This is a genomic window from Elusimicrobiota bacterium (genome assembly GCA_040757695.1).
In the GTDB taxonomy this organism is placed as follows: domain Bacteria; phylum Elusimicrobiota; class UBA8919; order UBA8919; family UBA8919; genus JBFLWK01.
In genome coordinates this window covers 1-57,671 of the sequence record JBFLWK010000004.1, presented here as the reverse complement: position 1 = coordinate 57,671, position 57,671 = coordinate 1, and the positions used below count along the sequence as shown (strand labels likewise).

The following is a 57,671-nucleotide window of genomic DNA, read 5'->3' as shown; positions in this document are numbered from 1 at the left end:
TGGTATCTTTTTTGTTAGCGTTAACAAAAACACTCCCAATAGTTGAAATATATCCCCAATTGCCTAAATCTGTTAAACTATCGCCTTCATCAAAATCGTCCATATCATCTGTGTCTTCATATGCGGAAAGCCCTATTTTAACAGTAGGCATGCTTTCCAGATACTTTGTTTGAATTGGACCTTTTCTACCCATAAAAGCATCTGCTTCTAATGGATAGACACCTTCCATTGCACCATAATAAATCCCGATAGCACTTCTTAGATTACCCAGTCCACCTTTTGTATATCCTTCTTTTGTTTTTCTCATCATTTCAGCAAATTTGGGAAATATAACAGACACAAGTATTGCGATAATCGCTACTGCTATTATTACTTCAATCAATGTGAACCCATTTTTTTGTTTTCTGATTGCTAAAATCGTTCTGCCTGGTAGAAGTTCAGCAGGTGGCGTAAATTTTTTCATAATCTCTCCTTTTATATTTTTTATATCTGTTCTCTGGCTTATTAGTAGCAGCACAATCCCGTCTTTATTTAACAATGGCTGACACAATTTTTCTGTTTTTGCCAATTTTGCGACTGCCCTTGTTATGATTATATCATATCGCTTTGTCGTTTTGGTGGCTATACTTTCGGCTCTATCCCATATAATATCTGCAGTGATATTCAGTTTTTTACAGAGATGTCTTAAAAACTCTGTTTTTTTCTTTGATGAATCCAGCAGTGTTAAAAAAATTTCAGGTCTTGCAATTTTGACTGGTATTCCTGGAAAACCTGCACCTGTGCCAATATCAAGAACAGCGGTTGGCTGTTGACAGTTGACAGTTGGGAATGCTAAAAGAACACTTAACGAATCCAAAAAATGTTTTTGGACAATTTCTTCATCAGTTGCAGGGCCTATTAAGTTGAATTGTTCATTCCATTTTTTAAGTTCGTCTAAATAAATTGAAAACTGTTCAGTTTGTTGTGGAGCAAGTTTTAGATTAAGTATTTTCAGCCCGGATAAAAAAAAGTTCAATGTTTCAGTTTTCATTTTATTTTTTCTTTAGCGAGCAAAAAATTCTTTTTTAACTCTTCATCATCAGGCGCATATTTTAACGCAATCTCAAAATACTCGGCAGCTTTCTGATAATCACCTTTCTGCCAGTATGCGACACCCAAATTATTCCAGCCTTGTGAAAGTGTCGGGTCTATTGTAACAGCATTTTCAAAGAGCCGAATACTTTTATTATATAACTTTTTTTCGTTAAATACAAGCCCTAAATTGTTGAAACCAGCAGAATAGTAGTTTATTATCTGGTTGGTAAAAAATCTTCTTTTACCGGAAGTTCTCGGCGGTAAAATATAAAAGTCAAACATCTCTTCAAAAATCTCTTTATTCCCGTAAAGCAATCCTGTGGGTATGGTTTTGTAAGCCGTTGGAATTTTTGAGATATTATCAGAAAAGAATGGTAGCCGATAATAATTATACGAGACAAGAATGTTTTCAAGTTCTATCCCGGATTTTATTTCGTAGTCAGGTAAAATCTCCGGTTTTTTTTCTTTAAGTTGTTGATAGCCCCAAAAGGTTTTGTAAAAAACAGCAAGCGAAATATCTTTTCGTTTCCCAAGACATTCCTGCTGATATCTCAGCGTAAATGTTGTTGTATCGTCGGGATTAAACAAAACGGAATATGGCGGTAAGGTTTTGAGTAAATCCATTGAATAATCGTTTCCGATAAATTCAAACCGTTTGTTTAACTTTGGCAATTTTATATGTATCAAAAAAAAGAGTCCAGTAATTATCAAAAAAGATATTTTTTTTTCATTTTTATATTGACTAAAATAACGAACTGCATAAAAAAATCCAATACAAACCCAGAGACCAAAAATCAGTAGCGGTAGCATAAGATACGGTTCTAATATAGGGAGTGATGTTTTTTCTTCTAGCGGTAAATTGGAAACTATAAAAAACACAGGTCCTGAAAAAAACCAGAGCAGGACCAACTGCCAGAAGACTTTTTGTTTTACAGAATAATAAATCCCTAATCCCAGAAATGGAATAATCCAGTAATCAAACTGCTGTATTAACACATTCAAAAAATTAAAGAAACTTTTAACTGTGGTAGCAACATTCTGTTCTGTTGGACTTTTCTCAGGATGAAGCCGAATACTTCCGTAATCAGCGCGTGTTAAAACCCTGTATAAATTTCTTAATGAGCCAGAAGGCGAACCCCAGTTCGCAGTCGGTTTCTGTGCAGACCGAACTGGCAGAAAAAGATATACAGAAAAACCCAGCAAAAAGGCAGGTAGAAGGTAAAAGGTGAAAGGTAAAAAGGTTTTGCCTAACCGAATAATCAGCAAATAAATAATTCCGGGAAGCAAAAGCACAAGCGTGTGATGGTTGCCGAGCGCAAGCCCGAACAAAAAGGCAGGTAGAAGGTAGAAGGTAGAAGGTAGAAACGAAATCAAATAAATTATCAAAACGGCAAAAAAAGCGTTCAGCGAATACATTTCAGAAACGATACTTAACGAATGCATAGACGAACTTAAACAAAAAAGTAATACAATAACTACAGAACCTGATATTAAGATTTGTTTTTTATTATTGAGAATTCGCTCACCAATTTTTTTTATTACTACATACAAAACTGAACAGGTCAACGCACCCCAAAATGCACTCATTAAATTGACACGATATGCGATATTCGCAAATGGAATGACTACTGTAAAAATTTTACCTAATAGAACATACAACGGATAGGCGGGTGGATGGGCAATCCCGAGAGTAAATGCAGAAACAATCATATCACCACTATCCCGATACGGTGAGATTGTCGGATACATCGTATAGAGGTAAATCAAAAATGTAAAATTAAAAATCAAAAATGGCATACTTAAAATCCTGTAAGGTTTTTTAAGTTCTGAGTTTTTTCAGTTATGTTTTCAACATTATAGATTCTAATCGGTCGTTTTTTATCATAGAGTTGTATCTTTATATTGTTTTTGGAACAGATTATTTGCTTGATAGAACTGTAAGGAACTTTCTTTTTTGTGCCGAAAATAGAGGATGGCGAAAATAAGTTTTTGTATTCAAAATGCACATTGAAAAAATTGAACACTTTCTTAAAACCAAAAATGTTTTTGGAAACAAAAGTCAGAACTGCTTCAGTATCTAAATCATTTAACGGCGTAGTATCCGTATCAGAATCATTCATAATTTGCTGGTTTTTCATATTTCTGTTTTTCAAGCCAGACCATAACAATTCCTATATCAGCCGGTGTAACACCGGAAATTCTTGATGCCTGCCCGACAGACAGTGGTCTAATCTGGTTTAATTTATGTCTGCTTTCTGTAAGAAGCCCAGGGATGTCGTTGTAATTGATATTTGGTGGAATTTTTTTTGTCTCTATTTTTTTGAACTTTTCAACTTCTGTGAGTTGTCTTTTTATGTAACCTTGATATTTTTGGGCGATTTCAATTTCAACTTCAATTTTTTCTTTTGTCCATGGAAAAATATCTTCCAAATTTTGTAGGACAAATGTCCTAATTTCTGACGACAAATTTTGTAGGACAAGTGTCCTATACTTCTGAAATTTTTTGTAAATGTCCTCACTAACCAAACCATACTTGTATCCATAATCTATCAGGCGCAAATCGGCATTATCCGCGCGTAAAAGCAGACGGTACTCTGCACGAGCAGTGAACATTCTATATGGATCAAGCACACCTTTTGTAACCAAATCATCTATCAGAACACCGATATACGCTTCATCCCGACACAGAATCAGTGGTTCAAGACCTTTAATTTTTGCAACCGCATTTATACCCGCAACTACCCCCTGTCCTGCTGCTTCCTCGTAACCGGAAGTTCCATTTATTTGCCCTGCAAAAAAGAGATTCTCAATAAGTTTCGTCTCAAGTGTCGGTTTCAATTGCGTAGGTGGGCAGAAATCGTATTCTATCGCATAACCCGGTCGTATCATCTGGCAATTTTCAAGTCCGGGGATTGTTTTCAGCATTTCATATTGAACATCATATGGCAATGAAGTTGCAAGTCCGTTACAATATACCTCTTCAGTATTATACCCCTCCGGCTCAAGGAAAATTTGGTGTCGTTCTTTTTCTGGAAATTTTTTTACTTTATCTTCAATAGACGGACAGTATCTTGGTCCTATGCCTTTAATCTGTCCTGAGAAAAGTGGTGCCCGATGAAAATTTGCTGATATAATTTCGTGTGTTTTGGTATTCGTATAAGTCAGCCAGCAGGGTAGTTGTTTCTGTGTAATGTGTGATGTGAAATGTGAAAAAGGTATTGGGGAAATGTCACCAGGTTGCTGTATACATTTTGAATAGTCAATTGTTTTACCATTTACTCTCGGTGGTGTGCCTGTTTTAAGACGCCCTATTTCAAACCCAAGTTTTCTCAGGGAATCAGAAAGCTGCATTGCGGCAAACTCACCACTTCTGCCTGCGTTAAATGTTGTCTCGCCTATATGTATAAGCCCTTTCAAGAAAGTGCCTGTTGTAACGATTACTATTTTTCCTAAAAATTTTATACCAGGCTTTGCGAGAATGCCAATTACCTTGTTATCATCAGTTAAAATTTCTACAACTTCTGCTTGAATGAGTTTAAGATTTTCTTGTTTTTCAACAGTATGTTTCATTGTAAATTGATACAGTTTTTTATCGCACTGGGCACGCGGTGATTGAACCGCGGGACCTTTTGAACGATTAAGAATACGGAATTGTAGCCCCGTTTTATCAGTATTTTTTGCCATTTCACCGCCGAGTGCATCTATCTCTCTGACAATCTGTCCTTTTGCGACACCGCCGATTGCGGTATTGCAGGACATCTGGGCCACGGTATCGGCGTTGATTGTAAGAAGCAAAGTTTTTTTACCAACCCGTGCAGAAGCCAACGCGGCCTCACAACCCGCATGCCCTGCACCTACAACAATCACATCAAATTTTTCCGGATATGTGAACATTTATTTCTTTTATGGTCTAAGTTCGTCTTTTTCCCAGAACCATTGCTGAATATATCTAATTAATCCTGTTCAATACTGATTTTAGTGTCGGAGAATGTTACACGGAAATGCAGACTTAACCCCTGAAATCAGCATTTGATTTGCCATATTTTACCAAGTTTTATCATTATTTTTAGCTCTTTGACAAACTTAACCCCCAACCTTTCCCAAACTTAACCCACGCTTTTCTGGTTACAAGGCAAAGAAACAAATATATGTGAATAAAACATATTTCCGTTGGGTTACTTGATATTTTTTCTACCATTTCTTTCCCTTTTTGGCTACAATAATTATTGAACAGCACAGGGGTGAATTATTGAACACCCCCAGCCAAAAAAGGAGGAAAAGAAATTATGGTAGAATATCAACTGATACTTAAACCGTTTTCGTATTCATATGAAGATTTAACTGATTCTGAAAATGATTTCATCAAATATTTTCAGACGATAAATCTCCAAAGTATCTCAAGTATTTCATAGATTTAGTTTTTCAGGGAATTATTTTTATAATGTATGCAAAATCTTCTTTTTGATTTATATCTACCAGTTTCATTAAGTATAATTTGATATATATACAGGTATATTTGTTTCTCGCCGATAATTTTAACCACGAGCAATTATCTTCAGGTGAAAAATTATTTTTTCCATATTTACCAACATGAAAAAAACCATATGTATTGCGTATTGAATTGGTAATATTATTTGGAGAAGCACTCCAGCTAAAATCAACATTTACAGTTTTTTCTTTATCAATACAGGCATATAATAAATGTGCATCGCGAGCATTCACCATTCTTATTGCTATAATACCAGGATTATCATCATATGAATATAATATATTAAACCAATTTAATGCTTCTTCTCCTTCATAAATTTCTTCAATTTTTCCGTTGGAGTAGTTAACTTTGATATTTGTAGTGTTCTTACAGTAATAAGCAATCGGTGTCGCATGATCTGCGCAGGTTAGTATAATCAATAAGTATGGATTACACACATAAAATGGAATACCTTCTACCCAGTCAACACCGAAAGTTATTGACCCAAATATGCTATCATGTGGAGAATAATCTTTAGGGAATATATTAAGAAATGAATACTCTGCAACTCTGTTTTTTCTGAAATTTATAAATTCATCTCTTGTGAAACTATTCAGAACAGTTACTGGATTAACATTTATATTGGCTTCACCTGTATATGGATTAAATTCTTGTCGTCTCTTTTCCAACTCCCTGATAAGTTCTTTTTCTCGTCTTGCAATATTTTTTTGTATTCGTGTTTTTGTAATGGTTTCAATTATACTTGCCCATTGTGTCAATAGTAAATAGCCTGCTGTCATAATAATAAAAAATAGCCATATTACCCATATATATGATTTTTTTGACTGGCGAAATGTGGCATTATCTTTTTCAGGAGAAACTTCTCTCTTCAAAACTTCATAACATAACCCACAATATAACGCATCATCTTTATTTTCGTAATTACATTTTGGACAGTTCATGTTTATTACTCTCTTTCAGAATATAAAACCCAAATACTGTTATTGTTTTCGTATACAACATACGGAGCATCAGCTGCAAGTGTGCAAAAACAAGATGATGTTTGGGGATATTGCCAAAGAAGACTACCAAGGGTAGGATGAATAAATAATAAACCCTTTTCTGAATCTGTTATTACACAATTGGACTTTACTACAGGAGAGATGTTTCTGTTAATTTCATAACCTATTTCATACTTCCACCATTCATAACACAAATTTTCATTAGGGCTCAATTTAATACAATAGAGGTAGCCATCTAGGGTTATAAAATATAAAAAATTCTCGTAGATTACTATATCTGATATTATTCCACTTGTATACTGCACTAGCCAAATTTGTTTACCAGTTTTCTTGTTTATTCCACACAAGAGTCCTTTGTCATTTCCAACAAATAACAAATTTTTACCAACAGCGGGTGAGGAATTAACTCTTGCTCCTGTATTAAATCTCCACTTTATTTCTCCTGAATAACAATCAACAGCATAAACAAAATTATCACTACAAGAATATAGAATGTCTTTATCAATTACTACTGATGGTAGTATTTTATCATCAAGATGCCATCCACCAATTTTTTTGTTCCACAGTAGATTCCCACTGCTTGAATCAATTGAGTATAAATATCCATCAAAAGAACAAAAATATATTTTATTTCTAGAAACAACAGGTGTTGAATTTACATAACCCTTTGTAGTAAAATTCCAAGATACCGTACCACTTTGCTTATCAACTACATAGAGATTATAATCAGCACAGCCAATATATATTTTCTCATTAGTAACTACAGGTCTGGTACAGATAGAATCCGACAGTAAACAAGTCCAATGACATACCCCTGTATACAAATCATATTTGTAAAGTTCATCTCTACAAGCAAAATAAACTATTCCATCTTTTATCACAGGTCTATCAACTATAGAGTCTACAAGTGTTTTTTTCCATAGCATACCAAGCGGAAAAAAGAACTTATCGCTCGTTGGTAATATTTTACTCTTGCTTACTCCAAAACTATAATCTGTTGTTTCCTGCTTATTATCTTCTTTTTCCTTATTACCAAAAAAATTTTCCATAAATTCATTATATGTGGGTATATTTGTAACAGCCACCATTTTTAATCTATCCATTTTTTTATTTGTTATCTTTTCGAAAACTTCATAAATATCCAATTCTGGCGAGTCGGTGTGAATTGTAAAAGTTGGATGAGCAGCGATATTTGTTGTAATTTGTGAAACATCATAAATAAGTAACCGCCAACCTACCAAATCTACAATTTCTGTTGGTCTATATGCTGTATCACCTTTATATTCTGAATCATTAGGAATTGCTACTATTCTATAGTTATTTTTTATAAATAGTTGAGGAGAAATATTAAAAGTCATACAAAGCGGGTCATCTTTTTTTATCGGCCTGTTTTTATGTAAATGTGGTAATCTATTTACCTTCCTTGAAATAATGTAATAATATCGCTTGTCGGGTTCAATTGTATCCTTAAATATCAAATCAAAATCTAATGTTTCATAAGATGCACCACGCCAATTTATCTTCCCTTCCCGAATATTACAATCTTTAATGTTCTCACTTATCATAATATCATAAACATCTTTTGTAGAATAAAAAGTCCCACCACCACAAGGAATAACTGGAAATGCATCATAATAATTGGATGTAAATTCTCCAATGGAAGTAAGTTTTATATAATCAGTATGGAACTCATATATAAGACAGAAATTATCATATATTATGCTTGATTTTTGGTTAACAGTAGAATCTTCGTCTACAGAATAAAGCACTGATAATACTATGAATACTAACCCTACAAAAACTAAAATTATCTTTCTCATTTTTTCATTTAGTTCTAACAACAATCACATCAAATTTTTCCGGATATGTGAACATAAATTTTTATTTTAAATCTGATTTCATTATATCCAAGAAAACCTTGTAACCGCAGATTTTCACAAATAGACACAGAATAAAAAATTATAAATGATTTTTGCGGTTGACTCTGTCTGTGTTCATCTGAGGCACAGCAGCAACTTCTATTTTTATTTCATTTTTCTCTCACTATGTAACGAACCCAATCTAAGCTATATGACTACGCATAATTTTTGATAACTTTCATAGCCACTTTAGTGGCGGTTATTTTATTTTTAGAGCATTGATAACTGCTTGTGAAACTTTTTGCAGATATTTTTTGTCTTTTAAGAGTTTTTCGTCTTCCTTGTTTGATAGATAGCCGTATTCTATTAAGATTGACGGGACTTTTGCGAATTCAAAACCGACAAGATGCTGTTTTTTGATACCGTCAACTTTTACACCTGTTTTTTTAATTTCTTGATAGACGGTTTCAGCGATTTTTTTTGAGTCATCTTTATACCACAAAACAGAGACGCCGCGTTTTTTTTTGTCAGGTGACCAGTTACAGTGGATACGCAGAAACAAATCGGCATTTTTTGAATTAGCGAATTCTGCACGAGCTTGATTATCTTCATCCTGTGTTTCAGCAGTTCGCCAGAAGTTTTGTCTGTCTCTTGTAAAATATACTGTTGCACCACTTTGTAAAAGCAACTCGCCTAATATCTCTGCGATATCTATAACCACATCCATCTCTTTTAAACCTGACGGGCTTTTACAACCGTAATTTACAATCTTTCCATCATAATTTTTTGTCCCGTGTCCGGGGTCAACAACAATTATTTTACTGGTTATTGTTTCAGTCCAGCAATAAATTTTTGTAACTAAACAAATTATCAAAACGGCAATGTATTTACTATTTGTAACACGCATTGGTATTCCGGCTCCTCTTTTAGAATTTTTTCCATAAGATACCTCTGTAAAAATTGGTCAAGTTTATTAGTTGCGACAGCGATAAGCAGGTTTTGTTCTAATTCCGGTGTAGCTTTAGATTTTGTTGTTCTGCTTTCTCCAATCCAGACGATTTTTTTTTCGGAAGTGCTGTAAACACCAATTTCAAGTTGAAATTTGTATGAATAATTTATACTCTTTTTATATTCACCGAAATCACTCTTATCATCCGAGCGAAAAGTTTTGTAACTGATGGCTGTCTCACATTTTTTTATTATACCGAATATTAAACCATCAACTTTCAGTTTATCAGCAACAACAAACAATTTTTCAAGTATCCGTGTAGTGTTTAGTTCTTTAGCTTGTTTAATCTCGCCAAGATTTACTTTTTTACTCATAATAACATTTTTAACACTATCAGGATGAACAATACGGTCGAATTTTTTCCTTTTTAGCAAAATGTTATACAGATGTTCAGATGTTATACGGCTTGTTTTCTCAGCGGTTTCGCGGTCAACAATCATTCGCTCTTCACGATTGTTAAACCATTTTTTTGATTTATCTTCTATAACGAATGGTGATTTCACAAGCGGTATAAACTCTGTCGCTACACCAGTAGGGAACCCGATAGCGACAGGACAGACAGCGATACTTTTTAATACAGGAATCTGTTTTTCTGAAAATATAACTTTACAAAATTTTTGTCTGCGTGGATATATAGAACAACCGGTAAAAGCAGTGTAAAGTATAAAGTATAAAGTATAAAGTAACAGGTAAAAGTTTTTGTTCATCTTAAAACAATATCTGCAACTGAATATGTCCGCCGTCAAAAAATGCAAAGGTGCCCCAGTCCTCTTTATCTAAATCCCAGCCGGTGATAAGTTTTATTTGTGATTTTTCGGTAAATTTATATTCAATTGCGAGTTTTAATCGGTTTTCTCGGTTGTATTCGGATTGAGAATTTTTCGTCCAATCTACATCATCGTGAATATATCCGACTTCTAATTCCGTATTTGAACAAATGTTCAAAACCACAGAAAGAAATCCGCCGATATTTGTTCTCGTATAATCATAATTTTGTAGTGATAAATAATGTTTCACGAATGAAAATCCATAGAACAATCTGACACTATTTAAGAGATACTGTTCAACAAACGGTCTGACAAGATATTTCTTTTCAGCATCGTTAAAATCTTGTGCTTGCTGTGGAATCGTAAACTCCTTTTTGTTTTTCGTTTCTCTAATATAAAAATCTGTGCAAAATTTCCAGTTTGAGCAAATGCTTAAACTGAAGTTTGAGTCAATAAAATAACTCTCGTGTGATTCACTGTAATTTTTTGTGGTATCCATTAAGTCATCATAACTGAAAACTGATTTTGTATTACACTCAAAGAAAATGTAACTTTTTATGTTATGCCCAATTTTTTTTATTTCTATACGCCATTTTTTAGGTGTTTTCTGATAAAATTTTTCAAAACCAAGATTTGTTGTGCGATGCTGAAATGCGTAGTTGTTATCAAAATCAGCCAGGATATATGCAAGTTTAAATCCATTCCCTTCATCCTTTGCATACCTTATCGCCCAACCTAAATCTGCATTATGTTTATAAAATTCCGGTGTGCCTAATACTGAAAGATAGATTTTGCTTAATGGTGAATACTCAAACTCTATCTCATCAAATGTTCTTTCGTAGTCAATTGTTTTATTTCTTATATGAAAAAATCTTGTCCATAATTTGTCATTGACAAGCGGTAATTTTATTTTTAATTCTTCCTGAAGATAAAGCCGTTTTATATCTAAACTACCGGCAGTGACTCTTATCCCTGATGAAGAAGCGAGGTATGCAAAATTCCGCTCGGGCAAAAAATAGTCCATAAATATATCTATTTCATATTCGTTATCAAGGTCATCACTCTTAGGAAATTCGGCAAAAACCAAACTGACAAACAAAAATATCAAAATTGGCAAAACAGAAAATTTCATATCCTATTTTCCTAAAAACATTTGGAGTCCAATAACTGCAAAAAACAAACCAAAAATTTTTTTAAGAACCGTGTCGTTTATCGGTTGAGCAAAAGTACCGCCCAAAAATCCACCAATAAAAAATCCAACCGCAATAAGTACTGCGATTCTGATATTGATATGTCCTGCTTGATAATACTTGAGTGCTGCGAGTAGTCCGATAGGTGGAATCATCGCAGCAAGTGTTGTCCCTTGCGCTTGATGTTGTGTCATTTTGAAAAGATAAACAAGTAACGGTATTAAAACAGACCCGCCACCAAGCCCGAATAATCCGCCAAAAATACCAGCAACTAATCCAGCAAAAAGATACGCAATGTTTAGCATTTTCCTGCCCTCCTCTGAAAAATTATTTTCCAACACAAAAGTTTGAAAAAATTCTGTCAAGTATTTGTTCGGTTGGCACTTCACCAGTAATCTGGCCGAGATAATTCAAAGCAGCCCTTAAATCCAGTGCAATAAACTCTTCTGAAAGACCTGCGGTAATTGAATCTCTTGCCTTTTCAAGTGAATTAATCGCATTTTCAACCAGTATTTTATGCCTTGTGTTTGATAAAAAAAACTCACTTGTGCTGATACCGTTTGATATAAATGACTCGTAAATAACCCTTTTTAGTTCGTCTATACCTTCATTTTTGAGCGCTGAAATTGATACAGCAGGTGCAACAATTCCAAGTTGCGAGATATCACCAATTTTTTGGGTAGGGAGGGGGGAGAATGGTGATGTGGCGAGGTCAGATTTGTTCAAAACAAGAATCGCTTTTTTAGAAATAACCAGTTCTGCAATATGAAAATCTTCTGAAGATAACCCTTGTGATGAGTCCAAAACAAACAGTACCAAATCGGCAGTTTTCAATCTTTCCTGTGCCTTTTCTATCCCTATCTGTTCTACAATATCCTGGCTGTGACGTCTTATACCTGCGGTATCTATCAAAATAAGCGGGATACCATAAATGCTAACTGTTTCTTCAATTATATCCCGTGTGGTGCCCGGTATTTCCGTTACTATCGCTCTGTCTTGACCTGCTAAAAGATTTAATAATGATGATTTTCCTACATTGGGCTTGCCTACAATCGCACATCTTACACCTTCTCTAAAAATTTTACCTGTTAAAAATGTAGAAAGCATTTTTTCTAATCCATCTTCTATTTCTACTATTTTTTTTGTTAATTCAGAACCTTCCAAGACAGGAATTTCATCCTCCGCACAATCTATCGCCACCTCCAGTGTAGCCAATGTGTCTACAACTTTGCTTTTTTGTTCATTTATTTTCTGCGATAAGGCGCCATTCAGCTGCTGTAATGCACAGGACAGGGCAATATCTGTTTTGGCTTTTATTATATCACACACCGCTTCTGCCTGAGACAGGTCAATTCTACCATTCAGGAACGCCCTTTTTGTGAACTCGCCTGGTTCTGCGAGCCGTGCACCATATTTTATACAGAGTTCAAGTGTTTTTTTAAGCGTGAGAAAGCCACCGTGACAGGATATTTCTACAACATCCTCACGAGTATACGACTTGGGCGACCTCATTATTGTCAGAAGCACTTCATCTACCAATTGTTCATTTTCTACAATTTTGCCAAGATGAGTAGTAAAGGAAGGGAGTTCAGATATGTTTTTTTTTGATTTTGGCTTGAAAATTTTTGAGGAAATATCAATAGCAGACGGACCGCTTAAGCGAACAATTCCTATACCGGCTTCACCAACAAGTGTTGAAATAGCAACGATTGTATCATCAGAATATATCTTCACCTTCGCTTTGCTCACCGAGAATAAATTCTCGGCTACATTATGGTTTGAATTTGCTCCATTGACAAGGAATTGAAATTCCTCATTTCACAAATTCATTTATTTTTTGGTCTAATAATAAGTTTCCTATCTTCGCCTTCACCTTCAGATACTGTTTCAACAAATTCACTGTTTTTTAAGGTTATATGGATTATTTTTCGTTCACTGGCAGGCAGTTTGATTTCTATCGGCTCGCATTTCATCTTAACTTGTTCTTCAAGTTCTTTCGCTTTCTTAACAATTCTTTCATTTCGTTTTTCAAGATAACCATTTATATTGAGCATTATATTTACACTCCGGCCTTCTTGTTTGCTCAAGATAAGTTTCAGCAAATATTCTACTGCCTTCATTGTTTGCCCCTGCCTGCCAATAAGAATTGCACTATCTTCAGATGAGACATTCAAAACCAGCCCAGCTTCTGTGTTTTCTGTTGACATTTTGGCTACAAAACCTGCTAATTCAAGCATTTTTGATAGAATCTCAACTGCCAATGTGGATATTTTTGGTTCGGTTTTTGCTGATGTTTTTTCTTTCTCTTTTGAATTTTCGGCAGCAGGATGTATTTTAGTGGATATTTTTACTCTTGAAGGTGCCGAACCCATCAACCCGAAGAGTCCTGATTTGCCTTCATCTAAAATTTTAATCTCTACCTCTTCTCTTGTCAGCCCGAGTTGTTTCAGTCCGTTCTCTATTGCCTCATCTACATTCCTGCCTGTTGATTCAATCTCCTTTTTCATACACTATTGCCTCCGTTTTAACTACGGTATTGTCAAATTTAACCACAGGTAAACACAGGTGAACACTGAAAAAATGTTATTCTGATGGAAAAGCCCGAAGAATCTCAAAACCGAGATGCTTCATTTCATTCAGCATGACATCTGTGTTAATCTGTGGTTATGAAGTTTTCTCGAAAATCAGCCATTGTTCTATAATCGTTACAACACTATTGGTAAGCCAGTATATCACCAAGCCGGATGGGAAACCTAAAAACATCACTGTAAAAATTATAGGCATCATAATCATCATTTGTTTTTGTGTTGGGTCTGCCGTGCTTGTGGACATCCATTGTTGCAAAAACATCCCGGCACCCATCAAAACAGGCAGAACATAATACGGGTCTTTTGTAGATAAATCAGCAATCCATAGAACCCATTGCGCACCGCGGAGTTCGTAGGCGTTTCTTAACATTGTAAACAGCGCCCAGAAAATTGGCAACTGAATCAGCATTGGTAGACATCCGCTGAATGGATTCACGCCTTTTGATTTATACAAGCTCCATACTTCAGCATTCATTTTTTTAGGGTCGGATTTGTATTTTATCTGGAGCGCTTTTACTTCATTCTGGATTGATTTCATTGCCTGTGCAGAAGCAAATTGTTTTTTAGAAAGCGGAAAAAAAACAATATTAAGAAAAATGGATATTATCACGATTGCCCAACCGTAATTATGAGTAATTTTATAAAGGAAGTTCAAGGCAGCAAGTGCAATTTCGCCAAGGTCACCGAAAAATCCGAAATCAACCGCTTTTTCAAGTTGTAGTTTGGTATTACCTATTTTAATTCCTTTAAGACGGCTAAAACCTTTTGGACCGGTATATGAAGTTATTGAAAACGATTTTTTTTCGGATGGACTGAACTCAATTTTGCTGGTAGAAGTGAATACCAACGGCATTTTTTCAACATCTGAAGATATTACTATTTTGAAACCATCTGTTGTCTGGCAGAAAACGGAAAGAAAATATCTGTTATCAATACCTACCCATTTTGATGAAAATTGATATCCGCCGAATTTCAGTTTCTCAACCTTTTTATGTGAATACGAAATCGTTCTTAAAAGTCGTTTGTTTTCCTTCATTTCTTTCGCATCTGTGCCTAATCCCGGCCCGATAGCCAATGATAAACCATCAAAAACTTTTGGGAACTTGGTTTTGTTCAAGATGGTGTATTTTATATCTATCAAATAAGAATCGTTACTGAAACAAAATGTTTTTTCTATGTAAAAATCGCTAGTGAACCGACCAAATTTTGTCTGATATGGCTGATTTTTTACGGGTATATTTGACCAGATACCGCTATCTCTGTCGTTAAGTAACTTCCCATCTAACACAAGTTCAACTGAAGTTTTTTCATTTAAACGTTCTTCTTTGATAAAACAATTTACAATTGATGCTTCGTTTTCACTTAAAACATAAATCGCCTTATCCGTTTTAATCTGAAAAGTTTTTGCCTGTTTTGTAGATAGGTCAATGGAAGCAGAAGGAATAGATGGACTCTGCAATGCTGATTTAGCTGTTTTTCTGGTATCGTCAACTGCTGATACTGGTGTGTTTGTAGATGTGATACGCTTTTTAGGTCCGAACAACCACTGCCAACCTATAAGGATTGCTATTGACAAAACGATTGCTAAAAAAGTTCTTTTTTCCATTTCTTATTTTTTTTCAGAAACATCTATGGTACAGCATCATAGCCACCTGGGTGCCAGGGGCCACATTTCAACAGCCGTTTTAAAGTTAAAAACCAGCCTTTTATAAACCCGAATTTTTCCAACGATTCCACAGCATACTGTGAACAACTCGGATAGAATCTACACTGTTGTGGGAATGGTCTTGCAAAAAATTGATATATTCTGATGAACCAAATTGACAGTAATCTCATATTTCTATACTTTTAATAAATTTGCTTTTTGGAATGCAGATAAGAAACAGCACTCAAAATCAGAATAACAAACAGTTGGTGAAATCTCATTTCGGGCAATTATTATAATATCCACATTTTTTGTAAAACTTCTATTATTAAGACGAAAAACTTCCTGCACTATTCGTTTCAAACGGTGTCTCAAACAGGCGTTCCCTAATTTTTCAGAAACTATTACTGCCAGCCGGGAAATATCCCGGTTATTCAGACAGATATAGAAACTATACCCACCTGATAAAATTTTTCTGGCATTTTTCTTGATTTCCAAAAAATTGTCTGATTTAGTTAACCGATACTGCCGAGCAAGACCCATTTACACCTGTATTAGTTTTTTTCTGCCTTTATATCGTCGATTGCTCAATATTTTTCTACCACTTGCTGTTCTCATTCTTGCCCTGAATCCGATTTTCTTTTTCCGTTTTCTAACATTCGGTCTAAAAGTTGGTTTCATAATAGGATTATTTTAACTTTTTTCTCTATTCTTGTCAATAGAAAACTTTTTTAATTCATATTGAAATCCCACGTGAAAATATGTGAGTAATAAGTCCTGCTATTGGTGGAAAAATTATTGTAGAGATTATCTTAATTACTACGAATCTTGCTCGCTTAAATATTTAATAAAAATTGTTTTTGGCAAAATAATCTGTAAAGCACCTACAAGTGCAAATGCAAGAAGAATAAGCGGTAAGGCAGTGATAAAACTTGCTATCCCAATTTTTAAGGCAGGCATTGCATATATAGGCATGCTAAATAAAATATAACCATACAAGCATAATACAACCACTAAAATTACAATCGTTATGACAAAATTGGACACGGTCCACTTCCTGAATTTGTTAGACGCTTCAATATCTGCGACTCAACTTCTAACTTCCCATTTGTAAGTTTGTGGATAGTTTTCTAACAGTAAACCTTTGGGACTGTGTAACCATGTAATTGGAAAATATCTAAAATTATGGAATTCCTTCAAGTAAAACATATGTTCCACTCTATCCTGATATGATTCACCGAGTCCCACCATCAATACACTATGAAATTCAAGTTTGGATTCATTTATAACCTCAGCTAGTTTTTTTCTCTTTTTCAAGAATCTGTTTCAGTTCCTTATATTTGTACTTCTAAAATTTTACATTTACTGAACCGTTAATAACCCGCCCGGGAGCGACTAAATCTTCCGACATGTCAGGAATATCATATTTTTCGTCAAACACGTTTTCACAATCAATTTTTACTTTTATATTTTTATATATCTTTTTTGAAACACCAATATCAAATGTCCAATAATCAACCAATGGTTTGGTATTCTCTATATCAGAATACATTTTATCTGTGTATTTCATCTTAGAATTTATTGCAAACAGATTTGGAACGTCGTAATTAATACCAAAAATCAGTTTATTATACGGTATAAATGCGAGCGTATTACCTTCTGTTTGAGGATTTGCTTCATCTTTAATAACTTCCGTATAACTATATGAATAACCCAAAGAACCGGAAAGGTCTAATGTCATATCATATTTAAGTTCCGTTTCTATCCCGCGCATTCGGACTTTGGAGATGTTATCAAATTGCAATGTATTAGGTGCTATGGTGCGGCTGGCAATAAAATCATTTCCTTCACTCTGATAGAGTGTGAATTTAGCAAACAACCGATTATTTATCATCCGATCGGCTGTTATTTCATATGACCAAAGATATTCCGGGACAAGTTCTGGATTGCCTTTCACAGTTTTTACCCCCCGAGTCATTATTGTGTAAAGGAGTGGAAGAGAAGGAGATTGGAAACCTTTTCCCACAGATGTTTTGAAAGTGGTTCTTTTATCCAAACGATACAATAGGGCAAATTTTGGACAGAATCCATACCACTCTTTTTCAGAATAACTCATATCAATTGGTTGTAAAGGAGCGGGATTTGTATCATAGAAAGAACCATCGTAATTTTTGTACCAGTCCAGCCGGCTACCCAATGTTAGCATTAATTTTTCATCAAATATGGTATATTCGTCTTGAAAAAATGGCGCAAGATAAATTTGTTTTCCTTTTGTTTGTGACTCTCTTGTAACAGTTTTGTAATCGGCTGATTGCGTTATTTCGCTATATTTATTATCAATACCGAATGTAAATTTACCGAATTGATTTGTAATGTGGTTCAGTTGTAAACCGCTGCCAATATCTTTCATGTCAAAATCTTCAACACTATATAAATTATTGTAATTTGGAGGCCGGTCAAAATCTATTAACCATTTATGATAATCTGAATACAAATTCAAATGCCACTGTGTAAACTTTAATTCCTTATTGAAACTTAAATATCCAAAAGTGGTAGTCATATCTGAATTAGAATATTTTCTTCCTCTACCAAACCTGTCATTATTACGAAATAGCCCAAGGGTAAAAGATGAATTGTTTGTCGGTCTGAAAATGAATTTAGAGTTAATATTCTGCTGATCTCTATCGCGTTTGATATTATAAGTTTGTGGATTCTTTTCAGCAATATAGCCATCTGTATTAAAAAGACGTCCGTTGACAGTATACGCAAATTTTTTAAAATCGCCTGCTTGAGATAAATCCAAAATTTTTGTATTCATCTTTCCAAATGAAGTTTTAATAAGCGTCTCCCTTTTTCTAACAGGCATCTTCGTAATGATGTTAATTACTCCACCCATTGCGCCGGAACCATATAAACTTGATACCGGACCTCTTACAACTTCTATTCTTTCCACATTTTCTGGAGAAATAAGATCCCAATCAAGCCAACCGTGACAGGGACTTTGTACTGGAATATCATCAACAAGAACAAGTGTTTTGCCCTGTTCATTAACTCCACGCAGAGTTACCTGTCTGGTTCTTGTTTGGCAGTACTGTGACTCTTGCATATTTATATCAGGAACTGTTTTAGTAATAAGCTCGTCAAGATTTTCAGCTTTTACTTTTTCCATATCTTCTTTTCCAATTATGGAAACATTGCCCGGATAATTTTTTAGTGGTGTTGCTGCCTTTGTTATTGAAATAACAATATCTGTTGCTTTACACAAACCAACCGGTGAAAAAAAACAAAAAATCATTATTAAAAAAATTTTCCCCATCTCAACCTCCGTTTTTCAATTAGTACAATTGTACTAATTGGATTTTTCCACTTGCAACCAAGCCACAAATTTACTATAATGTTTCTGGCGGAACGCAGTTCTATTCACATCGTTCACCCACGGTTAAAACCGTGGGTTATGAGCAGAACTGTACTTCCGCCTTTTTTACATTCATACACACTACCTCCTATTAACCCGATTAAAATTGGGTGCTACATTATTGTGTGAATTTGCTCCATTGACGGCAGGTTAAAACCCGCCATTCCGCAAATTCCTTTTTTATAATTGCTACAAAAATAAAATTCGTGCTACTCACAAAGAAAAAAAATTAAAACTCTTTCCCTGTCGTAGATACGCTTAATGTTCCATGTTTTACACCTTTTATTGATTTTAAGGTATTCGCCAGTTTTTCGACTTCGGCTGCCCTGCCTTTCACTGCGATTATTTCCAGACAGTTATCATGGTCTAAATGTATGTGCTGGGTTGAAATTACAATTTCCTGAAAATCGTGCTGGATATCGGTAAGTTTATTTACCAGTTCTCTCTTATGATGGTCATACACGAGAGTAATCGCACCCGCGATTTCGCCACCTTTTCTCCACTGTTCCGTCACAAATTCTTTACGAATTAAATCGGCAATCGCCTTTGAACGATTGGTATAATTGCGGCTATTGATTAGTTCGTCAAACTTCTTAAGCAGTTCGCTGTCCAGCGAGACGCCAAATCTGAATAATCTTCCCATTTATGTTATTTTCTTTTCTTTCTTTTCGTCTTTTTCTACAGCAGGTGTGCCAAGTGTTTTTTCAAAAATTGCTTTTTTTATTTCATCAGCAATTTTCGGATTTTCTCTCAAAAATGTTTTTGCATTATCCATCCCCTGCCCTAATCGTTCATTTTTATACACAAACCAACTGCCACTTTTTTCAACAATACTATACTCAATACCAGTATCAATAATACTTCCTTCAGGTGAAATCCCTTCACCGAATTTCATTTCAAACTCTGTTTGCTTGAATGGTGGTGCAATTTTGTTCTTTACAACTTTCACACGAACACGAGTCCCAACCGCTTCATCACCCTCTTTGAGTGTTGTGACTCTTCGTATATCCATTCTAATTGATGCATAGAATTTTAATGCGAGACCACCCGTTGTGGTTTCGGGGTTACCGAACATTACACCTATTTTCTGTCTGATTTGGTTGATAAAAATAATGGATGTTTTGGATTTTGAGACAATTGCAGTAAGTTTTCTCAACGCTTGAGACATCAGCCGTGCCTGAAGCCCCATATGCGCTTCGCCCATTTCACCTTCTATTTCTGCTCTCGGCGTAAGCGCAGCAACGGAATCAATGATGATTATATCAACTGCGTTACTTCGGACGAGTTTTTCAGTAATTTCAAGTGCCTGCTCACCACTATCCGGCTGAGAAATAATAAGTTTATCAATATCAACACCTAACCTTGTCGCATAAACAGGATCCATCGCATGTTCAGCATCTACATATGCACAGGTGCCGCCTAATTTCTGGCAACTGGAAATAAGTTGAAGACAGAGTGTTGATTTGCCTGATGACTCAGGCCCGAAAAGTTCTATGATTCTGCCTTTAGGGATACCGCCAACACCAATTGCAACATCAAGCCCGATGATGCCCGTCGGTATTGCTTCTACTTTCTGGTGTGGGCTTTCGCCAAGTCGCATCACTGCACCTTTCCCGTATTCTTTTTCTATCTGTGAAAGCGCCAACTCTAATGCTTTTTCTTTGTCTGATTTTTCTACTTTTGACATATAGCCCCCTTTTAACGGCAAATTCCAAATCCCAAACTCCAAATTCTAAATCCTGAATTTTCAATTAGTCCAATTGGACTAATTCATTTTTCTTCTAACTCTTTTACTGCTTTATTCCAAACATCTTTCAGTTGTTTAGTTGTACTGCCTTTTTCTTCTTTTTTACCGGTAATAGATTGCTTAACTCTATCAGCAATGACTTTATGTGGAATAGCATCTATTATTTCGTAAAGTTTTTTCTTATTCATGCGGGCTATAAGTCTCATTGCTTGTTTTCGGGTCATTTTTGCAGTAATTTCATATTTGGCTTTAATCGGCTCAGGTAAGTTTTTGAGGTCTTCATAGACCTTTGCATACTGCTTCTGGAATTTTACATTATCTATTTTGATGAGTTTATCAATACTGTTTTTTTTCAACTTATTGATATCAGTTGCAGCAAGATATGATTTTGCTAATGTCTTTAATGTATAGCCAATCATTTTGTCTTCCATACTGATTTCCTGAGAAAAAAGCATACCACACTGAAATCTGAAACTTATTATTAACAACAGTACAATCTTCAGCATAAAATTCTCCTTTATAAAGATTATAGCAAAAATTATGAAAAAGTCAAGAAAAAAATTACAAAATCAAAATGGAGGTGAGGGGAATTGAACCCCTGACCTCTTGCATGCCATGCAAGCGCTCTCCCAGTTGAGCTACACCCCCTATTTTTCTATATATGTTCTGTATATTAAGTTCCCGCCTCGGTTGATATCAAACAGTATACCTTCAGAAAAAGATATCTTCTTTGTTACTGACTCAAATTCGGCGAGTGTAGTTGTTTTTGTCCGATTGATTGCTCTTATGATATCGCCTGTATAAAGTCCCATCTCGGCTGCTTTTGAGTTGTTTTCTATCTCAACAACCACAACACCCTGTTCGTCTGGCGAAATATTCAATTCTTCTGCCAGTTCTTTTGAGAATTGTTTTACTTTCATACCAAGCCATTGGGCAGTTTTTTCCTTTTCTGATTCTGGTCTTGATGGAGCTTGAGTAATACTTTCAGGCCATTCACCAAGAATAACCGAAATCGTCTTTTGGGAACCATCCCGCCAAATAACAACATCCACTTTTTTATTTGGTGGAGCAGCCGCTACGGTATCCTGCAGTTTTTCTGGTGTATCAATTTTTTTGCCATCAAATTCTAAAATGATATCGCCACGTTTGATACCTGCTTTATCAGCTGCGGTATTTTCTAACACATTTTCTACAAGAACACCCGCAGGCGCTTTAAGTTGCGACTGTCGGGCAATCACCTCATCAACCTTCTTTATATTGACGCCAAGAAACCCTCTGTCTACTTTCCCTTTGGAAATGAGCGGCTCCAAAATCTCTTTCGCACGATTTATCGGTATTGCAAAACCAACACCAACAGACCCACCGGATTGACTGTAAATAAGTGTATTGATACCAACAACCTCGCCATGTATATTAACAAGCGGGCCACCGGAATTACCGCGGTTTATAGACGCGTCCGTCTGAATAACATCGCGATACACATTCCCTTGCGCTTTTATATTCTGTCTTTTTGCTGAAATGATGCCGACGGTAACCGTTTGTTCTAACCCGAAAGGCGAACCAATCGCAATCGCCCAATCGCCAACACGAATCTTATCTGAATCGCCTAATTTAGCGACCGCAAGTTTTTTAGGTGCTTTTATCTTTACTACTGCTAAATCCGTTTTGGCATCTTTGCCAATAACCTTTCCAGTATATTCTCTGTCATCTGCAAGTTTTACAGTAATTTTTTCTGCCTCTTTCACAACGTGATAATTTGTAAGAATATAGCCATCCTGGTCTATCACAACACCGCTTCCCGCACCTTCAATCCTTCGCTGGTTATAGTACTTTTTTTGAGGTTTTTGCCGACGAGGCAACGGCTGACCAAAAAAATCGTCAAAAAAATCGTCAAACGGGTCTGAGAAGAAAAAATCAAACGGCACTATTTCTTTTATAATCTGCTCGGTATAAATTGATACAACCGCTGGCTTCACCTCTTCTGCTACATTAACAAATGCTTCCTGCAGATTCAAGACCTCCTGTGAGACAGATGTTTTAATCCCAAGCGATGTGTTCTGTTTTTTTTGCGATTTACCAATAGCAAATGCTAAAATAACTAAACCTAAAATAACAACCGTCCAGAAAAAATTTTTTCGTGCAGAATTCGTATTGGTCATAAACACCCCCAATAACTACAAATTACAAATTACAAATTACAAACATTCTCATTCGCTAAAGCTTCGGAGAATAGTCCTACGGAGCATTGGCGAAGCAAGACAAATTCCAAACTCTAAATCCTAAAATTTCAATTAGTACATTTGTCCTAATTGAAAAACCAAAAATTACCGACGAGCAAAACTTATTTTGTTCTTAATGCTGGAATTTGTATAACTGTTTCTGGTGAAGACACATTATACCCCACAGCATCAAAAACCTCGCCTGATGGCAGAAACCCGCAGACAACATAGCCCCAGTTTTTAGGATTTCCTCGTATATAATTTTGTGGGATTCCTATTCTAACTTTTTTACTCTCTACTCCCCCTCCCCCCCCTACCCCCCCTGTTAGTTCAACGCCAAATACTCGCAATCGGGTTGGTAAATCGTTTCTGTTATATCTGAAAAGTTCGGCAGCAATAGTAGAAACAGAAATCGCATACTCCCAAGCAGAAACAGAATCAGTAAAACCGCTATGCCCTGCAAGGAAGGCAGTACTACCAACATTATTTTTTTTGTTCATATCAATATAGACATCTATAGTTTCTGTTTCTTGAGAAGATACAAAAATATCAAAAATAAGAATATCCGATGATTTCTGGACACCAAACGCCGTTATATTACAGATGGAGGAAGAAGAACTCAAAATTTCGCTGTCTTCAAAGTAAACAAGGTAATCGCCATGGTTCCCGGCTGGTATATTAGTTCCTGAGAAATCTGCTACCAAACCAAAAAATGGTACTGATATTTCTGACGGTGGTTGCAAACCAACTACACGATATATATTTGACAGCCCCGCACGAAACCACATATCATTCTCTTTTTTTCTATCAGTATCAACTGATACATAATTTTCATACCATATCGGTTTTTCTAAAAGATAGAGTTCTTCTAATACCGCATCATATTTTTCAGTAGTATATGATTCAGAATCGGCATATTCGTCTAATTTTGTCCGTGTCTGTTGTATGTAATTCCACGCAAGTTTCTGAATAGGAGCATCAAGCCAGCGAGACAAATCCGGCGCTGATAATACTGGTATATTTTTTAGTTCTACAGGTTCACCTGAAGAAGAAATAAAAACAGTGTAACCAGTTTGGTTTACTAATTCTAAAACTTCTTGGGCAACAATTCCCATATATGGACAAAAAACAACTGGCTCTTCGTCAAAAACTTCAGAATAAACCTGTCTGCCTTTATTAATCTGCTGTTGAACATCGGCTACAAGTTGGGCTTTGTAAAGCAGTGGCAGTAGCACTTCTGTATAGGTGGTCCCAGCAAATTCGGCAAGATTATCCGTTTTCATTTTTTTTATAGTTAACTTATTCTCGTCAGAAAGATTTTTTAATAGGTCTGATGGAATTACAAAAATATTTTTGGCAGTTGTTGAGAGCGCAATACTAAAATTTTTAATATCTTCTTCAGTATTTATGTAAATAACGGAACAATATGTATAAGAGATAAGCGATAAGAAATAAGCGATAAGAAATAAATACTGTTTCATTCTACAATCAGTACTGACACCCGACCACCTTTACCATCGTCAGCCGAGACAGGATTCTGTGGGTCTATCACCCAATTACCATCTGCTTTGAATTTATAATTATATCTGCCTGGTTTAACTTTTAATATTGATTCCCACACACCATCAGCATTTTTCGTCATTATACCTTGTCTGCCATCCCAGTTATTAAAAGTTCCAGCAACAAAAACTTTCTGTGCAGTATCATCTTTATACTGGAAAACAACACCGTTTTCTGTTATTTTTGGATAGTTGCTTTTTTCTTTTACAGGTTCTGGTTTTTGTGTTATTTCCTGTTTTATCGGTTCTTTAGGTTTTCCTTTTTTTACTGCCACTTTCCGAATCCGTTCTACAAGCATCAACGATGGGAATGCAACAATCACGATACCGATAATAAACCCAGCCCATAACAGAATTTTTTTCGTCATTTCAACTCCTTTTTTAACGCAGATTGCCGCTGATTTTAATCGCTGATTACCGCTGATTTCATCTGCGTTATTCTATTGAAGATAATTATCTTAGATGCACTTTCACAGACAGAAGTATACAGATATGCTTCTTCAAAATTTTTGCCAACTGCAAAACTACCATGCCCTTTTACGACAACAACCTTGTATTTACCTAACATTTGCGGTAGATTCTCGGCAACACATTCTGATGAGATTGTCTCTTTACATTCTGTTAAAACAGGTATTTCAGGTAGATAGTAATTCCCTTCCATATCAATCGGTATTATTTTTTCGCAGTTTAATGAAAGCGCAATTGCGTTGGGCGGATGCGCGTGTATTATCGCTTGAACTTCAGAGTTTGCGAGATAAATTGCACGGTGTGCTTTAATTTCAACTGATGCATCTTTATCTCTTTTTTCGTCTTTGAGATTTACTGCTACAAAATCTTGATATGATAAATCGCCAAGCCGTGCACCGTGTCGGGTGATATAAATCGTATTTGCTCGGCGGCACGAGACATTCCCGCTATGCGAATTATTAAGCCCCTGAAACATCATCTCACGCCCGAATTTGATTATGTCGTTAAACATTGCACCTCCTCCCGCCCCCATCAATCATTTATTCTCGGAAAAAGCGGTTTTTGAACCTGTTTTTCAGCGATTATTTTTTTCAGTTTCTCTGCTGTATCAGGCATAAATGGACCTATTGCTTTTGCGATTGTTTCAACTACTGAAAAAAGGTTCTCAAAAACAAATTGTAGCCGTTTTGGGTCTGTCTTAAAAAGAAGCCACGGTTTTTCAGAATCAATCACTCTGTTCGCTTCATCAATAATTTCCCATATCAATTCAAGTGATGCTGTTAATTCAATATTTTCCATGCTTTTTGTAAATCTGTCATCAAAACTATTCAGTAATCTGCCGATAGAAAATTCACTACATGCTTTCGGAACAACATTTTGTAAGGAATACTTTTCTACCATTGAAAATATGCGGGATATAAGGTTACCTAAATTATTAGCGAGGTCGGTGTTATATCTTTCCTGAAAACTTCGTTCTGAAAAATCGCCATCCTGCCCGAATGGTATCTGCCGTATAACAAAATATCTATAAGCATCACAGCCGTATTTATCAATAAAATTATGCGGGTCAACAAAATTACCTTTTGATTTTGACATCTTTTCGCCATTGACCGTCCACCAACCATGCGCAAAAACTGTTTTCGGCAGTGGTATCCCTAATGCTAAAAGCATTGCAGGCCAGACAACTGTGTGGAACTTAAAAATTTCTTTACCCACGAAATGTACATCACAAGGCCAGATGTTTTTTTCTTCAGCAGCAGAAATATAATTAAGCAATGCATCAAACCAGACATAAATTGTATAAGTTTCATCGTCAGGTACAGGGATTCCCCATCTCACATTTTTTCTTGAAATGGCTAAATCTTTCAGCCCTGATTTGACAAAGTTTACGATTTCAGAAGCACGCCAGGACGGCTGCATAAAATTCGGATTCTGTTCGTAATGTTCAAGCAGTATATTTTGATATTTTGCTAACTGAAAAAAATACGAATCTTCCTCTAACCGTTTTACATCTTTTCCACAATCAGGGCATTTCGCGTCTATAAGTTGGGTATCTGTATAGTATGATTCACACGCAACACAATACCAGCCAATATATTTACCTTTGTAGATATTACCGTTTTTAAGCAACTGCTCAAAAACAGATTGAACCTTTTTTATATGTCTATATTCAGTTGTTCTGATAAAATCGTTATATGAAATATTCAACCGCTGCCAGAGTAGTTTGAACTCGTCAACAATTTTATCTGCCCATTGCTGTGTTTCATAATTATTCTGTTGGGCTGATTCTTCAATTTTTGCGCCATGCTCGTCAGTGCCTGTCAAAAAAAATATATCAATCTTTTTTGAACGGTAATATCTGGCAAGCACATCAGCCGCAATCGTTGTATAGGAATGTCCTAGATGTGGTTTGTCATTTACATAATACAGTGGCGTTGTAATATAAAATATTTTTCCCATTTTTCTATTTTAGCTGTGCAGGATGAAATTTTTTAGCACGCCCATCTTCAAACTGCACGGTAACTTCTGACTTGAAGATATTAATACCTGATATCTTCCCTTTGCCTTCTGGAAGCGTAATTTCATCGCCTACTGATGGATAGTTTTTACCAGCAGAAATATAAAAACTATGTTCAAACGCCAGGCAACACATAAGCCTTCCGCAAACCCCGGAAATTTTGGCGGGGTTAACAGCAAGGTTCTGTTCTTTTGCCATATCGGCGGTTACTGATGTAAAATCTTTCAAAAACCGCTGACAGCAGCAAATTTCACCACAATGACCAAGTGAGCCTAAAATTTTTACCTCATCCCGAACACCAATCTGAACCATTTGGATTCTTGTTTTAAGCACCGCACCTAATTCTTTCAGCAGTTCACGGAAATCAACCCGTTCTTCCGCTGTGTAATAGATAAAAAGTTTGAATCGTTCAAAGGTATACTCTATCATTGAAAGGTTCATTTTAAGCCCTAGTTTTTCTATTTTTTCTATCACAATCGGAAGCGCCTTTTTGGCAGCTAATTTGTTCTCTTCAATCTGCTTGGCATCCTCGTCTGTAAAAAGCCGAACAACTTTTTTCAGTGGTTCTTTTGTTTTTATCTCTAACATCTGTTCCGGGATTACTACAGTGCCAACTTCTAATCCGTTTTCCGTCTCAACCACAAGAATACTATTCATTGATACATCAATAGAACCAGCATCACAATAAACTATATCTTTTGTCCTTCTTACCTGCACACCAACAGCAAGCGGCATAATTTTTTCCTTTCGCTTCGCTCACCCCGACAAACTCATCCTTAATACTTCTAATGCTAACGATATATTCGCATTCCGTCTGATATAGTTTTTTATTCTTAACACATTTTCCAGTTTCTGAATGTTATTTATTCTTGTCTGACTTGCAAGTATATCCAGGAATTTGATAACTTCTTTTCTGTTAAATTTTTTGGTCGTATAATGTCCATTTATAAAATCAGCAAAAACATTCCTATATTCTGATATTAAATCCTTATCATTTACAAATTCCAGTGCTTTACCAAGTGAACCTATAGCAACAGAGGTTATGAAATTCAGTTCTTCATCAGTTAGGTTATATTTTCTAATCTCATTCTTTATTTCGGCGTCAGAAAGCGTACTAAAATGAACTGTGACACATCGTGAAATTATTGTGCGTGGCAGCGAGCCAGGTATTGATGTGATAAGAATTATGACAGTTTGAGTTGGTGGTTCTTCAAGTATCTTTAATAGTGCACTGGCGGATTCTTCTTTTATTAAATGTGCATCATCAATTATTCGGACATTATAACCACCCATCACAGCACGGAATTGTAAGCCCTTAATCATATCTCTTATCTGGTCAATTGAAATCCATGATTTATCTTCTAAAATGGGAATCGTTATCACATCAGGGTGTGTAGCGGACTCTATTTTTCGGCATGAGATACATTCTCCACATGCTTTTTTTTGAGAACTGCTGGTTTTATTCTGGCAGTTTAACATTTTGGCAAACTCTAAAGCAACCAGTTTCTTACCAATCCCAACCTGCCCTACAAACAAATAGGCAGAATGAACCTTTTTATTATTTACTGCTGAAAAAAGCATTTCTACCTGTTTTTTATGACCTATAATTTGCATATAGGAAATTATAAATTATAGCCACGAATGAACACAAATTTACACGAAAAGATTTTAACAAAAAATTAAAATTAGTGTTTATTCGTGTTAATTCGTGGTTATGCAGTTTTCTTGATAACGATATCAAAAACTTTTGTTGCTATATTTTCTATTGTATCACTAGCATTTATCTCTTTTATTCTGTTCGTGAACTTTTTGGCAAGCCACCTATAACCGTTTCTTACTTTTTTATGGAATAAATAATTCTCATTTTCAAGCCGGTCTTTTCCTCTTTTCTGCGCACGGGCAAGACCTTTTTTTATATCTGCATCAAAATAGATAGTTAAATCGGGTTCACAGCCATCTGTTGCAATTTTGTTCAACTGCATAATTGTTTCTATATCAAGCCCTCTGCCAAATCCCTGATATGCAACCGATGCATCTGCATAGCGTTCGCAGATTACAATTTTGCCGGATTTAATAGCCGGCAGAATTAGTTCTTTTGTATGTTGAGCCCGACAGGCTTCGTAAAACAGAAGTTCGGCAAGCGGGCAAATTCTGTTTTTGGGGTTCAGCAAAATTTTTCTGATTGTTTCTGAAAAAAGTGTGCCGCCTGGTTCGCGTGTATGCACTATATCAAACCCCAGTTTTTCAAGTTTTTTTATCAGTAATTTGGATTGCGTGGTCTTCCCACAGCCGTCAGGTCCTTCTAATGTTATAAAAAATCCTTTTCTCATAAATCACGAATGCAACACGAATTTTAACCGAATACACGCGAATTATTCGGTTGTTATTCGGTATCTCTGTTCGGTGTCTTTATTCGGGTTTTATTTCTTGCCAGGAGTCAATTGCTACAGCATCTGAAAAACAAGGAATCGGCTGATATTTGAAGTTTGTATTATACCAGATTTCCGGTATTTTATTATCGTCAAATGAATTGGCAGAAATAGACCCAAAGAACTTGCCATTACCATCAACTGAAAATTTGCCAGCGCAGAATATAAAACCTGAGAAAAAAACATTATCCAAAAACTTGTAGACAGATGTCTGAGTATTTGTTATAGAAACTGCGCCACCGCCTGAACCGATAAATGTCAAATTTCCCATAATTATCAAACAGCCCGTTTGAAAAACGGGGCAGTCAACAACCACCTCTGCCCAGTTAGACGAATTGTTTAAACTGAACTCCTTACCATCAACAGTATCTACAAAAATCACTTTTTCAGTGGCATCCATTGTTAAAAGTTTTTGTTGTGGAATACTGCCGTTGAAATATGTGCCGGCTTCTTTGGCTTTTTCTTTAAGAATATTCCAGTTAAAATCATTATAAAATCCGCTAATATTTTTGAATGTAGCAGGTTCAAAACTGTCTTCGGGGTCGCCGTAAAAATGCAAATTTGTAAAATATCTGTAATCGTTTGAATTTAATTTCGTATACGGCACGATATAGCCACAGCCAGTAGAATATATTTGAATATCGGTCGGTATATACTCGTCTACAAAAAAAATATCACCGCCTGAACATATGATTCCCCATTTTATTTTATCGGTCAGCAGTTTCAGTTTAGAAAACGAGGTCAGTGCATTTTGCATTTCAGTCGGGAATAAACTGACGATAATTGCTTCAATTTTTTCTTTTTCGCCACGGTAATTACTTTCAGAAACTATTTTGATCTTAGCGCCGATATTTTCTACTTCTACCTTTATTTCACCCGATGCAAAATCATTATAGACAATTTTTTGGGTTGGCAAAAACGCAAAATTGCCTTTCAGTTTCCAGATTGTGCGGTCAATACCTGCTTCCGCTAACGCCAATGCTTGTGATACGATTCGTACTTTTACATCTTTTTTAGTTTTGTTTGCTGTCAGAAAAACTGTTGAAGAACTAAGAGTTAAAAGCACCAGCATAACTAAAATCAAAAAAAATGTTGAATACCCGCGATTATTCATATTACCTAATTTCTTACAAATACATCAGTTGAAAAATTGAAATTATTTTTGGAATCGCTTAAGTATGCTGCTATTGAATATGTTTTATAACTTGCAGAAGAAAACTTAACAGATACGAGATTATCGCAAAGTTTTTGGGTTATATTTCGTCGGTTAATATACAGTGCTGAGCCTTTCTGGTAGTATGAAATTTTTTCAGTTGATGTATAAAGTGAAAACAAAACCATTGAGTTCTGCGGACAATTTTGTGAAAATCTATCAATCACAATTGTAGAACTTTCTGCCCGACGCAAATCGTTAACCAAATTTTCAAATGCTGCTACAGATTCGTCTCTTAGATTGATATTCGCCTGTGTTTTAGAGAGAGTATAAAAACTATTTTTGAAAAAATAAATTACACCTGTCCCAATAATTGATAAAAACACAACTGCCAGAAGCGCCTCTATCAATGTAAAACCTTTATTTTTCAATTTTAGCAAGCAAAAAATTGACATCGTTTCTGGCTTCCGAAAAACCGAGATTCTCAACAACGATTTCTTTTGTCTGATAGCCCGCTCCGGAAGCGACTACCCTGAATGAGCCGGAAGGCAAAAAATTCAGTTTGTACGCACCATTACATCCGGTATAGGTATTGAATATCGTACCGGGTATCTCCACAAACCCATTCTCTATACCACCGGAAGCGGTTGTTGTCACACGCCCGGAAACTGAACAGCTACCGAATTTAAGTCCACTGTAATTCGCAAACAACGATGACATAGAATATGTTTTTTCGCCTGCAGAATCAAACCATTTCAGAACGACATTTGCCATTTTCAAATCGGTGGTATCAGGTGCTACTGCCAGTTTCCCGAATTCTTCCGTCATAAACCATACTTCAACCAGCCAGTCATATTTTTTATTATTATCAAAAAACGTCCCGCTTGATTCACCAATAAAATAGAACGGTGTAGCACGGAGTTGTTCTAATTGACTGCGTGCAAAATTTGAAGCAACTGACATATCCTGAGATGTTTTTTCGCTTACATTGACCTTCATAATAAGCTGGGCAAAGGTAATCACAATATAAGAAACCAGCGCAAGAAACAAGACAATCTCAAGATAGGTAAAACCACTATTTTTTTTACAATAATCGGCTTGTTTTTTATCTGATTTAGGCATAATCAAGTTAATAGGACGCAGATTTTCGCAGAAAAAAACAGATTTAAAATTTATACTTTTATAATCTTCGTAATCTGTGAACATCTGCGTCCAAAAAAGAAAATTTCTATACGTTAAATTCGCTGTTTAATAATATCAAAAAAAATAAAAAAAGTCAAGCAAACTTCGTAAAACCACGAAATCACAAAAAAAGTTATTATACCTGACCTCAGTCAGCCCACTAAAGTGGGGATTAAATTTCGTGCTTTCTAACTTTCGTGTTTTCGTGGTAATGTTTTATAATTTCCTTGAAAAAGACTATTTGGCTAAAACTAAAAACTGATTTTTTTTAATCTTTCAAGGTATGCCAAATCGGTCTGGTCAACTTTAAGCGGGGTTATAGATATATACTTCTCGTTTATAGCCGAGATATCAGTATCTTTTATCGGATAACCGGAAAGCCGTTTCCCGGCAATCCAGTAGTACTTGAACCCACGCGGGTCAATTCTTTCTTCAATATCATCATTATAAATCCGTTTTCCCATTTTTGTTATCTTTATGCCTTTTATTTTATCAGTATCCGGAATATTTATGTTTAAAAAAGTGTATCTTGGTATTTTTAATTTTAGCGATTTTTTTACTATTTTATAGATATAGTTAGCGGCAGAAACAAAATTGTTTTTGCCGTCAGGCACAAGCGAAACAGCAACAGATAAAAAGCCGAGCATCGCACCTTCTCGGGCAGCCGCGACAGTGCCGGAATAAATACAATCCTCGCCAAGATTAGGTCCGTCGTTTATGCCGGAAATAACTATGTCCACATTGCCTTTTAAAATCCCGATAATACCGAACCTAACACAATCAGAAGGTGTACCTGTCACAGTATAGACATTTTTTTTGTGTAGGATAAGCCGTATTGGTTTGTGGAGTGTTATTGAATGACTTGCAGCGCTCATTTGCGAATTAGGGACGACAATAAAAACCTCGCCAACTTTTGTCATTGCCGAAACAAGTGGCTTAAGCCCTTTTCCGTATAACCCGTCATCGTTTGAAATTAAAATTCGCATTTTATGATTTACTATTAAACAATTTTTTTGACTTTTTGTCAATAATTTAATATAATTTTTATATGTGTTTAGCGATACCTGGCAAAATTATTTCTATAGAAGATAAAATCGCTGATATAGATTTTGGCGGTATAAACAAAAAAGTCAGTATTGACCTTTTACCAGAAGCGAAAGCAGGCGATTATGTAATCGTCCACGCTGGTTTTGCTATCCAGGTGCTTGATATAAAAGATGCGCGAGAACGTATAGAATTATTCAAAACAATTTTATGATACAAAATGTAAGCAAATGCTTACATTTTGAGACGACAAAGTTTATATCACAAAATAATTGACAGACGACAAACTATAGCAAATGTTATACTTTTCAGACGATAGAATTTGTTACATAGTGAACAATATTATCACCGAAATCAAGTCGTTTTCAAAAGCAATAAACATTATGGAGGTCTGCGGAACGCATACAATGGCAATTGCTTCTTCCGGTATAAAAGCACTACTACCCCAAAATATAAATATGCTTTCCGGCCCTGGCTGCCCTGTCTGCGTAACGCCAACAGGTATTCTTGACGCTGCTATTGAACTTGCCAAAACTGGCTGTATTATTACAACTTTTGGCGATATGATGCGAGTGCCTGGTAGCAAATCAGCACTTGAAAAAGAAAAATCAACCGGCTGTGATATACGAATAGTTTATTCTTGTACAGATGCTATTCAAATTGCATTACTAAACCCGAAAAAAGAAATCGTTTTTATCGGTGTTGGATTTGAGACAACATCACCGACGATTGCGGCTATTGTGAAAACTGCCGAAAACCAAAATATCAAAAACTTTTCAATAATATCTGCTTTTAAGTTGATACCGCCGGCTATAGCAGCAATCCTTGAACAGAATGTATCCAGGATAGACGGTTTTATTCTGCCCGGTCATGTTTCAACAATTATCGGCTCAAAACCATACAGATTTATCGCTGAAAAATTCAGAATCCCTGCTGTAATTACCGGCTTTGAGCCTTCTGACATTTTAGAAGGAATAATGTTAATAGCCAATCAGATAAAACGAGCTAAACCTGAGATTGAGATTCAGTATCAACGCTGTGTAAAAGAGCAAGGGAATTTATATGCAGTAAAACTGCTTTATAGTGTATTTGAGTCATCAGATTCTCAATGGCGTGGAATCGGGCTCATAAAAAATTCCGGCTTAAAATTCAGAAAAAAATATCAGAGATTTGATACATTTAAAAAATTCGGGCTAAAAGTTAGAAATACTAAAGAGCCCGCTGGATGTTTGTGTGGAAAAATACTAACCGGTATTGCAAAACCTAACCAGTGTGGCTATTTCGGGAAAAAATGTACACCATCAAACCCAATCGGCCCTTGTATGATCTCGTCTGAAGGCACCTGCGCAGCATATTACAAATATGGAAACTAAAAAAATTAGTTTAGCAGATGGTTCCGGCGGAAAATTAACACATCGTTTAATCAAAAATATTTTTCTACAAAATTTGGGTAACCCAATATTAAACCGGCTTGACGATTCGGCAATCTGCAATCTGCAATCTGCAATCTACAATCTCGTTTTTACTACTGACTCATATGTTATAAAACCGATTTTTTTTCCAGGTGGCGATATTGGGAAACTTTCAATATGTGGAACAATAAACGATTTATCTATGCTGGGTGCAAGACCACTTTATATTTCGCTTTCGTTTATATTAGAGGATGGTCTACAGGTTGACAAACTTGAACAAATTGTCGTATCTATTGCAGAAACAGCCAAGAAATCCGGTGTAAAAATCGTATGTGGTGATACAAAGGTAGTAGAGAAAGGTGCCTGTGATGAGATTTTTATAAATACTTCCGGGATTGGTATCGCTGACAAAAAAATAGATATTTCAGGACATAATGCTAAATTGAATGATATTGTGATACTTTCAGGCACTATCGGCGACCACGGGATTGCAGTGCTGAATGCTCGGCAGAAACTTGGATTGAGATGTGGCAGATGCGAATTAAAAAGCGACATAGCACCACTGAACAACCTTGTAGAAAAAATGATTAAAGTATGCGGGTCTGGGATTCATGCGATGCGTGACCCAACACGAGGCGGGCTGGCAACAGCACTTAACGAGATTGCAGAACAATCAAATGTTGGAATAGAAATTGAGGAATCAACAATTCCATTAAAAAAACCGGTAGAATCTGCCTGTGCATTGCTTGGATTAGACCCGCTTTATATTGCAAACGAAGGCAAACTTGTCGCAATTGTCAGCAAAAAAGATGCAGAACAAATCCTATCAGTAATGAAAAAACATCCGCTTGGCAAACACGCAAAAATCATCGGCAAAGTTGTACCCTATCCAAAAGGTGTATTCTTAAAAACAAAAATCGGTGGAACCCGAATTTTACAAATGTTAGAAAGCGACCAACTTCCACGCATTTGTTAGAAAAAGATTTATACCCGACTTCCCGCCAGAGACGGATCTGTTCGCCACGGCGAATCTGCCTCAGGCATGACCTGTGGCACGACAGTCGGCAAAACGGAATAGATTCCTGACAGAGGCATTCGGGAATGACATTTTTCAGTGAATTCTGTGGCCTCAGTGGTTTATCTGGTTCTCTACGTGTTACAATTGGAAAGAATTTTTTCCCAGTTTTTGTCTACATCTTCCTGTAGTTGTTTTATAATTTCTTCGTTTCCGGGTGAAAAAAGATGTTTGAATCTGTTCTGTGGTTTCAGCCATTCGGTAACCGGATTTTTCTCTTTTGGCTTGTAATTAAGTTTGTAGAGCCCGTTTTCAACTTCGTAAATTGGCCAGATACAAGTATCGGCTGCAAGCCGTCCCATGCGAATCGTATCTTCTGGCGGATAGCCCCAACCAAGTCGGCAGGGCTGAAGTATATTCATAAACGAAGGTCCATCAACAGCAAGTGCTTTCTGAACTTTGGGAATCAAATCATTATGGAAACTCAAGGTTGTCTGTGCGACATATGGAATATTATGTGCTACCATAATCGCAGTTAAGTCCTTTCTTGCCTGAATTTTACCAGTTGATCTCTTACCAGATGGCGCAGTTGTCGTATTTGCACCTTTCGGCGTTGCAGAAGACCGCTGAATTCCAGTATTCATATATGCTTCGTTATTGTAGCAGATATAAAGAATCCGATGTCCGCGTTCCATCGCACCTGAAAGTGCTTGAAGTCCGATATCGTAAGTTCCACCATCACCGCCGAATGCAATAAAGTTTATCTCTTCGGTAATTTTTCCTTTCTTTTTTAATGCATTATATGCGGCTTCTATCCCGGCAATTGTAGCGGCAGCATTTTCAAATGCAGAATGAAACCATGGTACTTTCCACGCCGTATATGGAAAAATAGTTGTTGCAACTTCAAGACAGCCAGTAGCATTAGCAATAACAACAGGTTTCTCACAGGCAATTAAAACCTGTCTGGCAACAATTCCAGCGCCACAACCTGAACACAGCCGATGCCCACCGGTAAACAGTTCCTCTTTTTTTGACAGTTCCTTTAAGTTAGCCATAGATTTTTATTCTCTTACTCCAATGTAATTTATGAGATTTTCAACTTTTTTTGTCTGTGAAATTTTTGCCAAATCGTCAAAAACCGATTTTATTTGTTCGGTACTTATATCTCTTCCGCCTAAACCGTAAATATAGTTTAGAGTTAGGAGTTTAGAGTTGAGAGATGTATAGAGCGAAGAGGTGATTTCGGTAAAAAGCGGACCGCTGTAAGCGGAAAAGGTATCCGAACGGTCAAGCACAGCCAGAGCATTCACACTTGAAAGTTCTTTTATAATTTCGTTATACGGGAACGGTCTGAATACCCGCAGTTTTAACAAGCCCGCTTTTATTCCTTTAGACCGTAATTCATCAACAACAACCTTTGTTGTGCCGGAAGCAGAACCCATACATACAACGGCAATCTCAGCATCGTCAAGTTTATATTTCTCAAAAAATTCGTACTTGCGTCCGAATTTTTTATCAAAATCCGCGGCAACATCCAGAATTATTTTGCCCGCATTTCTCATTGCTTCTGCTTCCTGACGCTTATGTTCAAAATAATAATCCTGTAAGTCAATCGCACCAAGTGTATACGGATTTTTTATATCAAGCAAAAATCTTGCTGGCTTGTAGGCACCGACAAATTTTTTAACTTCGTCGTCTGAAACCATTTCAATAACTTCTGTGCAATGACTGATTATAAATCCGTCGGTAGTGACCATAACAGGTAGTTTGGCTGTTTCTGCAATTTTTACTGCTTGTATTATGTTGTCGTATGCTTCCTGCGAATTTTCTGAAAAAAGTTGTATCCAGCCACTATCCCGCGCACCCATTGTATCCGAGTGGTCACCGTGTATATTTATAGGTGAAGATAACGCACGGTTAACTTCTGCAATAACAATTGGCAATCGCAACCCAGCAGCAATATAGAGCATTTCATACATCAAGGCAAGTCCCTGTGAAGAAGTAGATGTCATAACCCGGGCGCCTGCCGCAGAAGCGCCGATACATGCAGACATCGCAGAATGTTCCGATTCAACCGCTATGTATTCGGTATCCACAAGCCCGTCTGCAACAAACTGCGAAAAAATCATAACAATTTCAGTTGCAGGTGTAATCGGGTATGCTGCTACAACATCAGGATTTATCTGCCGCATTGCTTCCGCCATCGCCTCGTTGCCAGTTTTTATTGTTTTCATAAATTACCTCTTTAATTTTTTCATTTTTTTTCCGCTTCCATCGTTATCGCGGATGCTTTCGGCGGACATTCTTTTGCACAGATACCACAGCCCTTGCAGTGCTCGTAATCAATCCCAACGACTTTGCCATCTTTCACAATTATTGACGAATCAGGACAGTTTATCCAGCAGATAAAACACTGAATACATTTTTCAGGATTGTATACTGGTCTTGAACTACGCCAGTCACCTGTTTTAAAATTTTTTGCTGTGCCTGCTTCTAAAATATCGCCTTCTGGTAATTCTTTCCAGCCCAGTTTTTTGTCCATTTTATTTTTTTAATTTTAACCTTTAACCTTTAACCTCTTCATATGCTCTTCTTATTGATTTTATATTTCCTTCAATTACTTCCGGCTTATGCAAAAATTTTTTTTCAAGTTTTTTTCGTGTATCTTCTAAAACATTTTCAATATCAAGAAATTCAGTAACCTTAACTAACGCACCCATCATTGGCGTATTGGGGATTTCTTTGCCAAAACATTCTTTTGCAATTTTTGACGCATTGACAACAAAAACTTTACCACTGAAATTGAACTCTTTTTTTATTTCGTCAACTGATTTTTCAGTATTGATGATAATCGCACCATCTTCAGAAAGCCCACTGGTAATATCAACTGTTTTAATAAGTGTTGGGTCAAGCACAACAACAAAATCCGGCTCTGTAATCCCGCAGTGAAGTGTAATGGGCTTGTTTGATAAACGATTAAATGACTGAACAGGCGCACCCATTCGCTCAGGACCGTATTCAGGAAACCCTTGTACATATTTGCCAGTTGCAAGTGCTGCCTCGGCAAAAAGAAGCGCCGCGGTCTTTGCACCCTGACCTCCTCTACCATGCCACCTTATCTCAATAATATCGCTCATAATCGCTGATTAACGCTGATTTGACACCAACTGAACGCTGATTAACGCTGATTTTTCAGCGGCAATCTGCGTTGCTATCGGCTTTTATCAGCGTTGTTTACTCAATTTTGATCGCCTCCACAGGACAATCAGCTGCTGCTTGTTTTGTAGACTCTTCGGCAGTTGCAGGGATTTCTGTAACCTTGACAACTGCCACAGTATCCTGCATCTCAAAAACATCCGAGCAGGTATCACAACATAACCCACAACCTGTACACAAATCCTTATCAATAACCGCTTTCATCTAAAAAACCTCCTTTATTAATTTTTTTATGTTCTCTTGAGTTTTTGTAAATTGTGTGCTGTCAAGTTTATCTGTATTCGGCAGATAAAACCTTCCGCAGAGTTTTATATTGAATACACTGAAAAACGCTTTTATAACTGTTTCTATATGAGAAAACTCAGGATTTCTTCCAGCGACCGCTATAAAAATTCCTTTTTTTAGAGATGGCTTAAAATTTTTTAGGATATTTTTTCGTGCCCAAAAAACCTGACATCTATCAATAATTGCTTTCAACCTTGCAGGCACAGAAGCGAAATATACAGGTGTCGCAATAATTACAATATCCGCTAACAAAAGTTCGTTTCCTAAAATCTGCATATCGTCTTCCCATTTGCAGATACCGGTTTTCTCGCAACTTCGCAAACCATCACAGAACAAGATGTTTAAATCTCTGACTGCTATTTTTTTTATGTAACTATCATGTTGCAAAAATTCGTCTAATAGCGAATCCAATAATAATTCGCTACGGCTTTCTAGCGTTGAGGCTGCAGATATACCTAAAACTTTTGTTTTGTTTATTTTTTCTTTCCTAACAATCAGCGTCTATTCTTTTTCTCTGGTTTTGGCAAAGTTTTCTCTATCACCTTATCGGCTGGTAAATCACTCCCGCGAAAAACAATTATTCCGCTGGTATTGATTAAGATATTGGTCGGGATGCCGTAAACCTTAAACTTTTCAGCGACTTCGGCTTTTGTATCAACCGCAATCGGATAGAGTATTTTTTTCCTTTTTACAAAACTGGCAATCTTTTTTTCGTTTTCCCGAATATTTATCGCAACGATTTGCAACCTTTTATGCCCGTATTCATTATAAATCCTGTTTAATGTCGGAATCTCTTGTGTACAATACGAACACCAAGTAGCAAAAAAAACGACAAGTACAGATTTTTTGCCTTTATAATTGGACAATTCAAATGTTTCAGTTGATGAAAGAACCTTTAGTGAAAAATCTATTGATTTATTACCAACATCTATGCCAGGCGCAACAGAATAAAGGCAGGTAGTAACGGCAGGTAAAAGGTAAAAGGTAAAAATTAAAATTAAAAAGATTCTTGTCATCGGTATTTTGCAAAAAATTTTTTGAGTATCGTTTTGCATTCGTTTTCTAATATCGGTCCTTTTCTTATAAACTTCGATTTTTTGAATTTTGCTTTTACAACATTTTTTAATGTATTACAGCCAAAAACTACTTTATTTATTCTTGCTTGAAGCAGCACTGCTTCACAAATAGGACAGGGTTCGCAGGTTGAGTATACTATACAATTATTAAGTCGCCAGTTTTTAAGTTTTTTAGCTGCTCTTCTTATTGCTATCACTTCTGCATGAGCAGACGGGTCAATAAGATATTCTATTAAGTTATGGGCTTTAGCAATAATTTTGCCGTTTTTTACTACTACTGCTCCAATTGGTACTTCATTTTTTTTATATGCTTTTTTTGCTTCTTTCAGTGCTTCCTTTATAAAATCTATATCGTCCATCAAGAAAATTCGGGGCTTCGCCCTGAAACCCGTTTTTGACAGGAACAAGATTTTAATTTAACCACGGAAACACAGAAACACTGAAAAATGTCATTCCCGAATGCCTCTGTCGGGAATCTATTCTGTGGTTATCTGTGTTCATCTGTGGCTGTCTTTTAATCCTGTAAATCCTGTCAGATTGAAATTCCGAAACTGCAAGCAAATAGGAAAGGGTTCGTGACAGTTCAGTTTTGCTGAAAAGATATTCAAAATTCTACGCCACTTCAGTGGCGGGTTGCTTGGTTTTAACCGAAACTAAAGTTTCGTAGAATATGTAGTCGGTGATTTTTCCGCCATAGGCGGATCTGCCTTTGGCATGATAATCATCGTAAAATCGTGTTCCGATTTATCGGAACACGCCTACAAATTTCAGCAAAACTTACCTATTACCTAACGGTTTCCCGCTTGCACGCGTCGTGCAGGAGTTGAACCTACAACCTTTCGGTTCGTAGCCGAATGCTCTATCCGGTTGAGCTAACGACGCATATCTTAATAAAATCAATACCATATACCTCTTGCCAAGATACTAAATACTACACCTATGATGTTTGAGGCAAGTATATTAAATGCTGAAAAATCTAATTGTGAGTTTAGTTTTTTGATTGATAGCCGTTGACCAATAACAAGCACAACTGCAACTGGCAAGATAAACCAGTACCATTTACCCGGTATTATAAAACAACCTACGAGCATAAGCCGTTCTATAATTCCGTGATATTTTTCAGCAGTGATAATTCTTGCATCGCTATAGAACAACTTTTTAAGAAAATATATAAAAATAGTAGAAAAATGCGATACAATAATAAATATAATAAATAACAAAACCCATTTTTCTGTTCTAACGCCTATTGGGTCTCGCGGTGCTAAAACAAATATCAACAGAATATGCACAAACTGGTCCCACAGAAAAAAACCAATACTATCAGGTGAATTATATTTTGTAATACTATAGACACGCCACTGGTCTTCAATAATATGCGTTATTCCGAGAATCAAAAGTGCGACCGCAAAATCTCTTAAAGGCAGATACTGGTAATTTATAGCAACTGCAAAAAACAGAAAAATAAGAACATGAAAAAATACACCTGAAATATCTTCGCGTTTCCATTTCGCAATTCTATCCGTCTGAAATGTAAAATCAGCCAGAAGATGCGCTAACAACAATCGCCAGAAAAAATACATAAACCTCGTTTCACTCGGAGGTTAAAGGTATAAATTAAAATAAAAATTTTAACCTTTAACCTTTTACCTTTTACCTGCCTTTAACCTGCCTTTCTATCACTTCATAAATTTCAACTGGTTTCTCTTTGCCTTTGACTTTAGTTGTCCCAAGCGGTTTGGTTTTTATAAAGTCCTTTACATACTGATATGTTGATTCAGAGATAATTATATGTGTTTTGAATTCTTTATTGAGTGATTCAAGCCGTGCACCGAGATTTACATTGTCGCCGATAATAGTGTAGTCCATTCGTTCAATAGAGCCCATATTGCCAACAACCATTTCGCCTGTATTTACACCAATACCTATATCTATAATCGGTCGGTTTTCAGCACGCCATTTTTCTTGAAGTTTTGCCAGTTCATCCATCATTTCAACTGCGCAAAAAACTGCTCGTTTTGGGTGGTCATTCTGCGGAAGTGGCGCATTCCAAAAAGCCATTATAGCATCACCAATAAACTTGTCAAGTGTCCCCTCATACTTAAAAACAATTTCAGTCATTTTTGTAAGATACTCGTTTAACAGAGTAACAACCTGTTCCGGTGTTGACGCCTCTGAGAGTGTCGTGAAACCACGAATATCCGAGAATAAAACCGTCATTTTCTGTCGTTTGCCGCCCAGCGAAAGTGTATCCGGGTTTTTCATCAGTTCGTTTATAACTATCGGCGAAAGATATGAACCGAACGCCTTCTTCAGCCATCTTTTCTCTTTCTCTTCCGTGATAAACCGCCAGGATGTGATTGATAAATATGAAAGCAGTATTAAAGAAGTAGACGGGCTATATTCCAGCCAAACCTGTTTCTGGATAAAATAATACCAGCAGAACAAAGACCAGCCTGTAAAAACTAAAATTGTAAACGCAGTTGATTTCCATGGTGACAGTTTAGGCAGAAAAAATGTAAAAACAATTCCAACAATAATTATGGACAGGAACCCAACCCAGTCAGGTGAGTATGCGATAAAGTTGGAATTTATTAAAGCGTTGATATTGTTCGCAATTGTTTCTATTCCTGGCATTGTCGGTGAAAATGGTGTAACATGCCGGTCGCCAAGCCCCGCAGCTGCATAACCAACAAGCACAATTTTGTCTTTTAGTTCTTTTTCGTTTACCTCATTTTCATTTTCAAGAATTTTGTAGTATGGAATATACTTAAATGTTTCAAACTCGCCACAGTAATTCACAAGCATCTCATTGTTAAAATCAAGTGACAGATTCTTAACCAGATTCTTCCATGGCTTATCTAAATATGCAGCAGTAATCGCTACTGAAATATGCGGATAAAGTGTTCCCTGATATTCTATAACCGGTTTGATTTTTCTAACAACACCATCGGTTTCAGGAAAGATATTAGGTGAGCCAAGCAGTGCAGAACCTTTCGCCATTTCTTCAAGTGGTGGCTTCGCTTTGACAGGGATACCTCTGACAACCTCAAATAGTATTTCATTGACGCATCTTTTGGATTTTGTGATTGCATCTGCCAGTAATTTATCACTTTGTAGATTGCTTTTTTCTATAAAAAGTACATCAAACCCGATTGTTTTAACACCTGCGTTTATAAGTTTGTCAATCAGTTTCGCATGAACGCTTCTATCCCAAGGCCATCTACCAAGATGTTCTAAACTGGCTTCATCAATTGCGGCAACTACTATTTCACCAGTTGGATTTTTATGTCCGCGAAGTTTAAGACGAAAATCGTAAGATTTATATTCAAGCGGCTGGAATAATCCTAAAAAATTGAATACCAGAACCACCAATACTGCTAATCCACCAATAAGATAACCGATTGTTCTTTGCTTCATAATAAAATCACGAATACCTAATCACGAATTACATCACGAATGTTCACGAAAAAACAACTGAAACAAATTGAAACTCATAGAAATTCATTGTCGTGCCACAGGCAGATCCGCCTCTGGCGGACAATTCATCGTAACTTCTAAACAACTAATTTCTATGTATTTCTACTGTATTTCTATTTATTTCAAAGATTCTATTCGTGTGCCCTTATTCGTGATTTACCGTTTTGTCCACTGAAAACTCTTTCGCGCTTTAGGTCTGCCTGCTTTTTTTCGTTCTACCATGCGGTCATCACGCGTAAGATACCCTTCTTTTTTCAGAATACCTTTGAACCCGCTATCCACTAACGCAAGTGCCCGAGCAACTCCATGCCGTATTGCTTCTGCCTGTGCCATCACACCACCACCTAAAACGGTTATGCTGGCATCATACTGCGAGAAACTCTTAGTGGCATTAAATGGTGCTGTTGCGATTTCCTGTAATCTTAAAAGCCCGGAAAAATAATTATTGACTGGCTTGTTATTGACGATAACCTTCCCGTTACCAGAATAGAGTTTAACCTGCGCAACTGCTGTTTTTCTTCTGCCAACCGTATTGATTATTTTACCTGTATCCTGAGCCATCGCTCCCCCTTCCCTCCCTTCCCTTCTATCCATCCACTAATTTGGGCTTTGTCTGTAAAAACTTTTAAGCGTTTGAACCTTTTTGCTTTTAACCGATTCTTAGGAAGCATCCCATTAACAGCATCTTTTACAATTTTTTCAGGGTTTGTTTTTATTAAGTCCTTATAAGGTAGTACTTTTTCGCCGCCGGGATACCCTGAATGCCTGAATGAAATCTTTTGTATAAGTTTTTTACCTGTCAATTTCAGTTTGGCTGCGTTTTCAATAACCACAAAATCGCCAATATCTTTGTTAGGCGAATAATCCAGTTTACTTTTGCCTTGTAAAATGTTAGATACCACACTTGACAATCGTCCTAAAACCACATCTGATGCATCTATTAAATACCATTTTCGGTCAACCATAATTTTTACCTTCCTTTTTTGTATATCTGCTGTTCTATAATTTTTTATTATACAAAACTTTTTTTGTTTAGTCAATTAGATTTTGTATTTTTTGGCTCCTTCAGAATAACTCACTTTGTAGGTCTTGGCGGAGAGGGTGGGATTTGAACCCACGATCCCGATTTTATCGGGATACACGCTCTCCAGGCGTGCGCACTAAACCAAACTATGCGACCTCTCCATATAACTACAAGTTCATATGTTCTGACGTTCTTGAGTTCTACAGTATCTTATGTTGTTGATATTTTACTTAAGAACCATAGAACTTCAGAACTTTAGAACTGTTCTAACTGCTTCTGGAATTTTTTCTACTAAATCCGACGGTAACATTGATATTTGTGTTTTCTCTTTTGCGGCTAAATCACCGGCAAGTCCATGTAGATAAACACCAAGGCAGGCAGCATCTATTAAACTTCTTGTTTGTCCAATAAATGCAGCAATCATTCCTGTTAAAACATCACCACTACCGCCAACTGCCATTCCAGGATTGCCAGTTGTATTTATGAAAATTTCTTCGCCATCGGTAATCACCGTCTCGTAACCTTTAAGCACACAAATAAGATTATACTCTTGGGCAAACTTTTTAGCAATTTTTTCACGGTTATTTTGGATTTTGTTTATCGGTATGTCTGTTAAACGACTCAATTCACCCGGATGTGGTGTTACTATTTTGTAAGATTTTGTTTTTTTAAGAACCTTTAAATTTTTTTGTATATTATTTAAGCCATCTGCATCTATTACAATCGGGCTCTTATTTTTTAATAAAAAGTTTGCTGTAAAAATCCGTGTTTTTTTATCAGTTGAAATACCGCAACCAAAAGCAACAGAACTAATTTTTCTATCTGCAATAAAATCTACAAGAACTTCCGTTGCTTTCAGTGAAATTGAACCTTCTTTATCTGGAATAGGCAGTGTCATTATTTCTGGCGGTAACCGTTTTGTTATTGATTCATAAAGTGATTCCGGGAATGCAAGTGTTGTAAGTCCGCTGCCTGACCGAATACAGCCTAAAGAACATAAAATAGCAGCACCAGTATATTGTGTGGAGCTGGCAACTATCAGCGTATGCCCAAAATTACCCTTGTGTGAATTAGCCGGTCTTGCCTGTATTAGTTTTTTAATTAACGCAGTAGTCAAATTTTTCATAATTTCTAAATTAGTGTTTATTCGTGTTAATTCGTGGTTATGCAGTTTTCTGGAAAACTGCAAATGCTACGGCATAATCGTCAGTATGTGAAAGCGAAAGCGAAATTTGTTTCTGCAAATGTTTATATTTTTTTGCCAAGATAACTTCCGGTTTCCCATCTTCGGTATTTTTTATAGAAATATCCCGGTGCCAAATGTCCTTTTTGCCAAGCGCTTTCCAAACTGCTTCTTTTGCAGCAAAACGAACTGCAAAATGCTGCCATTTGTTTTTTTTTGAATTACAATATGAAATTTCTGTCGGTGTATAAACCTTTTTAACAAATTTTTTATTTTTCGTGATTATTTCTTTTATTCTTTTTATTTCAATCATATCTACACCTATTGAAACCATACGCCCCCTATTTTTATTATATCACAATTATCTAACTTTGTAAAGTGTAGTGGTTTTATCAGAATATATTCTCTGCCAACCAAATTTCTCAAAACCAGCCCTGTGAGAATATATCAATACTGCGTCTGTATTTTCTGGTAAGTTCCCTTCGGCAGTGTTCAAAAGCCTGAAATGGTTTTTTATGAAATCAACTGGATAAATGGTATCATATCTGCCGTCTATAGAAACTAAAGCATATGGATAAAAATGGAATAAGATATACTCGCCCCAATCAAATTCGCAGAAGATATTTCCTGAAAAATTTATTTTTTTAAGATATTGAACTGCTTCCACAGGATAAGCATTGTTATCAACCTCTATTTCTATTTTCGGCTTAAAATACACGGAAATGACCGTCAGGAAAACAATAATTACAAAAATCGCTTTAGAATAAATCTTTGTCGGCAAATCCAAAAAATAGAACCTTATTACCGGCAACGATACAATTGCAAAAATCGGTATATGTCTTATTGATGTCAGCGATAAAACCAAAAATAAAATTGGTAAAACAATTTCAGAAAAACTGATTTTTTTTAATTTTGTAACGGTAAAATATGAAAAAACTAATACGAAGCCCCAGTAACCGGTGAAATCAATATCAAAAAAATGTGAAGGCTGCCAGTCGGTAATATAACTTCTTGTCAGTGGATTAAAAAATGCTCTGAAAATAGCCGACCATAATTCCCAATTATATGGATTTATAAAACTTAAAGCGATAGAAATCAGAGAAATCAACAGTATTTTTTTTCTATCAACCGAGAATACTGTGAAAATCAAAAGATACACAAGCCCTGCAACAAACCCACCGTGCAGATTTGCCCAAAACAAAAAAAGTATTGGGATTAGCAGGAAAATTTTTGTTCTAATCAAATATATCAAAACTGCAAAAAATAAAAATGTAAAAATCTGCGGTCTGAAATGCCAGAATGGTATCACCGTAAAAAAAATCAAAAGATACGCGATGATTGAGCCTTCAAAATTGTCAGTTTTTACAATCCACCACAGACAAAAACAAAAAACAAGTCCCACAAACAATCGCACGAATATAATACCGTAATCAGAAAAATTTTTATAAAAACACCAGAATATAATTTCCGACAGCCACTCATGGTTGAGCCATTTGAGTCCATTGGCGGTATAGGAAAAATCGTCCGTTTCGGGAATGCTTTTTGCTTCGTAAATCGTCTGACCGAATTTTATATGTCCCCAATAATCTGGGTCTGCCATTGAAAAGGAAAGAAAGACCGATGCTGAAAATAAAAAAAGCCATATAGTAATTAACATATTACATCTGGCTTTAAAATATGGAGTCATATTAATTCTTCGCTTCTTATTGCGCGGTATGTTTTATTCTTGTAATTGAAAAAACAGGCAATCGGGAATGCTAATCCGATGGTATTGTTCAGATTGATTTTTTCAGGATTTGTTTTTTCAATTTTCCAATTAGTCCAATTGGACTAATTGGATTTTTTATATCTTAATTTAAGACCACGGGCACTTCTTTTAATTTTTTTATGCCTGAATTTCAACTTCCCTGTTTTCATCAACTTTTTAAGATGGTACTGCGCCGTCGTATGTGAGGCAAAACCCATATACTCGGCTATCTCCCTATTTGTCGGTGGGAAACCTCGTCTTCTTTTTGAAGTTTTTATAAACTTTAATATCTTGTTTCTAATTTCTGGTTTTTTCATTTAGACCAATTGGACTAATTGGATTTTTTTAGATACTCGTTAATTGCTCTTGCTGCCCGTTTCCCAGCACCCATTGCTTCTATTACAGTGGCAGCACCTGTTGCAATATCGCCACCTGCAAAAATTCCCGGAATACTTGTAGCACCTGTTTTCTCGTCAGTAATAATATTCCCATGTTTGCCAAGTTGGAGTCCTGGAATTGTTCTTGGAATAAGTGGATTAGGATTTTGACCTATTGCAATAACAGCAGTATCAATATCTATAATAAATTCAGAATTTTGTATTGGAACAGGCCGACGTCGGCCGGAAGCATCAGGTTCACCTAACTCCATTTTCAAACATTCAACCTTGATAACATTATTGTTTTCATCGCCGATAAATCTAACAGGTGCTGTGAGCAAATGGAATTTTACACCCTCTTCTTTTGCGTTTTCTATTTCTTCTAACCGAGCGGGCATTTCTTTTTCTGTCCGACGATAGATAATTGTTACATTATCAGCACCTAACCGCAGTGACACCCTGGCAGAATCCATTGCAACATTTCCAGCACCAAATACTACAACATTCCTACCGATATTTATTGGTGTATCATATTCAGGAAAAAGGTATGCTTTCATTAAATTTACTCTTGTTAAAAACTCGTTTGCGGAATATATCCTGTTAAGATTTTCGCCAGGAATACCCAAAAATTGTGGAAGCCCGGCCCCACTACCGATAAAAACTGCTTTATACCCATCATCAAAAAGTTCTTGAACTGTTTTTGTTTTCCCAATTAGTACATTTGTACTAATTGAAACACCTAATGATTTGACATAATTTATTTCATACTCTACAATTTTTTTGGGAAGCCGAAACTCTGGAATACCATACATCAAGACACCACCTGGTTGGTGAAGCGATTCAAATAAATCCACATTATAGCCCATCTTTGCTAAATCAGCAGCGCAGGTAAGCCCAGCAGGTCCTGAACCTACAACTGCGATTTTTGTTTGTTGTTCGTTGTTCATAGTTCGTGGTTTCTCTTGCTTCTTGTATCTTGTATCTTGTATCTGTTCTATTCCCCAGTCAGCGATAAATCTTTCAAGACGACCGATTGCTACTGGCTCATATTTTTTGGTAAGCACACATTTTATCTCGCATTGTGTTTCTTGAGGACAAACCCGACCACAAATTGCAGGAAGATTGTTTTTATCTTTTAGAATTTTTATTGCTTCTTCAAAATTTTGTTCAGCAATTTTTTTGATAAATCCCGGTATATCTATCTCAACAGGACAGCCTTCTATACAGGTTGGTTTTTTGCATTGCAGACATCTTTTCGCTTCAAGTATTGCTTGTTCTTCTGTATAGCCCAATGCAACAGATGCGAAATTTTTTACTCGCGCTTTTGCATTTTGGACTGGCATTTTCTGACGGGGTATTTTCTCCATTTTTTGAATACAGATTACATGGATTTTTAATGACGTTTACGCAGATTTTAACTTACAGTAATAGTCTAGAGATTCTTTTTCTTTCTGTTTAAATAACGAAAGCCGACAGGTTAATTCATTCCAATTAACTAAATGGCCATCAAAATCAGGCCCGTCAACACAGGCAAATTTCGTAACACCGCCAATAGAAACCCGGCAGGCACCACACATGCCTGTACCATCAACCATAACAGGATTCAAACTGACAATTGTTTTTAAGTTGTGCTGTTTTGTGATTTCAGAAACAACTTTCATCATTGGGACTGGACCAATTGCGAAAACTATATTAGCGAGTGGCGAGTGGCAAGTAGCAAGTAGATTCTTTAACACATCTGACACAAAACCTTTCTGCCCATAACTACCATCATCGGTAGTAAGATAAAATTCATCAGAGATATTTTTTATTTCATTTTCTAAAATTACGAAACTTTTTGACCGGGCTCCAAGGACACTGATAACTTTGTTGTTTTTTTCTTTGAGTGCTTTTGCGATAGGATACATCACAGCGACACCAACACCGCCGGCAACACATAAAACAGTCCCGAAATTTTCAATATGTGATGGAACACCAAGTGGACCTACCACATCAAGAATAGCATCGCCTGTTTTCAGTCTACCCATTTCAGTAGTTGTTTTACCAACTTCTTGAACAAAAAGTGTAATTGTACCTTTTTCTTTGTCCTTATCAGCAATTGTTATTGGGATTCGTTCACCTTTTTCATGAAGCCGTAAAATAACAAACTGACCAGGAAGCACTTTTTTTGCAATTTCTGGCACTTCTATAATAAATTTATTGATATTTGTTGCTGGTTCTGTTTTTCCTAAAATCTTAAACATTATTATTCCCAATTTCAATTAGTACAATTATACTAATTAGATTTTTTATATCTTAATTTAAGACCACGGGCACTTCTTTTAATTTTTTTGTGTCTGAATTTTAATAATCCCTCTCTCTTTAACACTGTTAGATGATACTGTGCCGTAGACGGGAAAGTAAAACCCATATATTCCGATATTTCTCTCACGGTTGGAGGAAAACCTCTCCGGGCTTTTGAGATTCTTATAAATTTCAATATCCTTTTTCTAATTTCTGGTTTTTTCATTTAGTACAATTGTAGTAATTGGGATTTTATTTTATACGCCCACAAATAGGGCATTTTGGATTTTTAGAAATTGGCATTTCTGAAAAAGTCATATTTCTACCGTCAAAAATCAACAACCGCTTTTTAATATTCTCGCCGATACTAACGATATACTTTATTACCTCCATTGCTTGAAGACAGCCGATAATGCCTGGTGTTGCACCTAACACAGGAAATATTTTTTTCGGTGGTGGTACTGGAAAAACACATTTTAAGCAAGGTGTTTCAGGAATTTTCACAAAAGTAAGCCGACCTTCCAACCCATATACAGAACCGTGTACAAGTGGTATCTTTTTTATTTTTGAGCATTTGTTCAATATGAATCTTGTAGAAAAGTTATCCATACAGTCAACAATTATCTGTGAATTGCCAACCAACTGATAGATATTTTTCTCTGTAATTTTTTTCTCTATTGCTTCAATATTTACATCCTGATTTATTTTTGCTAAAGTGATTTTTGCAGAGATTGCTTTATTTACACCAATTTTTGATTCGCCATGAAGAATCTGTCTGTTCAGATTAGAAAGTTCTGTCTTATCGCAATCGCAGATTTTGATATTACCAACACCCGCGGCAGCAAGATACATTGCACAGGAAGAACCCAGTCCTCCAGCGCCAGCAATAAAAACAGTCGCTTTTTTCAGTTTCTCCTGTCCTTTATTTCCAAAACCATCAATTAAAATCTGTCTTGAATATCTTTCTAGTTCTTTTTTACTAAGCAATTTTGACATCGCCCCAAATTCCGATATTGTCGCTGATAATCACGACTACACCAATTACTTTTTGCAATGATTTTGCGAAATTTATTGCTTTTTGTATATCAGATTTTTTATTTACAATATTCCCAATTGCAGTAGCACAAGCATCGGCAAATGTTGCCGATTTTGCAATAACGCAGATAGCATCCGCCTTACCAAAACTTAAAGAATGACCTACTGTGCCAGATGATGTACAAACGCCGAGTGGTGTTTGCTCAGGCAAAATTTGTAATGTTACTTTTTTAGAAAGTTTAGATGCGCCTGCATAAATCCCAATTTTTCTGGGTTTGATGGTCTTAACAAAGATATCACCACCATTTTCAATTATTACATTCTGAGAATACTTTAATAATTCGTTGCCGACGAATTCGGCAATTGCACCTGCTACTGAAGCCATCGGTCCTACACCGACTTTTGTAGAATTCTGAGCCATTTTTTTGACAATTGCAGCTGCAAAATTTTTTACTTTATACGGACTAAGTGTAAATTGGAATTGTGGGTCTCGTTTTATATAGTCAATTATTTCTCTACGATATTTCAACAGTAACGGATATGTTTTATCAGTTAAGTCGCTATCTGCAAGTATGAAAAGGTCAGATTCTTTTTCAATCACCTCAAATGCAACAAGATCATCTGCAGATTGAAAATCTCTATAAACTCTGGGTTCATACATCTCCCCCTTCCCTCCCCATTATATTCCGCTACCGTCTGAAAATTTTTCATCTGATGCAAAAAACTCCTGTTCTATTTCTTTCTTTTTTTTCTCAAGATATTTATCTATTTCAGCGGTGATACCTTCAAGTGATTCAACCTTTTTTAATCGTTCTTCCAGTTTTTCCTGTTCTTTTACAATAAATCTAATCGCATCTGCAACCGGGTCTGGTAGTTTCCCGTGTTCAAGCATTTCAATATCCTTTGCTGAAAAACCAACTCCGACGCGAGCCGGAATACCCACAGCCGTAGAATTTACCGGCACATCAGTAATGACAACTGAACCTGCGCCGATTCTGGAATTATCGCCGATTTTTATGGGACCCAACACGGCGGCACCTGTACCGATGGTAACATTGTTTCCGATTGTAGGATGCCTTTTTCCTTTACTTAACGATGTCCCTCCGAGCACAACACCCTGATATATGAGAACATCATCACCTATCTCAGCCGTCTCGCCTATTACAACCCCCATCCCGTGGTCTATAAAAAACCTTTTTCCTATTCTGGCACCGGGATGAATCTCAATGCCTGTAATATGCCGTGAAATTTCAGAGATTATTCTTGCAATTGTAAATCTGTTATGTCTGTAAAACCAGCCGGCAATACGATGAAACCACAAAGCGTGAAGCCCGGGATAGCACAGAAGCACCTCAACGATATTTTTAGCTGCGGGATCTTTTTCAAAAATAACTGAAATACTTTCTTTCAATTTTTTAAACATAGTTCATTCCTTTTTAATGCAGCGGTCAGGATACGGCATATAATTTCGTTATATGTAATCCCGATTGCTTTAGCAACCAGTGGAAAAATATCAATACAGCCAAGGTTAGGCAGCGGGTTACATTCCAAAAAATATACCGTATCTTTCTCGTCAACCCGAATATCAACTCTGCCGAGGTCTTTTACTTTAAGTGCTTTACAGGCGGTCAAGGCGACTGTTTTCAATTTCTGGCAGAGTTTTGTTGAAATTTTACAAGGGCAGATATATTCTATTTCATTATTTGCGACTCTATTATATGTATAAAAATCGTTACCTAAAAATGTTCTACCGTTTATTATTGTCTGAACCGGTGGAAGCGCTACAGGCGGTGTATTTTCAATCACTGCTACTGTGAACTCGCTGCCTGCAACAAATTCTTCTATCAGAACAGGTTGGTTATATTTTTCTATAAGCGATTGAATTTTTCTAACAAGTTGATTAAAATCTCTACAAACAGAATCGTCAGAAAGCCCTTTGGAGGTTCCTTCCTGTGTTAGTTTTACAATTACTGGATATTGCAAACTGAATTTCTTCTTGTTTAATTGGGCAATATTTTCTATCTCCAAAAATTTGGGTGTTAACACGCCGTAATATGAAACGATTATTTTTGCGAGTGGTTTATCAAGTGCAAGAGCCATTGTTAAAGCATCACTGCCTGAATATGGTATCCCAAAAAGTTCTAAAATTGTTGGCACCTGTGCTTCACGGTTTCTACTGTTGAGCCCTTCGGCGATATTGAAAACGAGGTCCCATTTTTTATCCTGTACAATTTTTTTCAGAAGCGAGTGTGCATCGCCAATTTTTTCAATTTTATGTCCGCTTGATTTAAGTGCAGTTTCTATTTCTGAAATTGTTTCGTCTGTATCAAATTCTGCATATTTATCAGGTAAATCGCCGGATTTTAGTTTGTAGTTTGATTTTGCATCGTAAGTAAATCCGATTTTCAATTTTTTCATAGTTTCCGTTTTATAAGTTCAATTGTAAACGATTCAATTACATCACCAATTTTTAAGTCAGTAAACCCGTCCAGCATAATTCCGCATTCATATCCTTTTTCAACTTCTTTTACATCATCTTTAAATCTTTTAAGTGAATACAGTTTCCCTTCAAAAACAATTGTATTATCCCGCAGTAGGCGGATACCGCCAGTTCTTGAAATTTTGCCGTCTATTACGGAGCAACCGGCGATAGTACCTACTTTTGAGATTTTGAATATTTTAAGCACCTTTGCCCGACCTAGATAGATTTCTTTTTTGTCTGGTTCTAAAAGCCCTTCTAATGCAGATTTTATATCATTGATAACCTCATAAATAATCCGGTATGTCTTTATTTCAACCTCTTCCCGTTGGGCAATAGTCATTGCTGAAGTTTCGCTTCTTACATTAAAACCGATTATAACAGCATCAGACGCGGTAGCAAGTATCACATCTGAGTCGTTTATTCCACCTATACCGGAATGGATTATTTTTACTGCCACTTCTTTTGTTGATAGTTTTTCTAACGAATCTTTTAATGCTTCAAGCGAGCCACGAACATCTGCTTTAAGGATTATAGGTAGTTCTTTAAGTTTGCCTTCTTTAATACTTTTATGCAGGTCTTCAAGTGTAAGATGTTTTCGTTGCAAAAACTTTTCTGCCTTTTTTGTTTGCTGTCTAATCTCAGATATTTGTCGGGCTTCTTTTTCATTCTGAATAACAAAAAACCTGTCACCTAACTGTGGTGTCCATTGAAAGCCCATCACCTCAACCGGTGTAGACGGACCTGCTATTGACAATCGTTTTTTTCGGTCGTCGTGCATTGCCCGAACTTTGCCATATGTGATACCGGCAACAAAATAGTCGCCAACTTTAAGTGTCCCATTTTTTATGAGAACTGTTGCTACAGGACCTACTTTATCTGAAACATGTGCTTCTACAATAACTCCCGTTGCAGACCTATCAGGATTGGCTTTTAACTCCATCATTTCCGCCTGGATAAGTATCATTTCTAAGAGTTTATCAATCCCGATATTTTTTTTTGCCGAGAGTTCAACCGTGATTGTTTTGCCACCCCAGTCTTCTGCCTGTAGATTCTGGTTTGCCAACTCCTGTTTCACTTTTTGAACATTAGCAGTAGGCATATCAATTTTGTTGATAGCAACTATTATAGGCACATTTGCGGCACGGGCATGGTCTATTGCTTCTATTGTCTGTGGCATCACCCCATCGTCTGCGGCAACCACCAAAATAACAATATCTGTTACATGCGCACCGCGAGCACGCATTGCAGTAAACGCCGAATGACCCGGTGTATCCAAAAAAACTATCTCACCACTCGTAGTTCCCCCCCCGCCTGAAACTTTCACCTTGTATGCACCGATATGTTGAGTAATCCCGCCTGCTTCTTTTTCGGCGATATTTGACTGCCGTATCGCATCCATCAGTGTTGTTTTGCCATGGTCAACATGTCCCATAATTGTAACAATCGGTGCACGTGGCTTTAACTTTGCGACATCTTCTGCGTATTCATCTGCTATCTCTTTCTCGCCATAAAGCGGGATAACCTCAATATCATAGCCAAACTCATCAGCAACCATTTTAGCAATATCAGTAGCGATTCGTTGGTTAATGGTTGCCAGTATGCCTAATGACATCATTTTTTTGATAAGTTCTGCAGGTTTCAGGTTCAGTTTAGTTGCGAGTTCTGCAACAGTAATTGTTTCATCAATTTTTATTTTAGACCTTGCAACAACAGGTTGTGGTGGCTGGGGTGGTGCTGGCGGTGCCACAGCCACAGGTGGCACGATTGGTTCTACAACAGTGGGGGGAGGTACAGGTTTAACTTCAACAGGCGTAATTTTTTCTTTTTTCAGTTTTTTGAGAATCCCGGCAGGCGGTATTCGTGTCGGCTTCGGTTTTGGAGCGATAACTATCCCTTTCGTCCCCAATTCCCCCCTTTTTTTTTCTTCCCTACTTGGTTTTGTTGTTTTCTGAGCGACTATTTTTGTTTTCTTTACTTTTGGTTTTTTAGGTTTTGTTTTTTCAGTTAATTTACTTTTTTTCTTCACTGGCATTTTTTGCCTCCAAGAGATTTTTGGCAGAATTTATTATTTTCTGTGCAGTTTTTTCGCCGATACCTTGCAATGCAGTTAGTGATTCAGTTGTAGTGTTGACGATAGATTCAAGTGTTGTAAAACCTGCTTTTACAAGTATTTCGGCAGTTTTTTCGCCAACACCATCAAGTCCGGTGAAATCATCTATTTTTTGTTCTTTTTTTGCTTCTGTTATAGACTTTCGTTCTGTTTCGGATTCTATATCAATATGCCAGTTGGTCAATTTTGCTGCTAACCTGACATTCTGCCCGTCTTTACCTATCGCGACTGAAAGCTGGTCATCTGTTACCAGCACTTTTGCCTTTTTTTCAGATTCGTTAATTTCTACTGATATAACCTTGGCAGGGCTTAATGCACTAATAATATATGCCACAGGGTCTGTTGAATACGCAACCATATCTATTCTGGCACCTTGAAGTTCCTGAATGATTGCTTTGATTCTAACTCCTTTCACACCTACACACGAACCGACTGCATCTACTTTTGGATTATGTGAAAGAACTGCTACTTTTATTCTTGACGATGGTTCTCGGATAATATTTTTTATCTCAACAGTATTATCGTAGACCTCTGGCACTTCCAATCGGAAAAGGTGCTTGATTAATTCAGGATGAAGCCGTGAGACAACCATCTGAGGTCCTTTAGGCAACTTTTCAACTTTTAGAACATACACTTTCAGTCGGTCACCGATATTAAATTTTTCGCGTGGACACTGTTCTCTAACCGGCAGTATTGCTTCACCGCGTCCGATATCAATAATCATATTTTTGCCGACAAATTTGTAGACCATACCATTTAATACTTCACCAACCCGTGCTGAAAAATCTGTATACAGATTTTCTTTCTCTATCTCCCTGATTTTTTGGATAATCACCTGTTTGGCAGTTTGTGCTGCAATTCTTCCGAAATCATCTATTGAAACTTCAAACTTCAAATCCATATCCAGTTTTACTTTTGGTTTAAGTTTTAACGCCTCTTCAAGTGAAATCTCTATATCAGGACTGCCAACTTTTTCTACAACCTTTTTGATATGGTATGCCTTGATTTTGCCTGTTTGTTCGTCTATATGGACTTCTAAATTCAAATTTTTGTTCCCTGAATGTTTTCTAAACGCAGAAACGAGTGCTATCTCAATTGTTTTAAGCAGGTCAGTTTTTTTTATACCTTTTTCACGCTCAATCTGTTCTAAAACCGGCAAAAGTGCAATCGTCTGTTCAGCCATAATAACACCAGTGATTAAGTGATTAAGTGATTAAGTGATTAAGTGTCAGATTGTTACAGCCGATTTCATCGGCTTCGCAATGACATTACTAACCACTAACCACTTATCCATCTGTTTATCACTGTCTCCCTATTTTTAGTTTTGCTTTGGCTATTTTTTTTATCGGAATAGTGGTGGTACCGTTTTTAGTATCAAGAATTACCATTCCTTTTTTTATAGAAATTATTCTACCTTCTACATAACTTTTTATATTGCCGAATGGCTCAGTTAGATTTATCATAACTGTTTTGTTTGTATTTTTTACAAAATCATTTTCAGAAACTAACGGCCTATTAAGTCCTGGTGAAGAAACTTCTAACTCGTAATTTGAAAGATTTAAGTTACTGCCGTCTAACAGAAATCCAATAATTCCACTCGCTTTTTCACAATCAGCAAGAGTCACTTTCTCCGCTCCGCCTTGTCTATCTATAAACACTTGGATACTGGTTCTGTTCCCAAACCGCCCTGTTTTTATCTCAACAATCTCATAACCTTCTTTTTCTATATCTTCTTTTATAACCTCAAGAATTTTTTCTTTCATCTGCGGTTCTAAAAATAAAGAGTGGTTTTTAGCCACTCTTGTGAAAGCACTTCACATTGTGTACGGTGGTTATTATACAAAATTAAAAAATTTTGTCAAGAGGGGATAGTGCAATTTTATTATATTACCTTTTTCCAATCCCGCCTCAAGATTTGCCATAAGGGATAGGTAAGGTCGGTAAAAGCGAAAATTTTTTTGCAGGGCTGTTAGATAGAAATTAAAAGTAGACACTTTACGAATTAAAAGTAGACAGGTTCAAAGTTCAAAAGAAGACAGCCCAAGATCACTAATTTTTACTTTTTGAACATCAACAAGTTTGTTGTTACACCAG

General features: G+C 36.4%; 63 protein-coding genes and 3 tRNA genes (1 of these 66 running past the window's edge). 4 read left to right on the top strand and 62 right to left on the bottom strand.

The genetic code is table 11. The features are described 5' to 3' along the window. The 4 genes in view from rsmG to mnmG are tightly spaced (at most 2 nt apart) and all read right to left on the bottom strand, a layout consistent with a single transcriptional unit that may run on beyond the window. Positions 1-1,030 carry the 5' portion of a 16S rRNA (guanine(527)-N(7))-methyltransferase RsmG gene (gene rsmG / locus AB1349_01350; GenBank protein MEW6555982.1) on the bottom strand. Its footprint begins 26 nt before the window's first position, so 1,030 of the gene's 1,056 nt are visible here — the first part of the coding sequence; its start codon is at positions 1,028-1,030; its stop codon lies off the left edge, out of view. Then, the gene (locus AB1349_01345) at positions 1,027-2,871 is read right to left on the bottom strand and encodes a DUF2723 domain-containing protein (GenBank protein MEW6555981.1); all 1,845 of its coding nucleotides are present in this window, start codon (positions 2,869-2,871) and stop codon (positions 1,027-1,029) included. The genes rsmG and AB1349_01345 overlap by 4 nt, the downstream gene beginning before the upstream one ends. A 2-nt stretch (positions 2,872-2,873) precedes the next feature. Continuing rightward, positions 2,874-3,194 carry a hypothetical protein gene (locus AB1349_01340; protein ID MEW6555980.1) on the bottom strand — a complete coding sequence of 107 codons (321 nt, stop codon included), beginning with the start codon at positions 3,192-3,194 and terminating at the stop codon, positions 2,874-2,876. Further along, complete coding sequence (gene mnmG, locus AB1349_01335; GenBank protein MEW6555979.1) at positions 3,187-4,968, bottom strand: tRNA uridine-5-carboxymethylaminomethyl(34) synthesis enzyme MnmG; 1,782 nt, start codon at positions 4,966-4,968, stop codon at positions 3,187-3,189. Before mnmG ends, AB1349_01340 begins: the two co-directional genes overlap by 8 nt. 392 nt (positions 4,969-5,360) lie before the next feature. On the opposite strand from mnmG, the gene AB1349_01330 reads away from it, so the two are divergent. Then, positions 5,361-5,486, top strand: a complete 126-nt coding sequence (locus AB1349_01330; protein MEW6555978.1) for a hypothetical protein — start codon at positions 5,361-5,363, stop codon at positions 5,484-5,486. A gap of 10 nt (positions 5,487-5,496) precedes the next feature. Here AB1349_01330 and AB1349_01325 read toward each other — a convergent pair whose 3' ends face one another. The 30 genes from AB1349_01325 to surE all read right to left on the bottom strand — a co-directional run bounded on the left by AB1349_01325 (position 5,497) and on the right by surE (position 32,797). Continuing rightward, complete coding sequence (locus AB1349_01325) at positions 5,497-6,504, bottom strand: zinc ribbon domain-containing protein (protein ID MEW6555977.1); 1,008 nt, start codon at positions 6,502-6,504, stop codon at positions 5,497-5,499. Positions 6,505-6,509: 5 nt separating this feature from the next. Then, entirely contained in the window at positions 6,510-8,384 is a 1,875-nt protein-coding gene (locus AB1349_01320) for a PQQ-binding-like beta-propeller repeat protein (GenBank protein ID MEW6555976.1), read from the bottom strand. 298 nt (positions 8,385-8,682) lie between these two features. Continuing rightward, positions 8,683-9,330 (bottom strand): N-acetylmuramoyl-L-alanine amidase, encoded by a 648-nt coding sequence (locus AB1349_01315; protein ID MEW6555975.1) that lies wholly within the window; start codon positions 9,328-9,330, stop codon positions 8,683-8,685. Then, complete coding sequence (locus tag AB1349_01310) at positions 9,294-10,139, bottom strand: hypothetical protein (GenBank protein MEW6555974.1); 846 nt, start codon at positions 10,137-10,139, stop codon at positions 9,294-9,296. The genes AB1349_01315 and AB1349_01310 overlap by 37 nt, the downstream gene beginning before the upstream one ends. A 1-nt stretch (position 10,140) precedes the next feature. Further along, the gene (locus AB1349_01305; protein ID MEW6555973.1) at positions 10,141-11,331 is read right to left on the bottom strand and encodes a hypothetical protein; all 1,191 of its coding nucleotides are present in this window, start codon (positions 11,329-11,331) and stop codon (positions 10,141-10,143) included. Positions 11,332-11,334: 3 nt separating this feature from the next. Further along, the gene (locus tag AB1349_01300) at positions 11,335-11,694 is read right to left on the bottom strand and encodes a TSUP family transporter (GenBank protein MEW6555972.1); all 360 of its coding nucleotides are present in this window, start codon (positions 11,692-11,694) and stop codon (positions 11,335-11,337) included. Positions 11,695-11,716: 22 nt separating this feature from the next. Further along, positions 11,717-13,138, bottom strand: coding sequence for a tRNA uridine-5-carboxymethylaminomethyl(34) synthesis GTPase MnmE (gene mnmE / locus AB1349_01295; GenBank protein ID MEW6555971.1), 1,422 nt, complete (start codon positions 13,136-13,138; stop codon positions 11,717-11,719). Positions 13,139-13,215: 77 nt separating this feature from the next. Beyond that, positions 13,216-13,896: an RNA-binding cell elongation regulator Jag/EloR gene (jag, locus tag AB1349_01290; GenBank protein MEW6555970.1), complete on the bottom strand. Its 681-nt coding sequence runs from the start codon at positions 13,894-13,896 to the stop codon at positions 13,216-13,218. Between the two features lie 157 nt (positions 13,897-14,053). Next, entirely contained in the window at positions 14,054-15,583 is a 1,530-nt protein-coding gene (gene yidC / locus AB1349_01285; protein ID MEW6555969.1) for a membrane protein insertase YidC, read from the bottom strand. 23 nt (positions 15,584-15,606) lie between these two features. Continuing rightward, positions 15,607-15,813 carry a membrane protein insertion efficiency factor YidD gene (gene yidD / locus AB1349_01280; GenBank protein ID MEW6555968.1) on the bottom strand — a complete coding sequence of 69 codons (207 nt, stop codon included), beginning with the start codon at positions 15,811-15,813 and terminating at the stop codon, positions 15,607-15,609. A gap of 4 nt (positions 15,814-15,817) precedes the next feature. Beyond that, positions 15,818-16,165: a ribonuclease P protein component gene (gene rnpA, locus AB1349_01275; protein ID MEW6555967.1), complete on the bottom strand. Its 348-nt coding sequence runs from the start codon at positions 16,163-16,165 to the stop codon at positions 15,818-15,820. After that, complete coding sequence (gene rpmH, locus AB1349_01270; protein MEW6555966.1) at positions 16,166-16,303, bottom strand: 50S ribosomal protein L34; 138 nt, start codon at positions 16,301-16,303, stop codon at positions 16,166-16,168. Positions 16,304-16,441: 138 nt separating this feature from the next. After that, complete coding sequence (locus AB1349_01265; GenBank protein ID MEW6555965.1) at positions 16,442-16,669, bottom strand: hypothetical protein; 228 nt, start codon at positions 16,667-16,669, stop codon at positions 16,442-16,444. Between the two features lie 301 nt (positions 16,670-16,970). Further along, complete coding sequence (locus tag AB1349_01260) at positions 16,971-18,938, bottom strand: TonB-dependent receptor (protein MEW6555964.1); 1,968 nt, start codon at positions 18,936-18,938, stop codon at positions 16,971-16,973. Between the two features lie 328 nt (positions 18,939-19,266). Beyond that, positions 19,267-19,680 carry a nickel-responsive transcriptional regulator NikR gene (gene nikR, locus AB1349_01255; GenBank protein MEW6555963.1) on the bottom strand — a complete coding sequence of 138 codons (414 nt, stop codon included), beginning with the start codon at positions 19,678-19,680 and terminating at the stop codon, positions 19,267-19,269. Next, positions 19,681-20,724, bottom strand: a complete 1,044-nt coding sequence (recA, locus tag AB1349_01250) for a recombinase RecA (GenBank protein ID MEW6555962.1) — start codon at positions 20,722-20,724, stop codon at positions 19,681-19,683. Positions 20,725-20,807: 83 nt separating this feature from the next. Then, positions 20,808-21,290, bottom strand: a complete 483-nt coding sequence (locus AB1349_01245) for a hypothetical protein (protein ID MEW6555961.1) — start codon at positions 21,288-21,290, stop codon at positions 20,808-20,810. A gap of 69 nt (positions 21,291-21,359) precedes the next feature. Beyond that, positions 21,360-21,432 (bottom strand) — tRNA-Ala (locus tag AB1349_01240). Beyond that, positions 21,432-22,943: a Do family serine endopeptidase gene (locus tag AB1349_01235; GenBank protein ID MEW6555960.1), complete on the bottom strand. Its 1,512-nt coding sequence runs from the start codon at positions 22,941-22,943 to the stop codon at positions 21,432-21,434. The genes AB1349_01240 and AB1349_01235 overlap by 1 nt, the downstream gene beginning before the upstream one ends. Before the next feature lie 182 nt (positions 22,944-23,125). Beyond that, positions 23,126-24,484 carry a hypothetical protein gene (locus AB1349_01230; GenBank protein ID MEW6555959.1) on the bottom strand — a complete coding sequence of 453 codons (1,359 nt, stop codon included), beginning with the start codon at positions 24,482-24,484 and terminating at the stop codon, positions 23,126-23,128. Then, positions 24,481-24,930: a glycogen-binding domain-containing protein gene (locus tag AB1349_01225; protein ID MEW6555958.1), complete on the bottom strand. Its 450-nt coding sequence runs from the start codon at positions 24,928-24,930 to the stop codon at positions 24,481-24,483. The genes AB1349_01230 and AB1349_01225 overlap by 4 nt, the downstream gene beginning before the upstream one ends. Positions 24,931-24,965: 35 nt before the next feature. Then, positions 24,966-25,541, bottom strand: a complete 576-nt coding sequence (locus tag AB1349_01220) for a class II aldolase/adducin family protein (protein MEW6555957.1) — start codon at positions 25,539-25,541, stop codon at positions 24,966-24,968. Positions 25,542-25,561: 20 nt separating this feature from the next. Next, positions 25,562-26,989, bottom strand: coding sequence for a methionine--tRNA ligase (gene metG, locus AB1349_01215; GenBank protein ID MEW6555956.1), 1,428 nt, complete (start codon positions 26,987-26,989; stop codon positions 25,562-25,564). 4 nt (positions 26,990-26,993) lie between these two features. Then, positions 26,994-27,782, bottom strand: a complete 789-nt coding sequence (gene ricT, locus AB1349_01210; GenBank protein ID MEW6555955.1) for a regulatory iron-sulfur-containing complex subunit RicT — start codon at positions 27,780-27,782, stop codon at positions 26,994-26,996. Positions 27,783-27,803: 21 nt separating this feature from the next. Continuing rightward, entirely contained in the window at positions 27,804-28,661 is an 858-nt protein-coding gene (locus tag AB1349_01205) for a DNA polymerase III subunit (GenBank protein MEW6555954.1), read from the bottom strand. A gap of 98 nt (positions 28,662-28,759) precedes the next feature. Further along, the gene (tmk, locus tag AB1349_01200; GenBank protein MEW6555953.1) at positions 28,760-29,377 is read right to left on the bottom strand and encodes a dTMP kinase; all 618 of its coding nucleotides are present in this window, start codon (positions 29,375-29,377) and stop codon (positions 28,760-28,762) included. Between the two features lie 79 nt (positions 29,378-29,456). Beyond that, positions 29,457-30,590 carry a hypothetical protein gene (locus AB1349_01195; GenBank protein MEW6555952.1) on the bottom strand — a complete coding sequence of 378 codons (1,134 nt, stop codon included), beginning with the start codon at positions 30,588-30,590 and terminating at the stop codon, positions 29,457-29,459. 5 nt (positions 30,591-30,595) lie between these two features. Further along, positions 30,596-31,084 (bottom strand): hypothetical protein, encoded by a 489-nt coding sequence (locus AB1349_01190; GenBank protein MEW6555951.1) that lies wholly within the window; start codon positions 31,082-31,084, stop codon positions 30,596-30,598. Further along, positions 31,050-31,751: a carboxypeptidase regulatory-like domain-containing protein gene (locus AB1349_01185; GenBank protein MEW6555950.1), complete on the bottom strand. Its 702-nt coding sequence runs from the start codon at positions 31,749-31,751 to the stop codon at positions 31,050-31,052. Before AB1349_01185 ends, AB1349_01190 begins: the two co-directional genes overlap by 35 nt. Positions 31,752-32,062: 311 nt before the next feature. After that, on the bottom strand, positions 32,063-32,797 hold the full coding sequence (gene surE / locus AB1349_01180) for a 5'/3'-nucleotidase SurE (GenBank protein MEW6555949.1): 735 nt from the start codon (positions 32,795-32,797) through the stop codon (positions 32,063-32,065). Between the two features lie 62 nt (positions 32,798-32,859). Between surE and AB1349_01175 the strand changes: the two genes are divergently transcribed. From AB1349_01175 to hypE, 3 genes are all read left to right on the top strand, one after another. Further along, the gene (locus AB1349_01175) at positions 32,860-33,069 is read left to right on the top strand and encodes a HypC/HybG/HupF family hydrogenase formation chaperone (GenBank protein MEW6555948.1); all 210 of its coding nucleotides are present in this window, start codon (positions 32,860-32,862) and stop codon (positions 33,067-33,069) included. A 118-nt stretch (positions 33,070-33,187) separates the two neighbouring features. Beyond that, positions 33,188-34,228, top strand: coding sequence for a hydrogenase formation protein HypD (gene hypD, locus AB1349_01170; GenBank protein ID MEW6555947.1), 1,041 nt, complete (start codon positions 33,188-33,190; stop codon positions 34,226-34,228). Further along, positions 34,218-35,243: a hydrogenase expression/formation protein HypE gene (gene hypE / locus AB1349_01165; GenBank protein MEW6555946.1), complete on the top strand. Its 1,026-nt coding sequence runs from the start codon at positions 34,218-34,220 to the stop codon at positions 35,241-35,243. Before hypD ends, hypE begins: the two co-directional genes overlap by 11 nt. A 173-nt stretch (positions 35,244-35,416) precedes the next feature. Here the strand turns inward: hypE and AB1349_01160 are convergent, their stop codons facing one another. The 28 genes from AB1349_01160 to rimP all read right to left on the bottom strand — a co-directional run bounded on the left by AB1349_01160 (position 35,417) and on the right by rimP (position 57,340). Continuing rightward, positions 35,417-36,337, bottom strand: a complete 921-nt coding sequence (locus tag AB1349_01160) for a thiamine pyrophosphate-dependent enzyme (GenBank protein ID MEW6555945.1) — start codon at positions 36,335-36,337, stop codon at positions 35,417-35,419. Between the two features lie 6 nt (positions 36,338-36,343). Beyond that, positions 36,344-37,516, bottom strand: coding sequence for a pyruvate ferredoxin oxidoreductase (gene porA, locus AB1349_01155; protein ID MEW6555944.1), 1,173 nt, complete (start codon positions 37,514-37,516; stop codon positions 36,344-36,346). A 20-nt stretch (positions 37,517-37,536) separates the two neighbouring features. Further along, positions 37,537-37,824, bottom strand: a complete 288-nt coding sequence (locus AB1349_01150; protein ID MEW6555943.1) for a 4Fe-4S dicluster-binding protein — start codon at positions 37,822-37,824, stop codon at positions 37,537-37,539. Between the two features lie 22 nt (positions 37,825-37,846). After that, positions 37,847-38,419, bottom strand: a complete 573-nt coding sequence (locus tag AB1349_01145; protein MEW6555942.1) for a 2-oxoacid:acceptor oxidoreductase family protein — start codon at positions 38,417-38,419, stop codon at positions 37,847-37,849. Positions 38,420-38,516: 97 nt separating this feature from the next. Next, positions 38,517-38,702, bottom strand: a complete 186-nt coding sequence (locus AB1349_01140; GenBank protein ID MEW6555941.1) for a ferredoxin — start codon at positions 38,700-38,702, stop codon at positions 38,517-38,519. Further along, on the bottom strand, positions 38,703-39,260 hold the full coding sequence (locus AB1349_01135) for a flavodoxin family protein (protein MEW6555940.1): 558 nt from the start codon (positions 39,258-39,260) through the stop codon (positions 38,703-38,705). Between the two features lie 17 nt (positions 39,261-39,277). Continuing rightward, positions 39,278-39,799 (bottom strand): TlpA disulfide reductase family protein, encoded by a 522-nt coding sequence (locus tag AB1349_01130; protein ID MEW6555939.1) that lies wholly within the window; start codon positions 39,797-39,799, stop codon positions 39,278-39,280. Further along, positions 39,796-40,218, bottom strand: a complete 423-nt coding sequence (locus tag AB1349_01125; protein ID MEW6555938.1) for a nucleoside deaminase — start codon at positions 40,216-40,218, stop codon at positions 39,796-39,798. The genes AB1349_01130 and AB1349_01125 overlap by 4 nt, the downstream gene beginning before the upstream one ends. A gap of 449 nt (positions 40,219-40,667) precedes the next feature. Further along, positions 40,668-40,741: transfer RNA gene (locus AB1349_01120), tRNA-Arg, on the bottom strand. 14 nt (positions 40,742-40,755) lie between these two features. Beyond that, positions 40,756-41,439, bottom strand: a complete 684-nt coding sequence (locus AB1349_01115; protein MEW6555937.1) for a DUF3307 domain-containing protein — start codon at positions 41,437-41,439, stop codon at positions 40,756-40,758. Positions 41,440-41,509: 70 nt separating this feature from the next. Beyond that, on the bottom strand, positions 41,510-43,276 hold the full coding sequence (locus tag AB1349_01110; GenBank protein MEW6555936.1) for an adenylate/guanylate cyclase domain-containing protein: 1,767 nt from the start codon (positions 43,274-43,276) through the stop codon (positions 41,510-41,512). A gap of 216 nt (positions 43,277-43,492) precedes the next feature. Beyond that, a complete protein-coding gene (rpsI, locus tag AB1349_01105; protein MEW6555935.1) occupies positions 43,493-43,897 on the bottom strand; it encodes a 30S ribosomal protein S9 in 405 nt (134 codons plus the stop codon). Further along, the gene (gene rplM, locus AB1349_01100) at positions 43,873-44,301 is read right to left on the bottom strand and encodes a 50S ribosomal protein L13 (GenBank protein MEW6555934.1); all 429 of its coding nucleotides are present in this window, start codon (positions 44,299-44,301) and stop codon (positions 43,873-43,875) included. The genes rpsI and rplM overlap by 25 nt, the downstream gene beginning before the upstream one ends. Positions 44,302-44,426: 125 nt before the next feature. Beyond that, a tRNA-Ser gene (locus tag AB1349_01095) sits at positions 44,427-44,521 on the bottom strand. A gap of 86 nt (positions 44,522-44,607) precedes the next feature. Further along, positions 44,608-45,486 carry an NAD(P)H-hydrate dehydratase gene (locus AB1349_01090; GenBank protein MEW6555933.1) on the bottom strand — a complete coding sequence of 293 codons (879 nt, stop codon included), beginning with the start codon at positions 45,484-45,486 and terminating at the stop codon, positions 44,608-44,610. A gap of 37 nt (positions 45,487-45,523) precedes the next feature. Continuing rightward, positions 45,524-45,877 carry a holo-ACP synthase gene (gene acpS / locus AB1349_01085; protein MEW6555932.1) on the bottom strand — a complete coding sequence of 118 codons (354 nt, stop codon included), beginning with the start codon at positions 45,875-45,877 and terminating at the stop codon, positions 45,524-45,526. Between the two features lie 27 nt (positions 45,878-45,904). Further along, positions 45,905-47,200: a hypothetical protein gene (locus AB1349_01080; GenBank protein MEW6555931.1), complete on the bottom strand. Its 1,296-nt coding sequence runs from the start codon at positions 47,198-47,200 to the stop codon at positions 45,905-45,907. Positions 47,201-47,373: 173 nt separating this feature from the next. Then, positions 47,374-47,607, bottom strand: a complete 234-nt coding sequence (locus tag AB1349_01075; protein MEW6555930.1) for a hypothetical protein — start codon at positions 47,605-47,607, stop codon at positions 47,374-47,376. Between the two features lie 14 nt (positions 47,608-47,621). Continuing rightward, the gene (gene gltA, locus AB1349_01070; GenBank protein MEW6555929.1) at positions 47,622-49,034 is read right to left on the bottom strand and encodes an NADPH-dependent glutamate synthase; all 1,413 of its coding nucleotides are present in this window, start codon (positions 49,032-49,034) and stop codon (positions 47,622-47,624) included. Between the two features lie 36 nt (positions 49,035-49,070). Further along, positions 49,071-49,910 (bottom strand): sulfide/dihydroorotate dehydrogenase-like FAD/NAD-binding protein, encoded by an 840-nt coding sequence (locus tag AB1349_01065; GenBank protein ID MEW6555928.1) that lies wholly within the window; start codon positions 49,908-49,910, stop codon positions 49,071-49,073. A 32-nt stretch (positions 49,911-49,942) separates the two neighbouring features. Next, positions 49,943-50,176 carry a hypothetical protein gene (locus tag AB1349_01060; GenBank protein MEW6555927.1) on the bottom strand — a complete coding sequence of 78 codons (234 nt, stop codon included), beginning with the start codon at positions 50,174-50,176 and terminating at the stop codon, positions 49,943-49,945. Between the two features lie 26 nt (positions 50,177-50,202). Then, positions 50,203-50,946, bottom strand: coding sequence for a HesA/MoeB/ThiF family protein (locus AB1349_01055; GenBank protein ID MEW6555926.1), 744 nt, complete (start codon positions 50,944-50,946; stop codon positions 50,203-50,205). Beyond that, a complete protein-coding gene (locus tag AB1349_01050; GenBank protein MEW6555925.1) occupies positions 50,930-51,646 on the bottom strand; it encodes a UPF0280 family protein in 717 nt (238 codons plus the stop codon). The genes AB1349_01055 and AB1349_01050 overlap by 17 nt, the downstream gene beginning before the upstream one ends. A gap of 18 nt (positions 51,647-51,664) precedes the next feature. Continuing rightward, positions 51,665-52,408: a serine O-acetyltransferase gene (gene cysE, locus AB1349_01045; protein MEW6555924.1), complete on the bottom strand. Its 744-nt coding sequence runs from the start codon at positions 52,406-52,408 to the stop codon at positions 51,665-51,667. Beyond that, positions 52,393-53,403, bottom strand: coding sequence for a hypothetical protein (locus tag AB1349_01040; GenBank protein MEW6555923.1), 1,011 nt, complete (start codon positions 53,401-53,403; stop codon positions 52,393-52,395). The genes cysE and AB1349_01040 overlap by 16 nt, the downstream gene beginning before the upstream one ends. Next, positions 53,400-55,499 (bottom strand): translation initiation factor IF-2, encoded by a 2,100-nt coding sequence (infB, locus tag AB1349_01035; GenBank protein ID MEW6555922.1) that lies wholly within the window; start codon positions 55,497-55,499, stop codon positions 53,400-53,402. The genes AB1349_01040 and infB overlap by 4 nt, the downstream gene beginning before the upstream one ends. After that, positions 55,477-56,760 carry a transcription termination factor NusA gene (gene nusA, locus AB1349_01030; GenBank protein MEW6555921.1) on the bottom strand — a complete coding sequence of 428 codons (1,284 nt, stop codon included), beginning with the start codon at positions 56,758-56,760 and terminating at the stop codon, positions 55,477-55,479. The genes infB and nusA overlap by 23 nt, the downstream gene beginning before the upstream one ends. Positions 56,761-56,878: 118 nt before the next feature. After that, positions 56,879-57,340 carry a ribosome maturation factor RimP gene (rimP, locus tag AB1349_01025; GenBank protein MEW6555920.1) on the bottom strand — a complete coding sequence of 154 codons (462 nt, stop codon included), beginning with the start codon at positions 57,338-57,340 and terminating at the stop codon, positions 56,879-56,881. Between the last annotated feature and the right edge of the window lie 331 nt (positions 57,341-57,671).

What these genes read in the sequence shown, in the direction of transcription:
- AB1349_01345 (MEW6555981.1), bottom strand. Translation starts at nt 2,871, where the DNA reads ATGCCATTTTTGATTTTTAATTTTACATTTTTGATTTACCTCTATACG.
- AB1349_01340 (MEW6555980.1), bottom strand. Translation starts at nt 3,194, where the DNA reads ATGAATGATTCTGATACGGATACTACGCCGTTAAATGATTTAGATACT.
- mnmG (MEW6555979.1), bottom strand. Translation starts at nt 4,968, where the DNA reads ATGTTCACATATCCGGAAAAATTTGATGTGATTGTTGTAGGTGCAGGG.
- AB1349_01330 (MEW6555978.1), top strand. Translation starts at nt 5,361, where the DNA reads ATGGTAGAATATCAACTGATACTTAAACCGTTTTCGTATTCATATGAA.
- AB1349_01325 (MEW6555977.1), bottom strand. Translation starts at nt 6,504, where the DNA reads ATGAACTGTCCAAAATGTAATTACGAAAATAAAGATGATGCGTTATAT.
- AB1349_01320 (MEW6555976.1), bottom strand. Translation starts at nt 8,384, where the DNA reads ATGAGAAAGATAATTTTAGTTTTTGTAGGGTTAGTATTCATAGTATTA.
- AB1349_01315 (MEW6555975.1), bottom strand. Translation starts at nt 9,330, where the DNA reads ATGCGTGTTACAAATAGTAAATACATTGCCGTTTTGATAATTTGTTTA.
- AB1349_01310 (MEW6555974.1), bottom strand. Translation starts at nt 10,139, where the DNA reads ATGAACAAAAACTTTTACCTGTTACTTTATACTTTATACTTTATACTT.
- AB1349_01305 (MEW6555973.1), bottom strand. Translation starts at nt 11,331, where the DNA reads ATGAAATTTTCTGTTTTGCCAATTTTGATATTTTTGTTTGTCAGTTTG.
- AB1349_01300 (MEW6555972.1), bottom strand. Translation starts at nt 11,694, where the DNA reads ATGCTAAACATTGCGTATCTTTTTGCTGGATTAGTTGCTGGTATTTTT.
- jag (MEW6555970.1), bottom strand. Translation starts at nt 13,896, where the DNA reads ATGAAAAAGGAGATTGAATCAACAGGCAGGAATGTAGATGAGGCAATA.
- yidC (MEW6555969.1), bottom strand. Translation starts at nt 15,583, where the DNA reads ATGGAAAAAAGAACTTTTTTAGCAATCGTTTTGTCAATAGCAATCCTT.
- yidD (MEW6555968.1), bottom strand. Translation starts at nt 15,813, where the DNA reads ATGAGATTACTGTCAATTTGGTTCATCAGAATATATCAATTTTTTGCA.
- rnpA (MEW6555967.1), bottom strand. Translation starts at nt 16,165, where the DNA reads ATGGGTCTTGCTCGGCAGTATCGGTTAACTAAATCAGACAATTTTTTG.
- rpmH (MEW6555966.1), bottom strand. Translation starts at nt 16,303, where the DNA reads ATGAAACCAACTTTTAGACCGAATGTTAGAAAACGGAAAAAGAAAATC.
- AB1349_01260 (MEW6555964.1), bottom strand. Translation starts at nt 18,938, where the DNA reads ATGGGGAAAATTTTTTTAATAATGATTTTTTGTTTTTTTTCACCGGTT.
- nikR (MEW6555963.1), bottom strand. Translation starts at nt 19,680, where the DNA reads ATGGGAAGATTATTCAGATTTGGCGTCTCGCTGGACAGCGAACTGCTT.
- recA (MEW6555962.1), bottom strand. Translation starts at nt 20,724, where the DNA reads ATGTCAAAAGTAGAAAAATCAGACAAAGAAAAAGCATTAGAGTTGGCG.
- AB1349_01245 (MEW6555961.1), bottom strand. Translation starts at nt 21,290, where the DNA reads ATGCTGAAGATTGTACTGTTGTTAATAATAAGTTTCAGATTTCAGTGT.
- AB1349_01235 (MEW6555960.1), bottom strand. Translation starts at nt 22,943, where the DNA reads ATGACCAATACGAATTCTGCACGAAAAAATTTTTTCTGGACGGTTGTT.
- AB1349_01230 (MEW6555959.1), bottom strand. Translation starts at nt 24,484, where the DNA reads ATGAAACAGTATTTATTTCTTATCGCTTATTTCTTATCGCTTATCTCT.
- AB1349_01225 (MEW6555958.1), bottom strand. Translation starts at nt 24,930, where the DNA reads ATGACGAAAAAAATTCTGTTATGGGCTGGGTTTATTATCGGTATCGTG.
- AB1349_01220 (MEW6555957.1), bottom strand. Translation starts at nt 25,541, where the DNA reads ATGTTTAACGACATAATCAAATTCGGGCGTGAGATGATGTTTCAGGGG.
- metG (MEW6555956.1), bottom strand. Translation starts at nt 26,989, where the DNA reads ATGGGAAAAATATTTTATATTACAACGCCACTGTATTATGTAAATGAC.
- ricT (MEW6555955.1), bottom strand. Translation starts at nt 27,782, where the DNA reads ATGCCGCTTGCTGTTGGTGTGCAGGTAAGAAGGACAAAAGATATAGTT.
- AB1349_01205 (MEW6555954.1), bottom strand. Translation starts at nt 28,661, where the DNA reads ATGCAAATTATAGGTCATAAAAAACAGGTAGAAATGCTTTTTTCAGCA.
- tmk (MEW6555953.1), bottom strand. Translation starts at nt 29,377, where the DNA reads ATGAGAAAAGGATTTTTTATAACATTAGAAGGACCTGACGGCTGTGGG.
- AB1349_01195 (MEW6555952.1), bottom strand. Translation starts at nt 30,590, where the DNA reads ATGAATAATCGCGGGTATTCAACATTTTTTTTGATTTTAGTTATGCTG.
- AB1349_01190 (MEW6555951.1), bottom strand. Translation starts at nt 31,084, where the DNA reads ATGTCAATTTTTTGCTTGCTAAAATTGAAAAATAAAGGTTTTACATTG.
- AB1349_01185 (MEW6555950.1), bottom strand. Translation starts at nt 31,751, where the DNA reads ATGCCTAAATCAGATAAAAAACAAGCCGATTATTGTAAAAAAAATAGT.
- surE (MEW6555949.1), bottom strand. Translation starts at nt 32,797, where the DNA reads ATGCGAATTTTAATTTCAAACGATGACGGGTTATACGGAAAAGGGCTT.
- AB1349_01175 (MEW6555948.1), top strand. Translation starts at nt 32,860, where the DNA reads ATGTGTTTAGCGATACCTGGCAAAATTATTTCTATAGAAGATAAAATC.
- hypE (MEW6555946.1), top strand. Translation starts at nt 34,218, where the DNA reads ATGGAAACTAAAAAAATTAGTTTAGCAGATGGTTCCGGCGGAAAATTA.
- AB1349_01160 (MEW6555945.1), bottom strand. Translation starts at nt 36,337, where the DNA reads ATGGCTAACTTAAAGGAACTGTCAAAAAAAGAGGAACTGTTTACCGGT.
- porA (MEW6555944.1), bottom strand. Translation starts at nt 37,516, where the DNA reads ATGAAAACAATAAAAACTGGCAACGAGGCGATGGCGGAAGCAATGCGG.
- AB1349_01150 (MEW6555943.1), bottom strand. Translation starts at nt 37,824, where the DNA reads ATGGACAAAAAACTGGGCTGGAAAGAATTACCAGAAGGCGATATTTTA.
- AB1349_01145 (MEW6555942.1), bottom strand. Translation starts at nt 38,419, where the DNA reads ATGAGCGATATTATTGAGATAAGGTGGCATGGTAGAGGAGGTCAGGGT.
- AB1349_01140 (MEW6555941.1), bottom strand. Translation starts at nt 38,702, where the DNA reads ATGAAAGCGGTTATTGATAAGGATTTGTGTACAGGTTGTGGGTTATGT.
- AB1349_01130 (MEW6555939.1), bottom strand. Translation starts at nt 39,799, where the DNA reads ATGACAAGAATCTTTTTAATTTTAATTTTTACCTTTTACCTTTTACCT.
- AB1349_01125 (MEW6555938.1), bottom strand. Translation starts at nt 40,218, where the DNA reads ATGGACGATATAGATTTTATAAAGGAAGCACTGAAAGAAGCAAAAAAA.
- AB1349_01115 (MEW6555937.1), bottom strand. Translation starts at nt 41,439, where the DNA reads ATGTATTTTTTCTGGCGATTGTTGTTAGCGCATCTTCTGGCTGATTTT.
- AB1349_01110 (MEW6555936.1), bottom strand. Translation starts at nt 43,276, where the DNA reads ATGAAGCAAAGAACAATCGGTTATCTTATTGGTGGATTAGCAGTATTG.
- rpsI (MEW6555935.1), bottom strand. Translation starts at nt 43,897, where the DNA reads ATGGCTCAGGATACAGGTAAAATAATCAATACGGTTGGCAGAAGAAAA.
- rplM (MEW6555934.1), bottom strand. Translation starts at nt 44,301, where the DNA reads ATGGTTGACCGAAAATGGTATTTAATAGATGCATCAGATGTGGTTTTA.
- AB1349_01090 (MEW6555933.1), bottom strand. Translation starts at nt 45,486, where the DNA reads ATGAAAAATTTGACTACTGCGTTAATTAAAAAACTAATACAGGCAAGA.
- acpS (MEW6555932.1), bottom strand. Translation starts at nt 45,877, where the DNA reads ATGGTTTCAATAGGTGTAGATATGATTGAAATAAAAAGAATAAAAGAA.
- AB1349_01080 (MEW6555931.1), bottom strand. Translation starts at nt 47,200, where the DNA reads ATGTTAATTACTATATGGCTTTTTTTATTTTCAGCATCGGTCTTTCTT.
- AB1349_01075 (MEW6555930.1), bottom strand. Translation starts at nt 47,607, where the DNA reads ATGAAAAAACCAGAAATTAGAAACAAGATATTAAAGTTTATAAAAACT.
- gltA (MEW6555929.1), bottom strand. Translation starts at nt 49,034, where the DNA reads ATGGAGAAAATACCCCGTCAGAAAATGCCAGTCCAAAATGCAAAAGCG.
- AB1349_01065 (MEW6555928.1), bottom strand. Translation starts at nt 49,910, where the DNA reads ATGTTTAAGATTTTAGGAAAAACAGAACCAGCAACAAATATCAATAAA.
- AB1349_01060 (MEW6555927.1), bottom strand. Translation starts at nt 50,176, where the DNA reads ATGAAAAAACCAGAAATTAGAAAAAGGATATTGAAATTTATAAGAATC.
- AB1349_01055 (MEW6555926.1), bottom strand. Translation starts at nt 50,946, where the DNA reads ATGTCAAAATTGCTTAGTAAAAAAGAACTAGAAAGATATTCAAGACAG.
- AB1349_01050 (MEW6555925.1), bottom strand. Translation starts at nt 51,646, where the DNA reads ATGTATGAACCCAGAGTTTATAGAGATTTTCAATCTGCAGATGATCTT.
- cysE (MEW6555924.1), bottom strand. Translation starts at nt 52,408, where the DNA reads ATGTTTAAAAAATTGAAAGAAAGTATTTCAGTTATTTTTGAAAAAGAT.
- AB1349_01040 (MEW6555923.1), bottom strand. Translation starts at nt 53,403, where the DNA reads ATGAAAAAATTGAAAATCGGATTTACTTACGATGCAAAATCAAACTAC.
- infB (MEW6555922.1), bottom strand. Translation starts at nt 55,499, where the DNA reads ATGCCAGTGAAGAAAAAAAGTAAATTAACTGAAAAAACAAAACCTAAA.
- nusA (MEW6555921.1), bottom strand. Translation starts at nt 56,760, where the DNA reads ATGGCTGAACAGACGATTGCACTTTTGCCGGTTTTAGAACAGATTGAG.
- rimP (MEW6555920.1), bottom strand. Translation starts at nt 57,340, where the DNA reads ATGAAAGAAAAAATTCTTGAGGTTATAAAAGAAGATATAGAAAAAGAA.